This is a genomic window from Kitasatospora sp. NPDC058032, from assembly GCF_042885845.1.
GTDB lineage: Bacteria > Actinomycetota > Actinomycetes > Streptomycetales > Streptomycetaceae > Kitasatospora.
Window position 1 is genome coordinate 145,617 of record NZ_JBHVRK010000009.1, and the last position, 45,745, is coordinate 191,361.

Below are 45,745 nucleotides of genomic sequence, written 5' to 3' on the forward strand. Positions count from 1 at the left end.
ACTCACCCAAACTGCCGGCTTCCCCGCGCTTAACCGTTAAACGGGGTACGGTTTGACACCCCCCGCCGGTCGCCCCCCTGGCGGCTGCCGGCGGGGCCCGACGGGGTCACAGGGTGCCGTGCACCGCCCGGCCGTCGAAGAGGGTGAGGTCGACCGGGAGGTCGGGCAGGTCGTGCGGGGAGGTGTCGGCGAGGCGTCCGCCGAGGACGCAGAGGTCGGCGACCTTGCCGGGTTCGAGGGTGCCCTTCCAGTGCTCGGCGAAGTCCTGGACGGCCGGGGCGGAGGTGTAGGCGCGCACCGCCTCGGGGAGGCCGACGCGCTCCTGCGCTCCGCTGGTGCGGCCGGTCGCCTTGGACTCGCGCAGCAGCATGGAGGCGATGCCCTGCCGCCAGTCCGGTTCGGTGATCGGCGCGTCGGAGCTGGCGCAGAGCCGCACGCCGGCGGTGAGGGCGGAGCGCACCGGCCACATCCGACCGGAGCGTTCGGTGCCGACGACCTCGTCCATCAGGTCGGAGATCGTCCATTTGATCGCCGGGTTCATGTTGACGCCGTAGCCGTGCTGGGCGAGCAGGGCGAGGCTGCGTTCGGTCGCGAAGTCGCCGTGGATGAGGTAGTGCCGGGCGTCGGAACGGGGGTGGGCGCGCTGGGCGGCGGCGAAGGCGTCGGCCACCGTGTCGATCGCCCGGTCGCCGGTGACATGGACACCGATCTGGTGGCCGGCGCTGTGCACGGCGGCGATCATCGCGGTGAGTTCGGCGGCCTGGAGCGCGGGCGCGGCTCCGTGCACGCACAGCGCGCCGTGGCCGCCGCCCTGGTAGGCGTCGTGCATCCAGGCGGTGCGGTTGGGCGGCACGCCGTCGGCGAAGAGCTTGACGCCGAGGACGGCGAGCCGGCGCGGGTCGATGCCGTCCAGCGGCAGTGCGGCCAGTTCGGCGAGCCCGGCCCGGACGTCCGGCAGGCCGCCGCCCATCGGGGAGGGCAGCAGCAACAGGCTGACCCGGGCGTGCAGTTCGCCGCCGCGGGCGAGGTCGAGGTAGCTGTGCAGGGCGCCGGTTCCCATCGCGCCGGCCATGATGCCCTCGCCGCCCGGTCCGAGGCCGGGTTCGGTGTAGCTGGTGGTGCCGAGGGCGTGCAGGGCGCTGATCGCGCCGGTGATGGCCGCGCGGCGGCGGTGCCCGTCGGCGCGCGGGATGTGGGCGTGGACGGCGCGCTGGGCGGCCTCGCGGAGGATGCCGGTGGGGTGGCCGGCCGGGTCGGCGTCGATGGTGCCGCCGGGCGGGGGCTGGGTGGCGGGGCCGATGCCGGCCGTGCGCAGGGCCGCCGTGTTGACCCAGGCCATGTGGTCGGAGAAGTCGGTCAGGCAGACCGGGTTGTCCGGGGCGGCGGCGTCCAGGTCGGCGCGGTCGGGCAGGGTCCGGCTGCCGTCGCGGCACTCGGCGAGGTAGCCGACGTCCCAGCCGCGGCCGACGATCCACTCCCCCGGCGCGGCGGCGCGGGCCGCCGCGGCGACGGCCGCCACGATGTCCGCGATCGAGCGGACGGCCGGGAAGTTGAGGTCGAGGGCGAGCGGCGGGCGGTTGAGGCCCCAGGCGTGGCCGTGCAGGTGCGAGTCGTTGATGCCGGGCAGGACGGTCCGGCCGCGCAGGTCCACCACCCGGGTGGCGGGCCCGGCGTGGCCGAGCACGGCGGCGGTGCTGCCGACGGCGGTGATGACGCCGTCGCGCACGGCCAGGGCCTGGGCCGTGCGGAAACCGGCGTCGACGGTGAGCACATCGCCGTCGACGAGCACGAGGTCGGCGGGGCGGGAGTCGGCGGGGCGCGTCGCGGCGGGCATGGAGTCGGCGGGAGGGTTCACGGGTGTCAGGGCCCCTCGGGGGAGACCACGCCGCGGTCCGCCCAGTACGGCTCGACCAGTTCGCGCACCCGCTCGGCGCCGACCCGCTCCAGCAGGGCCAGGGCGCCGACGTTGTCGGTCAGCTGCTGCATCCGGCTGGCGCCGAACAGCACGGTGGCGGTGGCGGGGTGGGTGAGCGCGAAGGCGACGCACAGCTGCGCGGGGGTCGCGCCGAGGTCGGCGGCGACGGCGGCCAGCCCGCCGGCGGCCTCGGTGATCCGGTCGCGGATGCCGCCCGGGTCACGGCCGATCTCGCGTGCGGGGCTGGTGCGCCCGGCCAGGATGCCGCCCTCCAGGATGTCCGAGGCCTGGAGCGAGAGGCCTTCGGCGAACAGCTCGGCGAAGGGCTCGCCGTCGGGGATGGCACGGCGGCAGGGGCTGTACTTGAGCTGGGCGAGCTGCGGGCCGGGCGAGCCGGCGGCGCGGGCGTGCTCGCCGATGGTGCGAACCGCCGTGGCGGACCAGTTGTTGACGCCCCAGCAGCCGATCAGGCCCTCCTTCTCCAGCTCGGCGAGTTCCTCGGCGATCGCGCGCAGGTCGAGGTCCTCGCGACGGATGTCGCCGAGCACGGCGAGGTCGGCGTGCTCGACGCCGGCCCGGAACAGGGCGTTGGCCAGCTGGTCGCGCAGCGAGAGCTGCGGGTAGGGCTCCAGCCAGAGCTTGGCGGAGAACAGGTAGTCCTCGCGGGCGAGGCCGCCGGCCCGCACGATGGCGGAGAACAGCACGTCGGTGAAGACCGGCGGGTGGCCGGGGATGCCGTAGACGGCCACGTCGAACAGGTTGATGCCGAGGTCCACGGCGTGGCGGACCATGGCGACGGCGTCGCCGAAGTCCATCCGGTCGTAGGTGTGCCAGGAGCCGAGGGACAGCGCGGACACCTCGGGTCCGGCGGTGCCGAGCCGGCGGCGGGGGACGACGGTCATGGTGGTCCTCACGGGGTCGGGGGATGACGGAGGGGGCGGGCGGTCGGGTGCTCGAAGGTGGCACCCGGCGCCCCGGGGCGGGACACAGGGACATGAGGGGACGCCCCGGGGCGCCGGGCGGATCGGGGGCGCCGGCGGCGGAGGGCCGCCGGCGCGGAGCGGGCCGGGGTCAGGGCAGCCAGGGGTGCACGACGGCCTTGGTCTGCTCCAGGCGGGCCATCGCCTCGATGGCACCGCTCGCACCGCTCAGCCCGACCGGGTCGCTGAACAGCGCGTCCCAGTCGAAGTGCGAGCGGAAGGCGGCCAGGAACTCCACGGCCCGGTGGTAGTCGCCGACGTCGCCGTTGAGCGAGCCGAGCACGGTCAGTTCCTTGCCCATGACGGTGCCCAGCGGCAGCTCCTGGAGGGCCGGGCCGGTGGTGCCGACGACCACGAACCGCCCGCCCCAGGCGGCCAGGTCCACCGCCTCGGCGCCGACGCCGGGCGCGCCCGCGAGGTCGATCACCAGGTCGGCGCCGCGCCCGCCGGTGGCGGCGAGCACCGCCTCGCGGCGGGCCTCGGGGCCGTCGGCCAGACCCAGCGTCAGGTCGGCGCCGAACTCGGCGGCGAGTTCCAGGCGGCTGTCCGGCGCACCGATGGTGATCACCGGACCGGCGCCGCCCGCCTTGGCGACGGCGGTGGCGACGATGCCGAGCGCGCCCGCGCCCTGGATCACCACCGAGGAGCCGGGGCGGGTGCCGCCGGCCCGGTCGAAGGCGTGCAGCACGGTCTTGACGGCGCAGCCGGCCGCGGCGGCCCAGGTCGACTCGACCTCGTCGGGCAGCAGGTACTTCTGCGCGTTCGGGACGACGTAGTTGTACTCGGCGAGCCCGGCGGTGGCGTAGGGGTGGCGGTCGGCGCGCTGGCGGAAGCCGTAGCCGCGGTCCTCGCAGGCCACCGGGGTGCGCAGCACGGTGCAGCCGTAGCAGTACCCGCAGGTGGACTCGGACCAGCCGATCCGGCGGCCCACCGCGACCGGGCGGCCGAGCGCGTCCACGGTGCCCTCCCCCACCGCGACCACGGTGCCGGCCATCTCGTGGCCGAGGACCAGCGGCAGCATCCCGGGCAGCGACATCGCCCCGCTCCACAGGTGGACGTCGGTGGCGCACAGCGTGGCGCAGTCGACGCGCACCAGGGCGGCGCCCGGTTCGATCCGCCGGGGCAACGGCAGTTCCTCGATCACCAGCGGCTCGCCGTGGGCGTGCAGCACCGCCGCCCTGGTGCTCGTCGGAATCGTCATGGTCCTCGTTCTCCTTCGGTTCCCTGGTCCACGGTCCGGGCGGGTGCCCGGGCCGGTCATCTGCTGTGGGCGGTGTCCCAGACCTCGTTGCGGCTGCGCCACCAGAGCAGCACCACGATGACCAGGAAGGGCACCACGCCCTGGTACTTCTGGATCGCCTCGACGGAGGCGGACAGGCCCTCCAGGCAGCCGAGGACGAGGCCGCCGAGCAGGGTCAGCGGCAGGCTGCGGAAGGCACCGAGCATGGCGACGGCCAGCGCGGTGTTGATGAGCTTGCCGAGGGTGGAGAAGTCCCCGCCCAGGCGCGGGGCGGCCAGCACCACGACCAGCGTGGTGACGGCGCCGATGGCGGCCCACACGGCGACGGCGAGCTTCGCCACCGGGATCCCGACCACCTCGGCGGTGGCGGGCTGCTCGGAGAGCGCCTGCAGGCGCAGGCCGAGCCGGGTGCGGCCGAGCAGCAGGCCGACACCGACGGTGATCAGCGCGGCGAAGGCGATGGTGACCAGCACGGACTGCGGGATCACCACCCCGCCGAGGGTGAGCACCGGCTTCTCGAAGGGGCTCGGGAAGGTGTGCGCGCCGGTGGTGGTGGAGCCGAACAGCCGCAGTCCGGCGGCCATCACGGCGACGTAGACGGCGACGGTGACGGCCGCCTTGGTGTTCTGCGAGTGGCCGGCGAACCAGCGCACCAGTACGGTGCCGAGCAGGGCGGACAGCGCCGCCCCGGCGAGCACCCCGGCGGGCAGGGCCAGCCAGAGGCTCACGCCCTCGTCGGTGAGGCTGACCATGACGAAGGCGCCGATCGCGCCGACGGCGGCCATCGCGAAGTTGACGGTGGCGACGAGCCGGTAGGTCAGGACGACGCACAGGCCGAGCAGGGCGTAGACGCCGCCACCGGTCAGGCCGGCGAGCGTGGAGTTGAGCATGGGACGCCTCCTGGGGTCCGGCAGGGGTCCTGCGGGGTCGGGGTCACTTCTTGCCGGGGACGACGAAGCCCTCGGGCAGGACCTTCCAGGCGCCGTCGACGGCCTGGACGAAGCGGCTGCCCTGGACGGCGTTGTGGCTGTCGCCCTCGCCGAACACCCAGGGGGTGCCGACCATCGGGTACTCGATCGGCTGCATGGTCTTGAAGGCCTTGGTGACGGACTCCCGGTCGATCGTCCCGGAGATGCCCTTGAGGACCTGCACGAAGAGGTCGGCGGCCATCACGCCGCCCTGGCTGAAGGCGGTCTTCTGGATCTTGTTCTTGTCGACCAGCTGGGACCAGCGCTCGTTGCCGGGCAGGGTGGTGTCGGTGTAGGGCTGCCACTCGGTGCCGGCGTAGACCTTGAGGCCGGCCGGAATGGCCTGGGCGTTGGCGTCGGTGTAGGTGTTGGCGCCGACGATGAAGTCGACGTCGTCCATGCCCTGGGTCTTCGCCTGCGCGAAGTAGGGGCCGACGATGCCGTTGTAGAGGACGGCCTGGCAGCCGGCGCCCTTGTCGGCGACCAGGTACTTGGTCGGGTCGCCCTCGGCGATGGCGAGTTCCTTGTGGGCGAGCTGCTTGCCGGTCAGCTCGGTCCACTTCTTGATCGCGTCCTCGATGCCGCCGCCGCTGCCGGGCAGCACGGTGTAGTCGAGGCAGACCTTGTCGTGCTTGAGCACCTCGGAGGCGTAGTAGAGGTTGGCGGTGAGCAGGTTGAACGGGCCGGGGTTGACCGGGGCGATGTTGGGGCTGGTGAAGCAGGCCGGGTCGACGCCGACGGCCGGGATGGAGACGATCTTCTCCTTGCTGTAGGCCGCGCGGTTGAGGCCGCAGTCGACGGCGCTGGAGGAGCCGACCAGGGCGACCACCTTCTTGGACTTGACCAGGTCGACGGCGGCCTCGGTGGCGCGCTGCGGGTTCATCGCGTCGTCCATGCTGACGAGTTCCAGCTTGCGGCCGTTGATGCCGCCGGCGGCGTTGACCTCGTCGAAGACGGCCTTGACGGCCTGGGGGACCTCGGGGGTCTGGAAGAGTCCGGTGATGCCGTTGATCGAGCCGACCTTGATCGGGCCGGACTCCGAACCGGAGCCGGAGCCGTCGCAGGCGGTGGCGCCGAGGGCCAGTGCGGTGGCGGCGGCGAGGGCGGCGAGCGGCCGGGCGTGCGTCATGGTGCACTCATTCCGTTCAGTGGGGGCGCGCCGGAACAGGGGGTACAACGCGGTCCCGCGCGAGGGTGGGTGTGGGGGGTGTGCGGGAGGCGGCGCCGTGCGGGGCCGGTCAGCCGACCGGGACGTCCGCGGTGCCGAGGTAGGCGGCCATCACGGTGGGGTCGGCGAGCACCTCGCCGGTCGGGCCGCCGGCGATGACGTGGCCGAAGTCCAGGACGGTGACCTCGGAGCAGGCGGCCTGGACGAGGTCCATGTCGTGCTCGACGAGCAGGACGGAGACGCCGTAGCGGGCGGGCACCTGGGCGAGCCGGCGGCCGAGGGCGAGCGATTCGGCGGCGGACTGGCCGGCGGCGGGCTCGTCGAGCAGCGCGACGGCGGGGCGGGCGGCGACGGCGGCGGCGACGTCCAGCAGGCGGCGGGCGCCGGCGTCGACCAGGGAGACCGGCAGGCGGCCGGGCGGGCAGCCGAAGAAGTCGAGCAGTTCGTCGGCCTCCTCGGTGGACAGGCTGCGGCCGGCGCCGATCGTGAGGTACTCGTACTGGGTGAGCTCCGGGGCGATGGTGGTGGTCTGGAAGGTGCGGCGCAGGCCGCGGGTGGCGCGGGCGCTGGGGCTGAGCCTGTCGAGCGGGGTGCCGGCGAGCGCCACGCTGCCCTGGTAGCCGCCGACGAAGCCGGTGACGGCGGCGATGAAGGTGGACTTGCCGGCGCCGTTGGGGCCGATCAGGCCGACCACGGCGCCCCGGGGGACGGTGAGGTCGACGCCGTCGAGCGCGGTCACCGGGCCGTAGCGGACGGTCAGTCCGCTGACGGTGAGGGCCGGCTCGCCGGTGGCGACGGTGGCGGGGGCGACGGGCGGTTCGGGCACGGCCGGGCGGTCGGCGGCGGTCGCCTCGTGCTCCTTCAGGAAGGCACGGGCGGCGCGCTCGCGCTTGCGGGAGCGGGTGAAGTCGGTCTGGCTGACGCCGCTGCGCAGCGCGAAGACGGCGCCGACGCCGAACAGCATGCCGCCGAGGTCCTGCGGCAGGTCCAGCTTCTCCAGGATCGTCGCCATCACCGCGCCGAAGATGCCGCCCATCACGGCGCCCTCGGGGTTGTGCGGGCCGATCATGATGGCGACCGCGAACAGCGCGAGCGACTGCATCATGGCGAAGTTGCCGGGGACGACCAGGCCCAGTTGGCCGGCCATCAGGCCGCCGCCGACGCCCGCGACGAAGGCGCTGATCGCGAACGCGGCGAGCTTGCTGCGGGCGACCGAGACGCCGTGCGCGGCGGCGGCCCGCTCGGAGTGCCGCAGTTCGGTCCAGGACATCCCGAGCCGGGTGCGGTTGAGCAGGGCGAGGCCCAGCGCGATCAGCGTGAAGACGATGACGACCAGGACGAAGTAGGCGCCGTCCTCCTCGAACAGGGCGGGCCGCTCCAGGGTCCTGAGCTCGGCCATGCCCGGCATCTGGTTGGCGTTCAGCACGATGTCGGCGGAGACCGCGAAGCCGAAGGTGACCACGGCCAGGTTGACGCCCCGGATGCGCAGCGCGGGCAGGCCGATCGCGACGCCGACCGGGACGGCGGCCAGGCCGCCGAGCACCAGCCAGACCAGGAAGCCGCCGGGGGCGTCGGCGACGTTGAGCCGCAGCACCACCCAGGCGCCGATCGAGGCGAAGGACATCTGGCACAGCGACATCACGCCGACCCGGCCGACGATCACGCCGTAGCTCTGCATGATCACGGCGCTGACCACGGCGGTGATCGCCAGGTAGACCCAGTAGGCCGGGAGCAGGGTCGGGACCAGGACGCAGGCGGCGACGGCGGCGCCGAGGCCGGTGAGCAGCGCCCGCCGGTCGCCGGCGAGTCTTTCGGTGAGGCTCATGCTCCCCCGCTCTCCGCCGGGCCGCTGCCCGGGCCGTGGTCCGCGACCGCCGCGCCGACGGGCTGCGGGGTCGCGCCGAAGTAGAAGTCGTGCAGCCGGTCGGCGTCGCCGCGCAGTTCGGCGCAGGGGCCGTCGTAGGCGAGCCGGCCCTTGCTGAGCACGTAGGCCCGCTCGCCGATCTCCAGCGCGAGGTGGGCGAACTGCTCGATGAGGAGCACCGCGATGCCGAGGTCGACCAGGTCGGCGACGGCCTTCATCAGCCGGTGGACGACCACCGGCGCGAGGCCGGAGGACATCTCGTCGATCAGGACCGTCTTCGGCCGGGAGACCAGGGCGCGGCCGAGGACGAGCATCTGCTGCTCGCCGCCGGAGAGGTGGCCGGCCTGCAGGCCGCGGCGCTTGTCCAGCTCGGGGAAGAGCCGGTACGCGGTGTCGAGGTCGGCGCCGTCCCGCTGGGCGACCAGCAGGTTCTGCTCGACCGTCAGGGTGCGGAAGACGCTGCGGGCCTGTTCGACGTAGGCGAGGCCGGCGGTGGCGCGGCGGTAGGTGGACAGCTTGTCCAGGGGCGTGCCGTCGAGGGTGACGGTGCCGGAGGTGCAGCGCACCAGGCCGGCGATGCCGTCCATCAGGGTGGTCTTGCCGGCGCCGTTGGCCCCGAGCAGGACGGTGACCGAGGCGGGGGCGACGTCCAGGCTGACCCCGTGCACGACGGGGGCCTCGGCGCGGCTGATGTGGACGTCGCGCAGGGCGAGCGCGGGTGTCATCGCTCGGCTCCGCAGGCGGCCCGGATGGCGTCGGCGACCAGGGCGTGGGCCCGGGGGGCGTCGGTGAGGTCGGTGGCGAGCAGGCCGAAGAAGCCGTGGATGAGGCCGTCGAACTGCACCAGCGAGGTTTCGACGCCGGCGGCGGCGAGCGCCCGGGCGTACTCCTCGCCCTCGTCGCGCAGCACGTCGTACTCGGCCTCCAGGACGAGCGCGCGGGGCAGTCCGGACAGGTCGCGGGCGCGCAGCGGGAGCAGGTAGGGGTCGGCGAGGTCGGTCTCGTCGCGCGGGTACTGGGTGAAGAACCAGTCCATGCTGTCCTTGGACAGGAAGTAGCCCTCGGAGTAGTCGCGGTAGGAGGCCCGGCCCTCGTCGGGGTGGGCGACCACCGGGGAGACCAGGACCTGGAGGGATATCCGGGGTCCGGCCTGGTCGCGGGCGCGCAGGCTGGTGACGGCGGCGAGGTTGCCGCCGGCGCTCTCGCCGCCGATGGCGAGGCGCTCGGGGTCGACGCCGATCGTGGCGGCGTTCTCGTGCAGCCAGCCGAGCACGGCGTAGCAGTCGTCGGCGGCGGCCGGGTAGCGGTGCTCGGGGGCGAGCCGGTAGTCGACGGACACGACCACGGCGCCGGCCGCGGCGCACACGGCCCGGCAGGAGTACTCGTTCTCGTCGAGGCAGCCGATGGTCCAGCCGCCGCCGTGCAGCCAGATGAAGGCGGGGAAGGGACCCTCGCCCTCGGGGGTGTAGATCCGTACGGGGATGTCGCCGGCCGGGCCGGGGACGGTGGTGTCGGTCACCGAACCGACGGCCGGCAGGGTCTCCGGCATGATCCAGGTGGTGCGGAACTGCTCGCGCATGGTCGCTGCATCGAGTTCGACGGGCTGGGCGGGCTGCTCCGCCGCACCGGCCCGGTCGATGATCAGCTGTGCCTCGGGGTGCAGGGGCATCGTTTACCTCCGATTGCCCGGGTGCCGCTGGGGGTTCGGCACTCGAAAATCGTATCTGATTCCATGTACGTTAAGCAGTCACAATCCACGGTGTCCAGAGCTGGGAGCAAGATGATGCGCAACGGATTCCAGGCCGGAATCACCACAGCTGACCTGGTCATGCAGGGTGGCCGCGTGCACACGATGGACGGCGCCCGCACGGTCGCCGAGGCGCTGGCGGTGCGCGGGGGCACCGTCGTCCGGGTCGGCACCGACGCCGAGGTGGCCCCGCTGATCGGGCCCGGCACCAGGGTGGTGGAGCTGCGCGGGCGCTCCCTGCTGCCCGGGATCAACGACTCGCACCTGCACGGCGCGTGGCTGGGCACGATGTGGCCGGACACGCTGATGGCGCAGCTGGCGGCGGCACCGGACGGCGGCTCCGGCGACCACGGGCACGGCCACGACCACGCGGGCGAGGGGCCGGCGCTGGCCGCGCTCGCCACCTCCGCCGAGCGGCGCCGGGCGATCCTGCGCACCGGCGAGCTGCTCTCCTCGCTCGGCATCACCAGCTACACCGAGCCCGGCCTCGGACCGGGTGAGGACGGCGGGCCGACCGGCTGCTTCTCCTCCGCCGTGCTGGCCGAGTACGCGGAGCTGGCCGCCGAGGGTCGACTGGGGGCGCGGGTCACCGCGCTGCTGCTGTTCGGCCTGCTGGACGGCGCGAGCAGCGCCGCCGACCTGCACCGCGGACTGACCGGGTTCGCCGCGCCCGCCGAGGTGCCCGGGTGGTTCCGGGTGGCCGGGGTGAAGATCTTCGCCGACGGCATCCCGCCGATGGGCAGCGCCTGGAGCGAGGAGCCGTACGCCGACGGCGGCCACGGCGCGCTGCTGGTGGACGGCGCGGACGCGGGCGAGCGGGAGGCGAACCTGCGCGCGATGATCCGGGCCGCGCACGCGGCCGGCCACCAGGTCGGGGTGCACGCCACCGGCAGCCGCACCACCCGGGTGGTCACCGAGGCCTTCGCCGAGGCCCGCGCGGCGGACGGCCGGGACGGGCGGCACTACCTCATCCACGGCGACGTGCTGCACCCGGCGACGCTCGCCGCGATGGCCGCCGCCGGGGTGGGTCTGAACACCCAGCCGGGCATCGCCGCCGCGACCGCCCCGATGCTCGCCGGGGCGCTCGGCGCGGACGCGCTGGCGCACGCCTGGCCGGTGCGCGACGCGCTGGCCGCGGGCGTGCCGCTCTGCCTCAGCTCGGACGCGCCGGTGCTCGCCCCGGACTGGCGGGCCGGCGCGGCCGCGGCCGCCACCCGGGCGGTGGAGGCCACCGGCCGCGACCAGCGGATCGCCCTGGCGGAGGCGCTGTACGCGTACACCGCGGCCCCGGCCCGGCAGGACGGCGCCGAGCACTGGAAGGGCACCCTGGAGGCCGGGATGGCGGCCGACCTGTGCCTGCTGGACGCGGACCTGCGGGAGCTCGCCCCGGCCGCGCTGCCCGAGGTGCCGGTGGCGATGACCGTGCTGGCCGGCCGGGTGGTGCACGAGCTCTGACCCGGCGGCCCGGGCCTCCCGCGCGGGAGGCCCGGGCCGGTCCGCGCTCAGCCCGTCGGCGCGTCGGTGCCCCAGGAGGCCCCGGGGTGGACGACGTCGCGGTCCAGCCAGAGGCCGGCGACCGCGGCGCGCAGCTCCTCCCCGTGGCGCTCCAGCAGCTCCAGCGCGCCGAGGTTGGCCTCGAACTGCTCCGGGCTGCTGGCGCCGAACAGCACGCTCGCGGCGGCCCGGTGGGTGAGGGTGAAGGCGAGGGCGAGCTGCGCGGGCGTGGCGTCGAAGCCCTCGGCGATGCGTTGCACCTCCGGGTAGGACTCCCGGATCCGCTCGCGGATGCCGCCCGGGTCGGCCCCGATCTTGCGCTGCGGGTGCAGCTTGCCGGCCAGGATGCCGCCCTCGAAGACGTCCGAGGCCTGGAGGCCGAGTCCGGCCTCGTCGAACAGCCGCCCGTAGGGCTCGCCCTCGGGCACCGAGCGGCGGGCCAGGCTGTACTTGAGCTGGGCGAAGGACGGCGCGACCAGCCCCTCGGCCCGCGCGAACCGGAAGGCCTCGGCCAGGTCGTCCGCCGACCAGTTGTTGACGCCCCAGGCGGTGAACCGCCCGGCCCGCACCTGCTCGGCGACATCGGTGACCACCGCCGGGACGTCCAGCGCGCCGAGGTAGTCGCCGACCACCACGAAGTCGGCGCGGTCGGTGCCGACCCGGGCCAGCGAGACCTCCAACTGCTCGGCGAAGGAGGCCTTCGGGTAGTCCCAGAGCCACAGCTTGCCGCAGAGCAGGTAGTCCGCGCGGGACAGGCCCGCGTTGCGCACGGCCTCGCCGAAGAGGATGTCGGTGACCGCGTTCTCCGCGTGCGGGCCGAAGTTGTAGTGGGCGACGTCGAACAGGTTCACCCCGCGCGCGACGGCGCGGGCGACCAGGTCGGCTGCCTCGTCGGTGGTCATCCGGTCCCAGGTGTTCCACGAGCCGAGGCCGAACACCGGCACCTCGGGGCCGTCCGCGCCGAGCCTGCGCCGGGGCACCGCCTGCGGGCCGCCGTCCGGGGACACGGTTTCCGAGAACTCCACGCCAACCTCCTGAGGATCCGAGTGGTCCGGCTCTGGCCGCCGGGAAGGCGATCGTATAGCATCCGGCATATTCTTTGACCGTCAAGGAGGACGCGATGTCCCTTCGCCCGGAATCCCCCCGTTCCGCGGACCCGGCCCCGATCGTCGAGGTGGCCGTCGGCTACATGGCCGCCAAGCAGCTCTTCGCCGCCGCCGACGCGAACCTGTTCGCCGCCCTGGCCGACGGCCCGCTGGACGTGCCGCAGATCGCCGAGCGCACCGGCCTGCCCGAGCGCACCAGCCGCATCCTGGCCGACGCGATGGCCGGCCTCGGCCTGCTGGAGCGCACCGACGGACGCTACGCCAACTCGGCCGGCACCGCCACGTACCTCACCGGCGCCGAGGGCCAGATCGACCTGCGGCCGTTCCTCACCTTCCTCGACGAGATCAGCTACGGCCACTGGCTGGGCTTCGGCGACACCAGCCGCACCGCCGAGCCCCAGCAGCTCGACTTCGGCGGCGAGCGGATGACCACCTTCCTCGGCGGCGTGATGACCTACAACGCGCTGCACGCCCGCCAGCTGGCCGAGCACTACGACTTCACCGCCCACGAGCGGGTGCTGGACCTCGGCGGCCTGTCCGGCTCCTTCCTGGCCGAGGCGCTCACCGCCGCCCCCGGCCTCAAGGGCACCTTCTTCTCGGCCGGCGAGCTGGTCGGCCACGCCCGCGACGTGCTGGCGGCGGCCGGGGTCGCCGACCGGGTGGACATCGTCGAGGGCGACGCGGTCGCCGGGGACGTCCCCGGCGGCTTCGACCTGGTGCTGCTGGAGCACGTGGCGCACCGCTTCGACGCCGAACAGAACCTCGCCATCGTCCGCCGGGCGCGCGCGGCGGCGGCCGAGGGGGCCAGGCTGGTCCTGCTGGACTTCTTCCTGGACTCCGACGACCAGCAGCGCGCCATCGACGCCCTGCACGCCGGCGAGTACCTGGTGATCGACGGCACCACCGTCTACCCGGAGGACGAGGTCCGCGGCTGGCTGCGCGAGGCCGGCTGGGAGCCCGTCGAGACCCGCGCGCTGCCCGGCAGCCCGCGCATCATCATCGCGGAGGCCCGATGAGCACCGAGGAGAGCACGGGCGCCGGGGGCCGGGTCGTCCTGGTCACCGGGGCGGCCAGCGGCATCGGCCGGGCGGTCGCCGAGGCCTTCGCGGCGGCCGGGGACCGGGTGGTGGTCGCCGACCTGAACCGGGCGGCGGCCGACGCCGTGGCCGGGGAGATCGGCGCCGCCGCGCTGGCCGTCACCATGGACGTCACCGACCGGGCAAGCGTGAGCGCCGCACTGGCCGAGGCCACCGAGCGGTTCGGCCCCGTCGAGGTACTGGTCAACAACGCGGGCCTGGCGGGCGGCGGCGGTGCGCTGATCGACCTGCCGGCCGAGGTCTTCGACCTGGTCGTCTCGGTGAACCTGCGCGGCACCTTCACGGTCACCCAGGTCGTCGGCCGGCAGATGGTGGACAGCGGCCGGGGCGGGGCGATCGTCAACATCAGCTCGATCGGCGCCCGCCAGCCCACCCCGGGGCTCGGCCACTACGAGGCCACCAAGGCCGCGGTGGACGCGCTCACCCGCACCGCCGCCCTGGAGCTGGCCGGGCACGGCATCCGGGTCAACGGGGTGGCCCCCGGGCCGGTGCACACGCCGATGACGGCGCCGCTGATGGACGACGCGGCGGCGCGCGGCGCCTGGGAGGCGCGGATCCCGCTCGGCCGGATCGCCGAGACCGGCGACCTGACGCCGCTGGTGCTGTTCCTCGCCTCGGCGCAGGCCCGGCACATCACCGGCGCGGTGGTGCAGGTGGACGGCGGCCAGCTGCTGGTCTGACCTCCGGGAACCCGGAAGGGGCGGGAGTCCTCGCGGACTCCCGCCCCTTCGGGCCGTACGGAAGGGCTCAGCCGGACGGCTTGGCCTGGTGCAGCGCGTCGGCGGTGGCCGCCTTGTGGGCGCAGGCCACCCGCTCGATCTCGGCCGCGTCGGCGCCCTGCTCGATCAGGTCGAGGATCTGCTCGTGTTCCACCACCGAGCGCCGGGCCCGGCCCGGCACATAGGTGAAGGTGGAGCGGCGCATGTGGTCCAGCCGGGCCCACTCCTCCTCCAGCAGGGCGCGCAGGTGCGCGTCCGGGCAGTGCTGGTAGATCGAGAAGTGGAAGGTGCGGTTGAGCGCGGTGAACGCGGCCGGGTCGAACTCGTCCAGCGCGGCCACCATCCGGGCGTTGATCTCCCGTGAGGCGGCGATCTGGTCCGGCGTCAGCAGCGGTGCGCAGACGGCCGTCGCGTACCCCTCCAGCCGGGCCAGGATCTGCAGCGAGTGCTCGACCTGGACGGCCTCGAAGACCGCCACCCGGGCGCCGATGTTGCGCACCACCTCGACCAGGCCGTCCGACTGCAGCCGGCGCAGCGCCTCGCGCAGCGGGATGGTGCTGACCCCGGTCTCCTGCGCGAGCTGGTTCATCACCAGGCGGTAGCCCGGGCCGTACGTGCCGTCGAGGATGCGCGAGCGGAGCAACTCGTAGCTCTGCTCGGCCTTCGACCCGCCACCGCTGGTTCGGTCCTTCGCGGAACCCAACGCCGTTCCCTCATCCTTCCTCAGCACGGCCTTCGCCCCCGTGGCGGACCGCCGGGCGGTCCGCGCGCCCCCGGCGGTCACCGGGCGAGGGCCTTCAGCACGACGCCGCGGAACTCCGCACCGGCCAGGGCCCCCAGGTGGTCGCCGGGAACGGTCACCAGCTCCGCCCCGTCAAGGGGAGCAACGATACTCTCGATGCCCCGCGTCATCACATCGTCCGCGCCGACGACCACCACCGGGGCGGTCCTTCCGGCCCAACGCCCGGGCGTGAAGGGGGTGTTGCGCAGGCCCTCGACGCAACGGGCGAGGGCGGCGGCGCGTTCGCCGCGGGAGCGGACCAGGCCGGCGATCATGCCGGTGAAGGGGTCGGCCGGCTCGCCGCCGTCGGCGACGGCCCGGTGCAGCGCCTCGACGTCCACGCCGGCGAACGGCTCGAAGGGGCTGAGCCCGCCGAGCACCACCCGGCCCACCCGCGCGGGCGCGGCGAGCGGGAACTCCCAGGCCAGCCGGGCTCCGAGGGAGTAGCCGACGAGGTCGAACGCTCCCACCCCGGCGGCGTCCAGGACCGCCAGCAGCCGGGCGGTCAGGGCGTCCGCGCCGGCCTCGGCGGCGTCGGCCGGGTCCGGCGAGGCGCCGTGGCCGGGCAGGTCCGGCACCAGCACGGTGCGGCCGGTGGCGGCGATCGCGGCGGCGGTGCCCGGCGCGATCCAGTCGGCCTCCCCGTCGGAGGCGAAGCCGTGCAGCAGGACGACGGGCGGCTCGCCTCCGGGGCCGCCCGTGTCGCCCTCCTCCGGCGTGATGATCCGCACCGCCAGGTCGTCGCTCCGGTTCATGAGCACTGCACCTCTCCCCTGTTTTCGCATACGATTTTTGATAGTACTGCACGCCCACCCACCCTGCCATCGCTTCGGCCGGGCCGGTCGCGCCCACGGATCATGTGCGAATTCACATCCGATCAACCATGGTCAGCGTCGATCACGTCCGCTATCGTGCATGATGCCGTATACGATTCTAGGAGGGCAATGTGGCACACCCCCTCGGACTGTCGCCGGGAAAGATCATCGCGGTGCACCTCAACTACCGCAGCCGCGCGGCCGAGCGCGGGCGGACCCCCGACGCCCCCTCCTACTTCCTGAAGCCCTCCTCCTCGCTCTCCTGGAGCGGACGGCCGGTCGCCCCCCCGGCCGGGTGCGAACTGCTCGCCTTCGAGGGCGAGATCGCGGTGGTCATCGGCAAGCGGGCGCACCGGGTCACCCGCGAACAGGCCCTGGAGCACGTGGCCGGCTACGCCGCCGCCAACGACTTCGGCGTCTACGACCTCAAGCACGCCGACCTGGGCGCCAATCTGCGGGCCAAGGGCCGCGACGGCTACACCCCCGTCGGCCCGGCGCTGCTGACCGGCGTCGACCCCACCCGGCTGCGGCTGCGCAGCTGGGTCAACGGCCGGCTCGTCCAGGACGCCTCCACCGAGGAACTCCTCTTCCCCGTCGACCTGTTGATCGCCGACCTGTCCCGCTCGACCACCCTGGAGCCGGGCGACGTGCTGCTGATCGGCACCCCGGCCGGTTCCACCGTGGTGCAGCCCGGCGACCTGGTCGAGGTCGAACTGGAGGACGGCGGCCGGCTGCGCAGCGAGGTGGTGGCCGAGGAGGACGGCGTCATCGAGTACGGCGCGCTGCCCCGGGTCACCGAGGCCGCCCGGCGGGCCGCCTACGGCTCCGTGCCGCCGCCCGGGCCCGCCGCCGAGCCCGACGCGCCCGCCCCCGCGGGGCTGGACGAACGGACCGCCGCCCTGCTGCGCACCGTCTCCACCGCCACCCTCTCCGCCCAGCTGCGCAAGCGCGGCATCGACCACCACTTCATCGAGGGCGTCCGCCCGGCCCGCCCCGACCTGCGGATGGTCGGCACCGCCCGCACCCTGCGCTACCTGCCGCTGCGCGAGGACGTCTTCGCCGAGATCGGCGGCGGGATGAACGCCCAGAAGCGCACCGTCGAGGAGTTGCTGCCCGGCGAGGTGCTGGTGATCGGCGCGCGCGGCGAGCACGGCTCCGGCACCCTCGGCGACATCCTGGCGCTGCGTGCGCTGCGCCGCGGCGCGGCCGGCGTGGTCACCGACGGCGGCCTGCGCGACAGCCCCTCCTTCGCCGGCCTCGACCTGCCCTCCTACTACGCCGGGCCGCACGCCGCCGTGCTCGGCCGCCGGCACGTCCCGATGGACTCCCAGGTGCCGGTGGACTGCGGCGGGGTGCTGGTGATGCCCGGCGACGTGCTGGTCGGCGACGCCGAGGGCGTCGTGGTGATCCCGCCCGCGCTGGCCGCCGAGGTCGCCCGGGACGCCGCCGCCCAGGAGGACGAGGAGCGCTTCGTGCTGCGGCAGGTGGACGGCGGCGCCGGCATCGACGGCCTCTACCCGATGAACGCGCACTGGCGCGCCCGCTACGAGCGCGAGCGCCAGGGCGACTGACCCTCCTCCCCCTCTCCCCCACTCCCCCCACGGAGACCCGATGAAGTTCCGAAGCGACCCGTCCGTGATCCGCGGCTCCCTCGCCCCCGTGGTCACCCCCTTCACCGACGGCGGCGCCGTCGACCACGACTCGCTGCGCGCCCTGGTGCGCTGGCAGCTCGACTCCGGCTCGCACGGCATCTCGCTGGGCGGCTCCACCGGCGAGCCGAGCGCGCAGAGCGTCGCCGAGCGGATCGCCGCGATGCGCACCGCCGCCGAGGAGATCGCCGACCGGGTGCCGTTCCTGCCCGGCACCGGCTCCGCCAAGCTCGACGAGACCCTCGAACTCACCGCCGCCGCGGCCGAACTCGGCGCCGACGCCGCCCTGGTGATCACCCCCTACTACGCCCGGCCCACCCAGGAGGCGCTCTACCAGTGGTACGCCACGGTGGCCCGGGAGTTCCCCGACCTGCCGCTGGTCGTCTACAACGTGCCCTCGCGCACCGCCGTGGACATCGCGCCGGAGACCGTGCGCCGGCTGTTCACCGACTTCGACAACATCGTCGGCGTCAAGGAGACCACCAAGGACTTCGAGCACTTCTCCCGGGTGATCCACGCCTGCGGCCCCGAGCTGCTCGTCTGGTCCGGCATCGAACTGCTCTGCCTGCCGCTGATGGCCCTCGGCGGGGCCGGATTCATCAGCGCCGTCGCCAATCTGGCGCCCGCCGCCGTGGCCCGGATGTACGAGCTGTGGGAGCAGGGCGACCACGCCGGCGCCCGTGAACTGCACTACCGGCTCCACCCGCTGGTCGACCTGCTGTTCGTGGAGACCAACCCGGCCCCCGCCAAGTGGGTGCTGGCCCAGCAGGGCCGGATCGCCTCCGGCCACGTCCGACCGCCGCTCACCGCGCCGACCGACGCCGGCCTGGAGCGGATCCGCGCGCTGCTCGCCGCCGGCGGCGCCCTCACCCAGCAGCTGTGACCGCGGGCTCCACGGCCCCGCCCACCACGAGAGCAGGAGACGAGATGACCACCACCACCGAGGCCGCCCCGCAGGCCGCCGCCGACCCGGCCCGGCCCGCCGGGCTGCCCGGCGAGATCACGCACTGGATCGGCGGCGCCCTGGTGCCGTCCGCCGACGGCCGGGTGCTCGACGTCGCCGACCCGGTCTCCAACACCGCCTACGCCACCCTCGCGGCGGGCGGCGCGGCCGACGTCGACCGCGCGGTGGCCGCCGCCCGGGCCGCCTTCCCGGCCTGGTCGGCGCTGGGCAACCGGGAGCGGGCCACCGTGCTCAACCGGATCGCCGACGCCGTCGAGGCCCGCGAGGAGGAGCTGGCCGCGTTCGAGTCCTTCGACACCGGGCTGCCGATCACCCAGGCCCGCGGCCAGGCCCGGCGCGCCGCCGAGAACTTCCGCTACTTCGCCGACGTGATCGTGGCCCTCGGCGAGGAGGCGTTCCGGGTCGGCACCCAGCAGCTCAACTACGTGGTGCGCACCCCCGTCGGCGTGGCCGGGCTGATCACCCCGTGGAACACCCCGTTCATGCTGGAGAGCTGGAAGCTGGCGCCGGCCATCGCCTCCGGCTGCACCCTGGTGCTCAAGCCCGCCGAGTGGACGCCGCTGTCGGCGAGCCTGTGGCCGGCCATCCTGGCCGAGGCGGGCCTGCCGGCCGGTGTGGTCAACATCGTGCACGGCCTGGGCACCGAGGCCGGGCAGGCGCTGGTGGACCACCCGGAGGTGCCGATCCTCTCCTTCACCGGCTCCACCGCCACCGGGCGGCACATCGTGCGCTGCTCGGCGGACCGGCTGAAGACGGTCTCCATGGAGCTGGGCGGCAAGTCCCCGGTGGTGGTCTTCGCGGACGCCGACGTGGAGGCGGCCCTGGACTCGGTGGTGTTCGGCGTGTTCTCGCTCAACGGCGAGCGCTGCACGGCCGGCTCCCGGGTGCTGGTCGAGCGCCCGCTGTACGAGGAGTTCACCCGACGGCTGGCCGAGCGCGCCGAGCGGGTCCGGGTCGGCGTGCCCGGTGACCCGGCGACCGAGGTCGGTGCCCTCGTCCACCCCGTGCACTACCGCCGGGTGCTGGACTACGTCGAGGCCGGGAAGTCCGAGGCGCGTCTGGTGGCCGGCGGCGACCGTCCCGCGCACCTGCCGGAGGGCAACTACCTCCAGCCGACCGTCTTCGCTGACGTTCCGCGCGACGCCCGGATCTTCCAGGAGGAGATCTTCGGCCCGGTGGTGGCGGTCGCGCCGTTCGACGACGAGCAGGAGGCCATTGACCTGGCCAATGCCACCGCATACGGTCTGGCCGCATACGTGTGGACGTCCGACCTCAAGCGGGGTCACCGGGTCGCCCACGCGGTGGAGTCCGGCATGGTCTGGATCAACTCGCACAACGTCCGCGACCTGCGCACGCCGTTCGGCGGGGTGAAGGCCAGCGGCCTCGGCCGCGAGGGCGGTGCCCACAGCATCGACTTCTACACCGAGTCCAAGATCGTCCACGTGATGCTCGGGGACGTCCACACACCGCGCTTCGGCGCCGACGAGCAGCACTGAACCCGCCCATGGGAGTCACGCAGATGGAGGTCACGCCCATGCCCACCCCGCCGGACGTCGTACGGTCCGCCTACGCCCAGCTGGTCGTCACCGACCTGCCCCGGGCCCGCTGGTTCTGGGTCGACATGCTGGGCTTCCACGTCCAGTACGAGGACGAGCGCGCGCTGTACCTGCGCGGCACCGACGAGCTGACCCACCACAGCCTGGTGCTGCGGGTGGGCGAGGCGCCCGCGCTGGACCACATCGCCTACCGGGTGCGCACGCCCGAGGACGTGGACCGCGCCGAGGAGTACTTCACCGCGCTCGGCTGCCCGGTGCGCCGGGTGCCGGCCGGCACCGGCACGCGCGGCGTCGGCGACGCGGTGCGGGTGGTGGACCCGCTCGGCTTCCCGGTCGAGTTCTTCCACGCGATCGACCGGGCCGAGCGCCTCATCCAGCGCTACGACCTGCGGCGCGGCGCCGAGGTGGCGCGGATGGACCACTTCAACATCGTGGTGCCGGACATCCCGGCCGCCTACGAGCACTACCGCGCACTGGGCTTCGGCTGCTCGGAGACCATCGAGGGCGACGAGCACGAGCTGTACGCGGCCTGGATGTTCCGCAAGCAGACCGTGCACGACGTGGCGTTCACCAGCGGCGCCGGCCCGCGGATGCACCACGTCGGGGTGTTCGCCCCCGAGGCGCACCAGGTGCTGCGCACCGCCGACATCTTCGGTTCGCTGCGGGCCGAGCACCACATCGAGCGCGGTCCGGGGCGGCACGGCGTGTCCAACGCCTTCTACCTCTACCTTCGCGACCCGGACGGGCACCGGGTGGAGATCTACACCTCCGACTACTACACCGGTGACCCGGACCACGAGACCTATCGCTGGAACGTGCACGACGACCGGCGGCGGGACTTCTGGGGCAACGCCGTGATCGAGTCCTGGTACAAGGAGGCCACGCCGGTGCTGGACCTCGACGGCCGGCCGCAGCCGGTGGTCTCCGGGGCGCTGGACGAGTCGGCCGTGCAGGTCGGCGCGGACGGCCTCGGCATCATCCCGGCACAGGCCGCCGAGCACTGATCCTCCGTCCGCACCGTTCCACCGCCGCCCCGGGCCCGCCGGCCCGGGGCGGCGCCGTCGTCCCCGGTCGCGGGCAACGGGAAGGCCCCGCCGCCCGGGATCGGGCGGCGGGGCCGGCGGGCGGGTGCTCAGAGGTGGTAGCCGTACTCGCGGAACTCCCAGTCGGTGACGTGGCGGGCGAAGCGCTCCAGCTCGGCGCGCTTGAAGGCGAGGAAGGCCGTGGTGAAGCCCTTGCCCAGCGCCTCGCAGAGCGCCGTGTCCGCCTCCAGCGCGTCCAGCGCCGCGCCCAGCGAGCCGGGCAGCACCGGCGCCTTGGCGGCGTCGTAGCCGTAGCCCTCCAGCGGCGCGGGCGGCTCCACCGCCTCCTCGACGCCGAGCGCGAGGGCGGCGGCCAGACCGGCCACGGCCAGGTAGGGGTTGGCGCCGGCGTCGCCGAGACGCACCTCCAGGCGGGTCGCGTCGCCGCGCTCCGGGGGGATGCGCACCATCGCGCTGCGGTTGTCCAGTCCCCAGTCGATCAGCCAAGGCGCCAGGGTGTCCGGCCCGAACCGCTTGTAGGAGTTCACCGTGGGGTTGAGCAGCGCGGCCAGCGCCGGGGCGTGCCGCAGGACGCCGCCGATGGCGTGCCGGGCGGTGGCGGACAGGCCGTCGGGCGCGCCGGCGTCGGCGAAGACGTTGCGCCCCTCGCCGTCCAGGCAGGAGACGTGCAGGTGGAAGCCGGAGCCTCCCTCGGCGTTGAACGGCTTGGCCATGAAGGTGGCCAGCCGGCCCTCGGTGCGGGCGATCTCCTTGACCGCGGCCTTGAAGCGGAAGGCCCGGTCGGCGGCGTCGAGGGCCTCGGAGTGGGTGAGGTTGATCTCGAACTGGCCGCCGGAGAACTCGTGGTTGCCCATGGTGGTGCCGATGCCGAGCGCGGCGAGCAGGCGCAGGGTGCGCAGCAGGTGCCCGTCCGGGTCGCCGCGTCGGCCGGCCACGTAGACGTTGCCGGGCGCGCCCGCGTACGGGCGCCAGCCGCTGGGCGCGGCCGGGTCGGGCTCGCAGAGGAAGTACTCCAGCTCCGGTCCGACGACGGCCGTCAGGCCGAGTCCGGCGAGGCGCTCGGTGACGGCGTGCAGGACCTCGCGGGGGGACTCGGGGCACGGGCGGCCGGTGCTCGGGTCGGTGGTGCGGCCCAGGCACCAGGCGACGCCGGGCTCCCAGGGGAGTTCGACGAGCGTGGCGAGGTCGGGGTGGACGGTGATGTCGGGCAGGCCGGCGTCGAGGCCGCCCTCGACCGGGACGACCTCGCCGAGCGGTCCGGTGTGGTAGATCGCGCGGCAGAAGGTGAGGCCGTGGCGGACGGCGGCGGGCAGGGCGTCGACCAGGACGTCGCGGCCCCGGTCGGTGCCCATGAGGTCCGGATAGCTGACCCGGACGACGTCGATGCCGCGGGCCCTCAGCGCGGCGGCGACCGCCTCGGGGTCCTGTGCGGCGGGGGCTTCGGGGGTGGCGACCTGGTCGGTCACAACGGGCCTCCTCGTGAGGCGGGCGTGGGGGTGGGGAGTTCACCGTGGTCCGGGCGGGCGAACGGTCAGCTCCGGCCCGGGACTCTCGTTTGGGATCAAACAGTAGGCCCGACCGGCATCGCCGGACAAGCCCCCCGGGCCGATCCGCGCGATCCGGCCGGACGGGGTGACAGTCCGCCCGCCAGGGCATATCGTATGGCCCCAAACGAGAGACCGTGCGGCGCCGCTCCGAACCGCCGCCCGCCGCTCTCCCCGGCCCCCGCGATCCAGGAGGTGCCGTGGCCACCGTGCACGGCTTCTTTCACCCCAGGACGGCCACCGGCCGCTCCTCGCTCGTCCCCGCCCCGCCCTGGCACTACTCGGGCGACCTGCTGACGGTCGAGTACCGCACCGACCCCGCCCGGGTCGCCGAACTGCTGCCCGCCCCGCTGGAACCCGCCGAGGAGGACCCCGGCGCCGTCGCGCTGATCTGGGCCGACTGGCAGTCCTGCGCCGCCGACGGCGCCGAGCTGCTGGACCCGGTCCGCGCCCAGTACAAGGAGTGCTTCGCCGTGGTGCGCTGCTCCTACCGGGGCCGCACCTACTCGCGCTGCGTCTACATCTGGGTGGACAAGGACTTCGCCATCGCCCGCGGCCTGCACCAGGGCTACCCGAAGAAGCTCGGCTCGATCCACCAGACCCGCCCGCACCCCTACGGCCCGGCGCCCCGGCTCGCCCCCGGCGCCCGGTTCGGCGCCACCCTGGCGGCGGCCGACCGCCGGCTCGCCCAGGCGGTGGTGACGCTGCGGGAGGAGTCCGCGACCAACGGCTTCGTCAACGGGCACCCGATGGCCCACCACCGGCAGCTGCCCGCCATCGACCGGCCGGGCACGCTCGCCCTGGACGAGCTGGTGGAGAGCGGCGCCGCCGCCTTCGAGGCCGGGCCGGCCTGGCGCGGCACGGCCGAGCTGGAGCTGTTCGAGGCGCCCACCGAGGAGCTGGCCGCGCTGCGGATCGAGGAGCCGATCGCCGCCTACTACCGGCAGGTCGGGGTGGTCTGGAACGGCGGGCGGGTGCTGGCGTCACCCGCCGGAGGCTGAGCCCCCGTGCGGGCCCGGCGCGGGCCCGCACGCAGGCGTCGAGGAATCGTACGGGTGCAAATGGAGTACCCGGCGCGCTAGATTCGGCCCCACGACACGACCGCGGTCCGGCCGCGGGGAGGGGACCACCGGTGACCAACCGCACCATCGAGGAGACCGAGCTCGCCGTCCAGGCCAAGCTGGGGCAGGTACCGCTGCTGCGCGCGCAGATGGCCGCCGTCGGCAACATCCACCGCGCGGCGGCGGCCGTCCGCCAGCACCTGGAGAACTCCGTCCTGCGCGGCGCCCAGCTGACCTGGACGTCCTTCGTGGTGCTCTGGGTGGTCTGGATCTGGGGCGAGATGGAGACCCGCTACGTCGCCGAGGAGGCGGGCATCTCCAAGGGCACGCTCACCGGCGTCGCCCGGACCCTCGAATCGCGCGGACTGGTCGAGCGGGTCGGCCACCCCTCGGACGGCCGGATGGTGCTGCTGCGGCTCACCCCGGCCGGCGAGGAGCTGATGGCCGGGCTGTTCCCGCGCTTCAACCAGGAGGAGGCCTTCGTGGCCGGCGCGCTCTCCGACGAGGAGTGCGAGCAGCTGGCGGGCCTGCTGCGGCGGGTCGTCGGCACCCTGGAGCAGGACGGCGAGGCCCGCCGCGCCGAGCTGACCGCCGACGCTCCCCCGCCGCCGCGCCCCGGCGGGCGCCGCCGGCGCGACGCCTGACGCTCCGAAAGGCGCGAGGCCCCCGTCCACCGGTGGACGGGGGCCTCGCGTCGTGCGCTCAGCCCCGGCGGCCCTCGGCGGCCGCGGCCTCCACCAGGGCGTCGAACACCGCCTGCTGGGCCGGGTCGGTGGCCGCCGTGTCCTCCGGGTGCCACTGCACGCCGAGGAACCAGCCGGCCGGTTCGACGAGTTCAACCGCCTCCACGGTGCCGTCGGCGGCCCGCGCCGTCACCCGCAGGCCGTGACCGAGCCGGGCCACCCGCTGGTGGTGGTAGCAGGAGACCACCCGGTCCCCCGGCCCGGCCAGCCGCGCCAGCAGGGTCCCGTCGAGCGGCGTCAGCGGGTGCACCACGTGCCGGTGGTCGAGCCCGGGGCCGCCCATGTCCTGCTCCAGGGTGCCGCCGAGCACGGTGTTGACCACCTGCAGGCCCCGGCAGACCGCGAGCGTCGGCAGTCCGGCGACCAGGGCGTACCCGGCGAGCGCGAGGTCGAAGGCGTCCTGACCGGCGTGCAGGTCGTAGACGTCGGGGTGCCGGGAGTCCTCGCCGTAGTGCGCCGGATCGAGGTCCCCGCCGCCGGGCAGCAGCAGTCCGGAGCAGCGCGCGAGCCGTTCGGCGACCTCCTCGGCGCCGGCGGCCCCGGGCGCACCCGGCCCGGCGGGCAGCATCACGAACGGCTCGCCACCGGCCCGGTAGACGGCCTCGGCGAGCGCCTCGGCGGCCACCACGGCGGCGTACCGCAGCGCCGAGACGGAGGCCGAGAAGCGGGCGGGCAGCGCGATCAGCGGCCTCGGCGCGCTCACAGCCGGATCCAGGTGGTCTTGAGGTCGGTGTACTTGTCCAGCGCGTGCGCGGACTTGTCGCGCCCGTGCCCGGACTGCCGGACGCCGCCGAAGGGCACTTCGAGTCCGCCCTCCTCGTAGCAGTTGACCCAGACGGTACCCGCCCGCAGCGCCCGCGACATCCGGTGCGCGGTGGAGAGGTCGGCCGTCCACAGGCCCGCGGCCAGCCCGTAGACGCTGTCGTTGGCGATCCGGACGGCCTCCTCGGGGGTGTCGAAGACCTGGACGGCGAGCACCGGGCCGAACACCTCCTCGCGGGCGAGCCGCATCCCCGGGCCGACCCGGTCGAAGACGGTCGGCCGAAGGTACGAGCCGCCGCTCTCCGGCAGCGCGACCTCGCCGCCGGCCCGCAGCCGGGCGCCGTCCCGGTGGGCGGCCTCGACGTGCCCGAGGACGCGCTCGCGGTGGGCGGCGGTCACCAGCGGGCCCATCTCGGTGGCCGGGTCCAGCGGATCGCCGACCCGCAGGGTGCGGGCGCGCTCGACCACGGCGTCCACCACCCGGTCGGCGACCGCCCGGTGGACCAGCAGCCGGGACGGCGCGGTGCACATCTCCCCCTGGTTGAAGAAGATCCCCCAGGCGGCGGTGGCCGCCGCCCGGTCCAGGTCGGGGGCGTCGGGCAGCACGATGTTCGGGGACTTGCCGCCGAGTTCGAGCCAGACCCGCTTGAGGTTGGAGTCGGCGGCGTAGCGCAGGAAGTGCCGCCCGACCTCGGTGGAGCCGGTGAAGGCGAGCGCGTCGACGTCCGGGTGGCGGCCGAGCGCGCGCCCCGCCTCCGGGCCCTGACCGGCCAGCACGTTGAACACGCCGTCGGGCAGTCCGGCCTCGACGGCCAGCGCGCCCAGGCGCAGCGCGGACAGCGGGGACTGCTCGGCGGGCTTGAGGACGACGGTGCAGCCGGCGGCGAGGGCGGGCGCGGCCTTCCAGGCGGCCATGGTGAGCGGGAAGTTCCAGGGCACCACGGCCGCCACGACGCCGACCGGCTCCCGGGTGACCAGCGCCAGGGCGTCGCCGGGGGTGTGCGGGGCCTCGTCGGTGAGCTTGCCGGCGAGTTCGCCGTACCAGCGGAAGGTGGCGGCGACGGCGCGCAGTTCGATGTCGCGTGCCTCGGTGACCGGCTTGCCCATCTCCAGGCTGATCAGCAGGGCGAGTTCCTCGCGGTGCCGCTCGACCAGGCCGGCGAGCCGTTGGAGCGCGCGGCCGCGTTCGGCGGGGGCGAGCCGGGGCCAGGGGCCGTGGTCGAAGGCCCGGCGGGCGGCGGCGACGGCGGCGTCCGCCTCGGCCCGCCCGCCGGCGGCGACCTCGGCCAGCAGGCGGCCGTCGCGCGGGGAGACCACCGGGAACGTGGCGCCGCCGCCCGGTTCCGGGGCGCCGCCGATGAGGTGGGCGGTCGGGAGGACGAGTGCGCGGGCGCGCCGTCGCCATCCTTCGTGGGTGTCGTCGTCGTGGGGTGCGCCCGTCACGGTGCCTCCGGTCGAACTCGCGGTGGCGCGAAGGCCACCGGAATGTCATTTGGAAGCAAACGATAACCAAGGACCGGGCCGCTTCCAAGGGTTGACCTCCCTGGATCCCGAGCTCTACGTTGTTTGGAGCCAAACGAGAACCAGGAGGGCGCGCATGTCCGTCCACCCTGCGGCCGCCGCCGACGCGCCGCCGCCCCACCTCGCGACGGTGGCCGGGGTCCCCGTGGACACCCGCCACTGGATCGGCGGACGCCGCGTCGCCTCCGCCGACACCTTCGCCGACCACTCCCCGATCGACGGCGCCGAGCTGGCCCGGATCGCCCGGGGCACCGCCGCCGAGGCCGACGCCGCCGTCGCCGCCGCCACCGCCGCCTTCCCCGGCTGGGCCGCCACCGCCCCCGCCGAACGCGCCCGGCTGCTGCACGCGATCGCCGACGGCGTCGAGGCCCGGCTGGAGGACCTGGCCGCCGTCGAGACCGCCGACAACGGCGCCCTGCTCCGCTCCCACCGGCGCGGCGTGATGCCCCGGGTCGCCCACAACTTCCGGTTCTTCGCCGACCGGCTGCTCGCCCTCGGCCACCCCGGGCTGGACACCCGCGGGCACGCCAACCGGGTCAGCTGGGACCCGGCCGGACCGAGCGTCCTGATCACCCCCTGGAACGCCCCGCTGATGCTGGCCACCTGGAAGGTCGCCCCCGCCCTCGCGGCCGGCAACACCGTCGTCCTCAAGCCCGCCGAGTGGTCCCCGCTCACGGCCTCGCTGCTCGCCGACATCGCGGCCTCGGCCGGACTGCCCGACGGCGTCCTCAACGTCGTCCAGGGCCTGGGCGCCGAGGTCGGCGCACCGCTCACCGCCCACCCCGGCGTGCGGCGGATCAGCTTCACCGGCTCCGTCCCCACCGCCCGGCGGATCGCCGAGGCCGCCGGGCGCAACCTCACCCCGGTCAGCCTGGAGCTCGGCGGCAAGTCCCCGCTGCTGGTCTTCGCCGACGCCGACCTCGACCTCGCCGCGGACCTCGCCGTCGAGCAGTTCGACAACGCCGGGCAGGTCTGCCTGGCCGCCACCCGGCTGCTCGTCGAGGCCTCGGTGGCCGAGGAGTTCACCGCCCGGCTCACCGCCCGTGCCGCCGCGCTGCGCCAGGGCGACCCGCGCGCGGAGTCCACCGACCTCGGCCCCAACATCCATCCGCGCCAGCTGGAGCGGATCGACGGCTTCGTACGGCGGGCCCTGGCCGCCGGCGCCCGCGCGGTGTTCGGCGGCGGGCCCAACGAGGAGCTGGGCGGCCTCCACTACCGGCCCACCCTGCTGACCGGCGTCCACCAGGACTCCGAGATCGTCCAGGAGGAGGTGTTCGGCCCGGTGCTCACCCTGCAGACCTTCGACACCGAGGAGGAGGCGGTGGCCCTGGCCAACGGCACCCGCTTCGGCCTCGCCGCCACCCTCGCCACCGGCGACCGGGAGCGCGCCGACCGGGTCGCCGACCGGCTGGTGGCCGGCACCGTCTGGGTGAACTGCTTCTTCGTCCGCGACCTGCGCGCCCCGTTCGGCGGCTCGCGCGAGTCCGGGATCGGCCGCGAGGGCGGCGACTGGAGCTTCGACTTCTACGCCGACCTGCGCAACACCGTCACCGCGCCGAGGGGGTGGGCGAACCATGGGTGAGATCGTCGGCGCCGGGCTGCTCGCCCACGTACCCACCATCGTGCTGCCCGAGGCCACCCGGCGCGAGCTCAACGAGGGCCGGGAGGTCACCCTGGTCACCGGCCTGCGCGAGCTGCGCCGGGACGTGTTCGAGACGCTGGACTACGACACCGTCGTCGTCCTCGACTCGCACTGGGCCACCACCGTCGAGTTCGTGATCGCCGCCCAGCAGCGCCGGGCCGGGCTGTTCACCTCCGAGGAGCTGCCGCGCGGCATGCGGCGGATGCTCTACGACTACCCCGGGGACCAGGAACTCGCCCACGCGGTGGCCCGGTTCGCCGACCGCCACGACACCTGGATCACCCCGATCGACGACCCCTGCCTGCCCGTCCACTACGCCACGATCAACCTCTGGAAGTACCTCGGCGAGGGGCTGGCCGACAAGCGCTGGCTGAGCATCGGGGTCTGCCAGACCGGCGACGCCGAGGACCACCTGCGGCTCGGCCGGGCGCTCGCCGACGGCATCGCGGCCGTCGACCGCAGGGTCCTGGTGATCGCCTCGGGGGCGCTCTCGCACACCTTCTGGCCGCTGCGCCGGCTGCGCGACCACGAGTCCAGCGACCCCGTGCACATCTTCACCCCCGAGGCGCGGGCCGCCGACGAGCAGCGGATCGCCTGGTTCCGCGAGGGCCGGCACGACCGGGTGCTCGACACCATGGACGACTTCCAGCGGTTCAAGCCCGAGGCCCGCTTCGGCCACTACCTGATGCTGGCCGGCGCCCTCGGCGAGCAGCGGTGCACCGCGCCCGCGCGGCAGTACGGGGAGTACGAGAACTCGGTCGGCACCGGGCAGGCGCTGCTCTGGTTCGACCGCCCGGCGGCGGGCTGGGCCGCGCCACCCGCCGGCGCCTCCGCCCACCGGCACGACCCGCACCACCACGTCGACCCCCACCACCACGTCGACCCGCACGAGGCCGACCCGTACGAGGAGACCGCCCATGCCTGAGTACCGCCGGATCCTCCTCGACGGCGCGGCCGTCGAGGTGCGCCGCGAGGGCGAGGAGCTGGTGGCCGGCGACGGCCGCCGCGTCGCCGCCGACACCGCCCGGCACCTGCCGCCGGTCGTCCCGGGCAAGATCGTCGCCGTCCACCTCAACCACCGCAGCCGCGTCGAGGAGTTCGGGATCCGGCTCACCCCGGCCCCGACCTACTTCCACAAGCCGGTCTCCGCCCTCAACGCCCACGGCGGCGCGGTCGTGCGCCCCGAGGGCTGCCACTACCTCAACTACGAGGGCGAGGTGGCGATCGTGATCGGCCGCACCTGCCGCAACATCGCCCCCGCCGAGGCGGGCGCGTACATCGCCGGCTACACCGTCGCCAACGACTTCGGCCTGCACGACTTCCGGGACACCGACGCCGGCTCGATGCTCCGGGTCAAGGGCTCCGACACCCTCGGCCCGCTCGGACCGGGCCTGGTCACCGACTGGGACTTCCGCGGCAAGTACCTGCGCACCTACGTCAACGGCGTGCTCGTCCAGGACGGCTCCACGGACGAGATGGAGTGGGACATGCACTACCTGGTCGCCGACATCGCCCGCACCATCACCCTGTACCCCGGCGACGTCCTGCTCTCCGGCACCCCCGCCAACTCCCGCCCGGTCAAGCCCGGGGACGTCGTCGAGGTCGAGGCCGAGGGCCTCGGCCGCCTGCGCAACCACGTGGTCACCGGTCCCACCGCGATCCGCACCGACGTCGGCGCCCAGGTGACGGCCAGCGAGGAGGTGCTCTCCACCGCCCTCGGCGGCGACTGGGAGTTCCGCGGCATCCGGCCCCCGGTGCGGACCGCCTCCTGAGCACGGACCGGCGCGGGGTGGGCGGCGGCCCGCCCCGCGCCGTACTGGCCGGACCGCCGCCCCGGCCGTCGGTCAGCGACGCATGAGCGCGAAGACGCCCCAGCCGACGTACTCGCGCTCATAACGCACGTACCGGGCCGGAGCCGTGTCGAGCTCCGCACGCAGTCCGGCGGCGAGTTCGTCGTCGGGGTGGGTGTCGAGCCAACGGCGGACGTTCAGCCACTGCGCGGCCCGGTAGCGGTCCCAGCTGTCCTGGTCGGCGAGGACCATCTCCACGACGTCGTAGCCGAGTGCGCCGAACTGCTCGACGAGCCCGGGCAGGAGGAGGAGGTCGTCGACGCTGTCGACCTGGCAGCCGGTCACGGCGTCCTGCTCCGTCGGCCGGCGCCGCCAGAACGGCTCGCCGATGAGCATGATCCCGCCCGGCTTGAGGCTCCGCTGCAGGAGCCGGACCGTGCCGGGGACGCCACCGCCGATCCAGCTGGCGCCGAGGCAGGAGGCGACGTCGACGGGCTCGTCGGCCACATGGCCGCCGGCGTCCCCGTGAACGAAGCCCACCCGGTCGGCGACACCGAGCTCGGTTGCGCGGGCCCGCGCGCGGCCGATGAACGCCGTGCTGATGTCCACTCCGGTGCCGGTGATCCGGTGGTCCCGGGCCCAGGTGCACAACAGCTCCCCCGACCCGCAGGCCAGGTCGAGCACGCGCGCCCCGGGCGGCAGCCGCAGGGCCCGCCCGAGCGTGGCCAACTTCTCGCCGGTGAGCGGGTCGTGGATGCGGTGGCTGCTCTCGCGGATGACGAAACTACGTGGGAGATCCACTTCGGGGTGTCCTTCGGTCGGATGAGGTCATGGCAGCTGTTCGCGGCTTTCACCAGTCGGCCGCGCCGGTCCGAACGCCCATCCCACACACCTCCGTCGTCGTACCCGTTACCGAATGATCGCCAAGGTAGGCCGACCGCCCGCGGCTGTCCACCGATTTTCGGGGACACGCCGCCCCGGCGTCGGCGGGCGGGGGCGGGCGGGCCAGGGGCCGGCGCGGCTTGCATTTAGGGCGCGCATGCAATTATTGTTCCAGCAGAGATTGCGGCTGCAATCACTCGCGGGTTCCGTCTGCGCTCCACCCTCCGTCCTGACCAGGAGAGTCCGACATGAGCACCAGCCTCTTCAGCCCCTTCACCCTGCGGTCGCTCACCATCCCGAACCGGATCTGGATGCCGCCGATGTGCCAGTACAGCGCCGCGCCGGACGGCGAGCTGGCGGGTGTTCCGCACGACTGGCACTTCACCCACCAGGCCGCACGCGCCGCCGGCGGCACCGGGCTGATCATCACCGAGGCCACCGCCGTCAGCCCCGAGGGCCGGATCTCGCCCTACGACCTCGGCCTGTGGAACGACACCCAGACCGAGGCCTTCCGCCGGATCACCGCCTTCCTCAAGGCGCAGGGCACCGTGCCCGCGATCCAGCTCGGCCACGCCGGGCGCAAGGCGTCCACCGAGCGGACCTGGGTCGACCGCGGCCGCGCGATCCACCCGGACGAGGCGCACGGCTGGACGCCGCTCGCCCCCAGCGCCGTCCCGTTCGACGACGCCCGGGTCACGCCGGAGGAGCTGACCGTCGAGCAGATCGGGGAGATCGTCGGCCAGTTCGCCGACGCCGCCCGGCGCGCGCTCGACGCCGGCTTCCAGGTCGTCGAGATCCACGGCGCGCACGGCTACCTCGTCCACGAGTTCCTCTCCCCGTTCAGCAACCGCCGCACCGACGCGTACGGCGGCTCCTTCGAGGGCCGGACCCGCTTCGCCCTGGAGGTCGTGGACGCCGTCCGCGCGGTGTGGCCCGAGGACCTGCCGGTCTTCTTCCGCATCTCCGCGACCGACTGGCTCACCGAGAACCCCGAGGACGGGCGCGAGGGCTGGACCTCGGCGGAGACCGTCCGGCTCGCCAAGGAGCTGCTCGTGCACGGCGTCGACCTGCTCGACGTCTCCACCGGCGGTCTCGTGCCCGACGCCAGGATCGAGGCCGCCCCCGGCTTCCAGGTCCCGTTCGCCGAGGCGGTCCGCCAGGAGACCGACCTGCCGGTGGCGACCGTCGGCCTGATCACCGAGCCGGCCCAGGCCCAGCAGATCCTCACCGACGGCCGCGCCGACGCCGTCCTGATCGGCCGCGAGCTGCTGCGCAACCCGTACTGGGCCCGCCACGCGGCCACCGCCCTCGGCGGCGAGGTCGCCACCCCGTCGCCGTACCACCGGGCGTAGGGGGGAACGGAACGCCCCGGCCACCGCCCCGTTGCAGAGGGGTGGTGGCCGGGGCGTTCCGGCACTCCCGCGCCGTCGGTCGTGTCGGCGGCGGCCGGTACCTTGTGTCCGCCCGTGCGACGCGACATGAAGGAGTGCTCACGATGACGCCCGAGACGGCTCCGGCGACCGACCCCGGTGGGTGGGACGCCGCGCTGGCCAGTGCCTTCGCGATCCTGCTCGACGGCAACCCGGCCATCGATCCGGCCGCCGATCCGACCGTCGGACCCGCCGCCGGGTACGGGGTCTACTACGCCTCGGACTCCCTCGACGAGTTCCTGTTCCCGAGCCCCTGGGCGACTTCTGACGCGCTGTCCGGCCCGGAACCGAGGCAGCTTCCGGATCCGGACGGCGAGTTCCCCTTCTCCCCCTGGACCTGGCGGTTCGACCTCGGCGGATCGCTGTTCCGCTTCGACGCCGACCTCCTGGCGGGAACGGGACCGTGGGGCGAGGACGGACACAAGGGCCCCCGGCCGTTCGGCGACGCCTTCGTCGCCGACCTGCGGATCGTCGCCACCGTCGACGAGTTCGGTGAGGCGCTGGTGCACGGCGCCGACCTGGGCCCGCTCCTGGCCCGCCACGACCTCGATCTGACCGACCGGAACGCCGAGAAGCTGAACACCTGGCTGACCGTGCTGCTGCGCGTCGCCACCGACGGTACGCTCACCGACGCCCTGCGGGCCGCCACGTTCACCGAGCGCGGCCCCGAACACCTGGTGTCGGTCGGCGACATGAGCCGCGCCCGCTCCGCCGCCGAGCCCTGGGAGGAGCGGCTGGGCACGCTCACGCACCCCGCGCTGCGCGACCACCTGCGGATGCTCTGCCTCTCCCAGAACGACGCGCGCAGCGAGGGCGGCTTCTACTCCGGCGCCGGCAACTGGCCGTGGAGCGACATCCTGGAAGCGGTCGGCTGCTCCCTGGTGGCGGGCTGGGGGTTCGGCGAGTCCCAGGCCGGAACCGCCGTCGTACGGCTGCCGGAGCAACCGCCGGCGCGCTGAGCGGGTGGGCGGCCGCGCCGACGACGCGGCCGCCCACCCGGTCAGTTTCCGGCCCCGGTACCGAACAGGTGCAGTTCGTAGGTGTCGCCGCCCCGGTCCTCGCTGTGCCACTTCCGCAGGAAGGCCGCGGTCGCGCCGCGCCGCAGCAGCGGACTGGTGACGGTGAGACCCGGTCCCGTCGCGAAGAGCTCGTCCACGCGGGGCACCATGCCGTCCAGCCAGGCCCGGACCTCCGCCGGGGTCCCAGCCGGACGGTCCGCACCCGCGCATTGCCGCAGGAACGCGATGCGGTCGACCGCCGTGGCCGTCACGGAGCAGGTCACCCTCTCCAACTCGCCGTCGAAGGACCACACGGCGGCGATCCACTCCACCACCCCGCCGTCCGCCTTCTCCCCCGACGCGTGCCAGACGGGCGGCCCCGGGAAGTCGACCTTCTCCCGTTCCTTCAGCGTGATGCCCCGGCCCGCGGCGAGACGCTTCAGGAAGGTCTCGCCGGTGTAGCCGGGCTCGATCACCCGGGCCCTGAGCAGCGGCAGCGCGGACTCCCCGGTCACCGCACGGTCCGGCCAGTCCGCCACCGTTCGGGTGTCCTCGACCACCGGCGGCGAGGGGGCCGGCGGCGGTTCGGCCGGACCCTCGACACCCACGGGGCCGCCCGCCCGCTCCACCCCTTCGCGCTTGAGCAGCGAGCACTCGGAGACGGAGACCAGGAGCGCCAGGGTGGCGAGCACGGTCGCCGTCCGGGTCACGGTGGCGCGGGTGGCGTTCATCGGGTCTTGAACTCCTCGAGGGCCTCGCGGACGGTACGGCCCATGAGTTCGCTGCCGGCGTGACCGGAGTCCTCGATGATGTGCAGGCGGGCTCCCGGCCAGGCCTTGGCCAGCTCCCAGGCGGTCTGCACCGGGCAGCCCATGTCGTGCCGGCCGTGCACCAGCACCGCCGGGATGCCCGCCAGCTTGGCGGCGTCGCGGATGAGCTGTCCCTCCTCCAGCCAGGCGCCGTGGCCGAAGACATGGGCGCAGATCCGCACGAAGGCGATCCGGGCGTCGGTCTCCTGGCGGCTGTACATGCCGGGCACGCCGTTGGGCTCGTGGGAGACGACGGCGTCCTCCCAGGCCAGCCACTGCGCGGCGGCGCGCTCGCGGACGGCCCGGTCCGGATGCTCCATCAGCCGGGCGTAGGCGGCGAGCAGGTCGCCGTCGCGCTCGTCCTCGGGGACGGCGTCGCGGAAGCGGTCCCAGGCCTCCGGGTGGAACTGTCCGGCGCCCCGGTAGAGCCAGTCGATCTCCGAGCGGCGGGCGGTGAACACGGCCGCGATCACCACCTCGGTCACCCGCTCGGGGTGCTGCGACGCGTAGGCGACGGAGAGCGCCGAACCCCAGGAGGCGCCGTTCACCAACCACCGTTCGATGCCCAGGTGTTCGCGAAGCCGCTCGATGTCGTCGATGAGGTGCTGCGTGGTGTTCAGCCGCATGTCCGCCGCCGGGTCGCTGGCGTGCGGGGTGCTGCGGCCGCAGTTGCGCTGGTCGAAGCGGATCACCCGGTAGGCGTCCGGGTCCCACGCCCTCGTCGGACGGTCCGGGGTGCCCGCCCCCGGACCGCCGTGGATGTGCACGGCGGGCTTGCCGTCCGGATTGCCGAGCTGTTCGTAGTAGAGGCGGTTGCCGTCTCCGGTGTCGAGGAACCCGCGGTCGTAGGGGCCGGTCGGAGGATAGAGATCAACCATGGCCTCCGATCGTACGCGGGTTCGTCAACGCACGGCCCGGGAACGGGAGATCTGCGGCGCCTCGGCCACCACCGGTTCCGCCTCCGGATCCCGACGGGGCGCCGGCACCTGCCGCTCACGGGTGGCGACGGTCAGACAGGCCGCGATCAGCACGATGTTCTTCAGGATGTACTGCCCCTCCAGCGTCGGCACCGGGGGGACGCCGTGGGCCCACACGTCGTTCGGCAGCAGGACGAGCGTGGCGAACACCCCGGTCATGTGGACGAAGAACACCGTGAGGGTCAGTCGGCGCAGCAGTCCGGTGACCAGACCGAGCCCGATGGCGACCTCCATCAGCGCCAGCAGGAAGCGCGAGACGCCGGGCGGGACTGCGTCGAAGGTCATCAGGCTCATGCAGCGGGTGGCCAGGTCCTCGGCGGGACTGGTGCCGGGGAAGAACTTCGGCAGCCCGAACCAGAGGTACAGCACCCCGACGCTGACGCGCAGAACGCCGGGGGCCACGCGCCGGTAGGCGTCGGCGAACACTTCGGCGCGACGTCTGGACGAGCGCACCACCCGTGCGGAAAACGACTCCATCCTGCCCCTCCTTCGGATCCGACAGAGTTCCCAGCACCGAACGGGGACGGGACATGTCACGTCCGATGGGATCCGGGTGAGGGGCGGCCCGGGGCACCGGCCGTGGCACGGCCTGTCAGGTACTGGCTCAGAAGGCCGCAGCTTAGCGCCCTGTTGCCGCGCGGCATAGGCTCTGCGGGGTGCTTGACCGCACGGGGAGGGGCACGGAGGCGCCTTCTACCATCTCCGTCATGACTCCACCACCCTCGGCGAGCGCCGAAGTGACGGTCCGTCCATGTTTCGGCCACGCGCCGCCCGCGCCCGGACTGCGGGCGCTCGTCGAACGGTACTGGTGGTCCGAGGGCGAGGCCGGCTCGCTGCCCCGGCTGCTGCCGGGGACCGGGGCCGAGCTGTGGGTGCACTGGGCGGGCGGGGTGGCGCTGCGCGCGCCCGACGCCGCCGGGGCGCCGACGCCGCTGCCGGGCGCGCACCTCGTCTGTCTGCGCCGCACCGCCTGGCGGTTGGACCGGCACGGCGGGGCGGGCGGCTTCATGGCGGTGCGGTTCCGCGCGGGCGCGCTGCGCCACCTGGTGCCGGTCGGCCTCGACGAGCTGGCCGACCGGGTGGTGGATGCCGAGGACCTCTGGGGCGCGACCGGCCGGCGGCTGGTCGACCGGGTCCGGACGGCCACCGGTGCGGCGGAGCGGATCGCGGCCCTGGACCGCTTCCTCACCGGGCTGCTCGCCGAGCACCACCGTCCGGACGCCTGGCTGGACGCCGCCGTCGGGCGTGTCTACCGCCGGCCGGCCGGGCTGCGGATCGACCGGCTCGCCGAGACGGCCGGGGTCGGCGAGCGCCGGCTGCAGCGGGCGTTCCCGGCGGCGGTGGGGGCCGGGCCGAAGGAGTTCCAGCGCCTCGCGCGGTTCCAGCGCCTCGCCCGGCACCTCCTGCGGGAGAACCGACGCGACTACCTGCCCGCGGCGTTGGCGGCCGGCTACTACGACCAGAGCCACTTCGTCCGCGAGTTCCGCCGGCTCACCGGCGAGCGGCCGGGCGACCTGCTCGGACGGGGCCTGTCGCATTTCTACTATCGGCCGCTCCCGGCCGGCGGCCAGGCTGGCCCCCTACCGACGAGGAAGGAACTCCCATGACGATGGTGCTGGCGATCCTGCGGGCGCGACCGGAGCAGGCGGACGCCCTGGACGCGGCCCTGCGCGAGGTCGCCGAGTCGACCCTGCGCGAGCCGGGCGCGCTGGCGTACACGGTCGCCCGCCAGGACGGCGAGCGCTTCCTGGTGGTGGAGCGGTACGCCGACCACGCGGCCCGCGAGGCCCACTTCGCCGCCCCCTACGTGACCGGCCTGCTCGCCCGATTCCCCGAACTGCTGGCCGAGGAACCGCTGGTGGAGTTCGCCGACGTGCTCACCGCCTTCGCGCGCTGACCGCGCCGGACCGCCCCCGCGAGCTGGCCGAAGTACGACCCCCGGGCGCCCCGCCCCCGGGACGGTGCGGGGACGGAGCGCTACATTGGGCGCCTGTGCCGGGCAGGGGGCGGGCACCGGGTTCGTTCCCGTGCCGCGGCCGTTGGGAGGACCCGTGTCTTCGCCCCGTGCAGCGGACCGGCCCCGGGGGCGCCGGGCCGCCCGGTTCGCCGTCGGAACCCTGGTCGCCGCCGCCACCGCCGTCGTCGCCCTGCCCGCCGTCCCGGCCCAGGCCGCCCCGGCGCCGGGCGCCGCGGCCAAGGTCGTCTACCTCACCTTCGACGACGGCCCGAGCCCCCGCTACACCCCGCAGGTGCTCTCGCTGCTGTCCCAGTACGGCGTGCGCGCCACCTTCTTCGAGATCGGCCAGAACGTCGCCGCCAACCCCGAGGTCACCCGGCAGGTCGGCGCGCAGGGGCACAGCGTGCAGAACCACAGCTGGTCCCACCCGGACCTGCGCAAGCTCTCCAAGTCCGCCTTCCAGTACGAGGTGTCGGCCACCGACGCGCGCATCCGGGCGCAGACCGGCACCACCCCGTCGTGCCTGCGCCCGCCCTACGGCGGCGTGAACGGCACCGTCCGCTCGGCCGCCGCGGGCCTGGGCAAGAGCGTCCAGCTGTGGAGCGTCGACCCCCAGGACTGGGCCCGCCCCGGCCGCGCCGCCATCGAGCGCCGCGTCCTCGACGCCGTCAAGCCCGGCTCCGTCGTCCTCCTCCACGACGGCGGCGGCGACCGCGGCCAGACCGTCGCCGCCCTGCCCGCCATCCTGGGCACCCTCAAGTCCCGCGGCTACACCTTCGCCCTCCTCCCCTGCCGCTGAGAACGGCGCCCCCGGCCCCCGGTCGGCGGACCCGGGGGGCCGATCGCTGCCCTAGGCTGCCGTCATGAAGGAACCTCCCGGATTCGGCGCGGCACTTCTCCGGCTGCTGCAGCGCCGCGAACTCGGCCTCCCGGAACTGGCGGATCACGCGGGGCTGACGGTGCCGGCCCTCCGGGCGGTGCTCGCCGGGGCACCCCCGGACGCGGGGCTGCTCCGGCCGCTCGCCGCCGCGTTGCGGCTGCATGCCGTCGACCTGCTGGTCCTCGCCGGGCTTCCGGTACCGGACGGCCTGATGCCGTTGGACCCCGCCGCCGCGCGGTGGGCCCCGGGGATCGTGCAGGACGGAGTGCACCTGTCGGCCCCGGGTCGGCGTGAACTCCTGCGGATCGTCCGTTCATTGCCCCAGGAGGAACGGCCCTCCGGGTCCGAGCCGGCGCAGCCCGGACCCGTCCCGGACGGTCCGGGCGGGAAACTCGTCCGCATGCTCCGCCACCGGAACCTGCGCCCGTCCGGCCTGGCGACGACTCTCGCGGTGGTCACACCGAGCTACCTGTCGGCCGCCGCCTACGGCGTGATCGGCAGCGACCGCCGGGAGCTGACATCCCGCCTGGTCATGGACTTCGCCACCCTGTTGGGGATCGACGCCCGCGACCTGTCGGCGCTGACAGGCGTCGCGCTCCCCGAGTCGCCCCCGCCGCCGGCGCCGGAGGCGGGGGACGCGGCCGCGCTGCTGTGGGAGGCGCGACGCCTGTCGGCCGCTCAGGCACAGTACGTGGCGGAGCTGGCCCGTGCGATGCGGCCGGAGCCGCGCAACCACTACGTCCTCAACCTCCCGGGGGCGTCCGCACGTTCCGACGACCGGCGCCCGGCGGGCCAGGATCGAACCGGTGGCACGACGTAGGACCCTATTGCGTCAGGCCGGTTTGACCTCACGGTGATCTGACGGCCCCGTCAAGCAAGGCCGAACGCCCTCGTCAGTACTCCTCGGCCTCCAGGATGTCGTCCTCGGTGATCTCGTGGGCGGTCATCAGGGCGGCGGCCTCCTCGCCGGCGCCGCGCAGCCGCAGGGCGCGGACCAGGAGCAGCGCCGGGTCCCAGGGGTGGTCCGCGGTGGCGAGGGCGGCGCGGGCGGCCTCCTCGGCGGCGGCCGGGGCGTTGAGGCGCAGGTGCTCCTCGCCCAGGTCGGTCAGGACGGCGCCGAGTTCATCGGTGAGGTCGTCGCTCTCGGCCGGGCCGGTGGCGCGGTGGTGTTCCAGGAGGGTGCGGGCGGTGGCGAGACGGTCGGCGGCCTCACGGTGGCGGCCGACCGCGCGGATCTGGTCGACGTAGCCGCGCAGGACGGCCACGACCTCCCTGGTGGGCACGGCGGCGGGGGTCGGGGGGTCCTCGGTGAGGATCGCGTCGAGGGTGCTGCGGGCCTCCGTCAGAATGTCCCGCAGGGTGCCGGTCTCCGCCTCCGTTTCGCTGTAGGGGTGGCGCCACATCGCCTGGACCAGCGCGCCGAGGCCCTCGGTCCGCCGGCCGGCGGCGGCGAAGCCCCGCGCCGCGGCGAGGTAGCGGGCGGCCGAGTCGGCGCCGTAGTCGAGCAGGTCGCCGAGGTCGGCCTCCAGTTCGGGCCGGGACGGCAGCGAGGCGGGCCGCACGGCGTCGTCCGTGTCGTCCAGGAGCTGGCGCAGCCGCTCGGCGGCGTCTGCGCGGTCGCCGGTCTCCTTGCCGATCCGGGCGAGCAGCCAGCGGCAGGCGGCGGCCTCCTCGGGCGTGGCGTGCCGGTCGAGTTCGCGCAGCGCCTCCTCGGCGGCCTCGGCCGCCTCGGCGAAGCGGTCGGCGCCCAGCAGGGTCTCGGCGAGTTCGACGCGGGTGCGGGCTGCGGCGGCCCGGTCGCCGGCCGCGACCAGGGTCGCGACCCGGTCGGTGAGGCGGTGGACGCGCTCACCGCTGCGCGAGCGCGGGTCCCCACCGGAGCCCACCGGCGGGGCGGGCTCACCGATCGGTCCGGCGGCCATCCACTCGCGTATCCGGGTGCTCTCGACGGTGTTGCCGTTGCGCTCGTCGAACCGGGCCGCCACGCCGAGGGCGCGCTCGCGCAGTTCGGCGGCCAGCACGGCGACCGGGGTGTCCGGGCGGCGGCGGCCGTCGACGGTGGGGAAGCGCAGCAGCAGCTCGCCGTCGCCGCCCGCCTCCACCGCCGACAGCACCGCGACGGCCGCCGCGGCGAAGTCCATCTCGGCCATCGGGGTCCGGGCCCGGTCCAGCCAGGACAGGTGGCGTTCGATCAGGTCGAGCCCACGCCCCGGGTCGCCGCTCCAGACGCAGAACAGCACGTTCGGGGCCAGTGTGTCGAGGTTGTGCGCGCTGTCCCGGATCCGCCGGTACGCGACGCGGTGCGCCTCGGCGGCCTGCTCGGCGCGGCCGGTCCGCAGGTAGGGCAGCAGCAGTTCGGAGTTGATCCACTGCGGCTGCTCGATGCAGCCCGAGCGGCGGGCCGGCTCGCCGATCCGGATCGCCTCCTCGTCCCGGCCGAGCGCCACCAGCGTGCGCACCTGGCTGCTCGGAACGCAGCCGGAGCAGTCCGAGAGGCCGTCGCGCCGGGTGAGCGCCATCCGCTCGTAGTGCTCCTGGGCGCCGGCGAGGTCGCCGACGGCCTCGGCCAGCAGTCCGCGGTGCTGATGGACGGCGTGCATGCTGTGGCCGCCGCGCCGGTAGCGCCGTTCCATGTCGTCGAGCAGGTCGGCCGTCCGCCGCAGCGGGATCTCGGGGAACTCCTGGACGGTGGAGACCATCCACTTGAACTGCCAGAGCAGGTCGTGTTCGTAACCGCTCTGGAAGCGCTCCGGCTCGCGGTCGTAGGCCGCCAGGCACCAGGAGAAGGTGAGGAGGGCCTTGGCGGGCGCCCAGCTGTGCTGGAACACGTTGGTGGCCTGCATCCGCACCTCGAAGGCGAACTCGGTGAGCCCGAGGGCGTCGGCGTGGCGGATCACCTCCTCCAGGGCGGCGAACTTCGGCGTCCCGTCGGGCATGCCGTGGGTGCTGCGGAGGAGTTCGCGCAGTTCCTGCTCGGTCCGGCTCACGCTGCGCCTCCGGCGACGGCCCGGCCGATCAGGCCGAGGAAGGACTGGTTGAGGGCCGCGGTGTCGGCCGGCCGCAGCGGATGGTGGCCGAGCAGCAGCGCCTGGACGTAGAGGCCCTCCAGGCACATCGCGCGCAGTTCCGGCTCGGTGAGCGCGAGGACCTGCCGGGCCAGCGGGTTGCGGTGGTTGAGGACCAGCCGGGGCCGGGGTTCGCTCCGGCTCTGGAAGCTGCCGAGGATCGCCGCCCAGGTCTCGTCCACCTGCTCGCGGGCGCCGCGCACGTCCAGCTGGAAGGCGGTGTCGTCGTCGAGCAGGTAGAGGGCGGGCAGGCCGGAGGGTTCGAAGGAGCGGACCAGCAGGTCGCAGCCGAGCCGTGAGAGGACCGGGTCGGCGGCGGCGAGGAAGGGCGCGAGGGCCCGCTCGTCGGCCGCTTCCAGCCGCGCCAGGTGGGTGGCGAGGTCGGCGGCGCGCAGCTGCTCGGTCTCCAGCGAGCGGTCCACGGTGGCGAACCGGTCGATCAGTTCGGCGTCGTAGACGTAACCGGCGTTGACGACGGCGAGTCCCTGGGCGGCGGCGACCGGCGCCAGCTGGCGGAACTCGTCCAGCAGCGGGGTGTAGCGCAGCAGTCCGTAGCGGGCGGTGAACTCGGCCAGGGTCAGCGGGCCGACGTTGGTCTCCATCGGCCAGAACTCGGTGACCAGTCCGAGCATCTCGTCGTCGTGCAGGGCGAGCGCCTTGACGCCCAGGTGGTGCACCCGCAGGAAGGAGCGCAGCCGGGCCGGCTCCTGGACGCTGAGGCGCACCAGCCAGCCGCGCAGCCGGTCGCCCAGGGCCTCCCGGGTCGCCTCCAGCAGCGAGTCCTCGTAGAGCGCCTCGCGGCTGGCGGTGGGCCGCAGTTCGGTGGTGTCCACGACGCAGCGCACGAAGAACGCCCATTCGGGCAGCAGCCGTTCGGCGCCCTCGGACAGCAGCATCTGCTTGAGGTAGACGCGGTGCGCCGCCGGGACGGCCGGGTTGGCCGGCATCGGCAGGACGAACGCGACGCCGCGCAGGCCGGCCTCGGCCGCGGCGATGTCGATGACGTCGAAGGGCGCGAAGCCGAACACCTCCTCGCAGTACGCCTCCAGGCGGGCGCGGCGCTCGGCGGCGTTCTCGTTCCCGGGGCGGTCCCAGGGGGCCGGTCCGCCGGTGACCGGCTCGCCGTCGACGGTGACCGGGTACGGGAGCCGGGCGCCGAAGTGGGCGACCAGTTCGGTGACGGCGCGGCGGGTCAGCAGGTGCTCGCTGCCGGGGCGCGGGCGCAGGGTGACGGTGGTGCCGGGCTCGGGGCGCTGCTGGTCGGCGGGGGCCGGGGCCAGCGTGTAGCCGCCGTCGGAGCGGCCGTGCCACCGGACGGTGGGGCCGTCCCCGCGGCGGGTGTCCACCTCGATGGCGTCGGAGACCATGAAGCAGGAGAGCAGTCCGATGCCGAACTGGCCCATGAACTCGTGCCGGGCGAAGCCGAGCTCGTCGCGCTTGGAGCTGCGGCCGATGGTCGCGAGCAGTTCGTGCACCTGGGCCTCGCTCAGCCCGATGCCGTTGTCGCTGATCGTCAGCGAACCGTCGCCGGTCGCCTCGCCGGAGGAGATGGCGATCCGGGCGGTGTGCGGGGCGGCGGCCGCGTCGTGCCCTCGCGCGGCGGTGACGGCGTCGACGGCGTTCTGCAGCAGTTCGCGGACGTACACCTGCGGGCTGGTGTAGAGGTGATGGCTCAGCAGATCGACTATTCCGCGCAGGTCGACGCGAAACGTTTGGCTCACGGATTCATCTCCCGGGTCGTGTTGGGAGCACCTTAGGGCCGGGCGCCGACACACGGGAGCGATTTTCGCGCGGGGGTTCGACCGGCGGAGTCGCGGTGCCGCGGCTCACGGCCCGGGTCCTGGCGCGCGGACGCCCCGGACCGCCGCACGGGCGGGCCGGGGCGTCACCCGGACCCAGGGGTCAGGGGCGGGCGGTGACGAGGGCCTCGATGTCGGGGACGACGGCCGCCGGGCTCGGCAGGGCGTCGTTCTCGGCGCGCAGCCGCTCGGCCCCCTCACGCAGGACCGGGTCGGCGACGAGGCGGGTGAGCAGCGCGGTGTCGACGTCCGCGGAGGAGGAGCTCAGCGCGGCCCCACTGGCGACCAGGATCTCGGCCACCGTGAAGTTGTCCGCGCCCTGGGGCAGCAGGAGTTGGGGCAGACCGGCCTGCATCCCGGTGAGGGTGCTGCCGGATCCGCCGTGGTGGACGACCGCGTCGCACACCCGCAGCAGTTCGGCGAGCGGCACCCACGGCAGCGGGTGGACGTTGGCCGGCAGGCCGCCCAGGTCGGCGAGGTCGGCGTCGCCGACGGCGAGCAGGAACTCGGCGTCGGCCCCGGCGGCGGCCTCGACCAGCGGCGCGATGGCGTCCAGTCCGTCTATCCCGGCGATCACCGTGCCGAGGGTGACGGCGACCCGCGGCCGCACGCCGCGGTGCAGCAGCGCGGCGGGGACGACACCACCGCCGTTGTACGGGACGTAGCGCATCCGCAGGCCGCCCGGGTCGCCGCCGAGCGAGGCCGGCACGATGTTCAGCGGGGTGGAGGCGGCGGGCCCGGCCACGCCGTGCTTGTCGTAGACGTCGGTGAAGCGGGCGGCCAGCCGGGAGGCCATGTCGAGGCCGGAGCTGAGGCCGAAGTTCTGCAGCGCCGCCGGGATGCCGAGCTTGGCCGCGACCAGCTGGGCGGAGGCCAGACACGAGTCGTGGACGATCAGCTGGGCGTCCCAGCCGGCGGCCACCGCCAGCAGGTCGTCCACGGTGGAGCGCGACGCGAGCGCGAAGGCGGCGGCGCCGACCTCCATGATCTCCTCCTGGGTGAGGTCCGGCTGGGCGTAGTGCGCCTGGCTGCCGGCGACCTCCTCGAAGGCCTCCCGTACGGTCCGCCCGTCGCCGATCTCGACGATCGGGAACCCGGCCTGCCGGAGTTCCTCCATCGGCCGCGGACTGGCGAACAGCACCTCGTGCCCGGCGGCCCGGACGGCCTGGGCGGTCGGCACCATCGGGAAGAGGTGGCTGGGTGCGGCCGGGCCGGTGAAGAGAATGCGCACAACGGTCTCCTGGTGGTTCTCGGGTCGGTCGTCCTCGGATCGCGCGGGGAGCGATCCGCTCGCCCCCTCAACTGACGCACGATCAGTTGCTCTTCCCGGTGGGATCGATAATCGGACGTTCCGGTGCGCGACTGTGGGAGGCCTGAGGGCTTGTGTTTCCCCGTGGCGGCGCGTGGCGCGCGGAACGCGCCGGGGACCCGCCCGTTCCGGCGGAGCACCGGAACGGGCGGGTGGGAGCGGCAGCGCGGGCTACCGGCCGCGGTGCCGGGCGCGGGCGCGCGACCTGGCCTGTTCCCGCCGTTCACGGGCCGCCTCGGCGGCGCGGCGCTTGGCGGCGGCGCGATTGAGGTATCCGGACTGCTCGTGGGCGCGGGCCAGCGCCTCCTCGGCGGCGCTGCTCAGCGGCCGGGCCGCAAGGTCCCGGGCCGCCCGCCGGGCGAGCCGCTTCGGGCTCACCGAACGGGCGGCCGGGCGGCGGTCGGCGGCCACCGCGGGGGCGGCGAGCGCGCTGTCCAGCAGCCGGCCGAAGCCGCGGCGGACGAACTCCAGCAGCTCCGCGTTGCCGGGTTCGGCCCCGAAGACATGGCGGGCCGCCCGGACCCCGTCGGGGCCCGAGACCTCCAGTACACCGACCCAGAACGGGTCGTCGAAGAACACGCTGAACGTGCTCGGCATGGTGCGTCCTCCCATGGTGGTGCCACGTTCCCGCGCGCGGCCGCGCGTCGGGAGGAACGCGCCGGACACCCTGGGAGGGAGGTTACTAACCGCCGGCCGGGGCCGGCGGCGCCCGGACTACCGACCGGGCCGTGTTTTCGCGCACTCCGGCACCGATGGTACGGGGCCGGAGCGGCCGGGCTCCGGGGTTTTCCGGGAGCCCGGCCGGCGCCGTCCCAGCGCCGGTCGACGGCGTGCGCCCGGCGTCCCGTCCTCTATCCTCTACGTCAGGTGTCGGGCAGGGGGCCCGGGTTGTTGTCCTTGGGGGTGTGTGTGGTCACCGGTCGAGTGGTGCGGTACGACAGTGTGCGCGGGTACGGGTTCATCGCTCCGGACCACGGCGGGGAGGACGTCTTCCTGCACGTCAACGACATGCTGATGCCCGAGTCCCTGGTGCACTCGGGCCTGGTGGTGGAGTTCGAGATGGAGGAGGGCGACCGGGGGCTGAAGGCCTCCTCGGTGCGCCTGCCCAAGGGGGCGCCGGCCCGTCCGGCCGGTCCGGCGGTGCCCGCGGCCCGGGTGGCGGCGGCCGAGGGCGACGACGCGGAGTGCGACGTCCTGACCTCGGCGGAGCTCCTGCTGGAGGTGACGGAGCTGCTGCTGGAGCACGTGCCGTCGCTCACCGGCGAGCAGGTCCTGAAGGTGCGCAACGCCGTGCTGCAGTGCGCGAAGGGCCACGGTTGGGCCGAGGGCTGAGCCCGGGCGTCCCCGCCAGTGCCGTGGGGGGGGCCCCCCCCCCCCGGGGGGGCCCCCCCCCCGGCGGGGGGGCCGGGGGGGCCGGTCGAACGGGGGGGCGCCCCGACCAAAAAGACAGCGGGGGGGGGGGGGTAAACC

41 protein-coding genes are annotated in these 45,745 nt (G+C 74.5%); 19 read left to right on the forward strand and 22 right to left on the reverse strand.

From position 1 onward, the window contains the following. Positions 1-106: 106 nt before the first annotated feature. The 8 genes from ACFVUH_RS17225 to ACFVUH_RS17260 form a co-directional block, all read right to left on the reverse strand. Positions 107-1,834: an amidohydrolase gene (locus ACFVUH_RS17225; RefSeq protein WP_387914044.1), complete on the reverse strand. Its 1,728-nt coding sequence runs from the start codon at positions 1,832-1,834 to the stop codon at positions 107-109. A gap of 26 nt (positions 1,835-1,860) precedes the next feature. Further along, on the reverse strand, positions 1,861-2,817 hold the full coding sequence (locus tag ACFVUH_RS17230) for an aldo/keto reductase (protein ID WP_387914045.1): 957 nt from the start codon (positions 2,815-2,817) through the stop codon (positions 1,861-1,863). Positions 2,818-2,986: 169 nt separating this feature from the next. Continuing rightward, positions 2,987-4,096: a zinc-binding dehydrogenase gene (locus ACFVUH_RS17235; RefSeq protein WP_387914047.1), complete on the reverse strand. Its 1,110-nt coding sequence runs from the start codon at positions 4,094-4,096 to the stop codon at positions 2,987-2,989. Positions 4,097-4,152: 56 nt separating this feature from the next. Next, the gene (locus tag ACFVUH_RS17240) at positions 4,153-5,025 is read right to left on the reverse strand and encodes a branched-chain amino acid ABC transporter permease (RefSeq protein ID WP_355363347.1); all 873 of its coding nucleotides are present in this window, start codon (positions 5,023-5,025) and stop codon (positions 4,153-4,155) included. A gap of 43 nt (positions 5,026-5,068) precedes the next feature. Then, complete coding sequence (locus tag ACFVUH_RS17245; protein WP_355363345.1) at positions 5,069-6,232, reverse strand: ABC transporter substrate-binding protein; 1,164 nt, start codon at positions 6,230-6,232, stop codon at positions 5,069-5,071. 109 nt (positions 6,233-6,341) lie between these two features. Next, complete coding sequence (locus tag ACFVUH_RS17250) at positions 6,342-8,096, reverse strand: ATP-binding cassette domain-containing protein (RefSeq protein ID WP_355363343.1); 1,755 nt, start codon at positions 8,094-8,096, stop codon at positions 6,342-6,344. After that, positions 8,093-8,860 (reverse strand): ABC transporter ATP-binding protein, encoded by a 768-nt coding sequence (locus ACFVUH_RS17255; RefSeq protein WP_355363341.1) that lies wholly within the window; start codon positions 8,858-8,860, stop codon positions 8,093-8,095. Before ACFVUH_RS17255 ends, ACFVUH_RS17250 begins: the two co-directional genes overlap by 4 nt. Beyond that, positions 8,857-9,804, reverse strand: coding sequence for an alpha/beta hydrolase (locus ACFVUH_RS17260; protein ID WP_387914048.1), 948 nt, complete (start codon positions 9,802-9,804; stop codon positions 8,857-8,859). The genes ACFVUH_RS17255 and ACFVUH_RS17260 overlap by 4 nt, the downstream gene beginning before the upstream one ends. Positions 9,805-9,915: 111 nt before the next feature. Between ACFVUH_RS17260 and ACFVUH_RS17265 the strand changes: the two genes are divergently transcribed. Further along, on the forward strand, positions 9,916-11,337 hold the full coding sequence (locus ACFVUH_RS17265; protein WP_387914049.1) for an amidohydrolase: 1,422 nt from the start codon (positions 9,916-9,918) through the stop codon (positions 11,335-11,337). A gap of 47 nt (positions 11,338-11,384) precedes the next feature. On the opposite strand, the gene ACFVUH_RS17270 is transcribed toward ACFVUH_RS17265, so the two are convergent. Further along, on the reverse strand, positions 11,385-12,401 hold the full coding sequence (locus tag ACFVUH_RS17270) for an aldo/keto reductase (protein ID WP_387914050.1): 1,017 nt from the start codon (positions 12,399-12,401) through the stop codon (positions 11,385-11,387). 95 nt (positions 12,402-12,496) lie between these two features. Here ACFVUH_RS17270 and ACFVUH_RS17275 point away from each other — a divergent pair, with 95 nt between their 5' ends. Together ACFVUH_RS17275 and ACFVUH_RS17280 are read left to right on the forward strand one after the other, a co-directional pair. Next, positions 12,497-13,498 carry a methyltransferase gene (locus tag ACFVUH_RS17275; RefSeq protein WP_355363335.1) on the forward strand — a complete coding sequence of 334 codons (1,002 nt, stop codon included), beginning with the start codon at positions 12,497-12,499 and terminating at the stop codon, positions 13,496-13,498. After that, entirely contained in the window at positions 13,495-14,259 is a 765-nt protein-coding gene (locus tag ACFVUH_RS17280) for an SDR family NAD(P)-dependent oxidoreductase (protein WP_387914052.1), read from the forward strand. Before ACFVUH_RS17275 ends, ACFVUH_RS17280 begins: the two co-directional genes overlap by 4 nt. A gap of 67 nt (positions 14,260-14,326) precedes the next feature. Here ACFVUH_RS17280 and ACFVUH_RS17285 read toward each other — a convergent pair whose 3' ends face one another. Both ACFVUH_RS17285 and ACFVUH_RS17290 read right to left on the reverse strand, forming a co-directional pair. Beyond that, positions 14,327-15,001 (reverse strand): GntR family transcriptional regulator, encoded by a 675-nt coding sequence (locus ACFVUH_RS17285; RefSeq protein ID WP_387914054.1) that lies wholly within the window; start codon positions 14,999-15,001, stop codon positions 14,327-14,329. 77 nt (positions 15,002-15,078) lie between these two features. Continuing rightward, positions 15,079-15,834 (reverse strand): alpha/beta fold hydrolase, encoded by a 756-nt coding sequence (locus ACFVUH_RS17290; protein ID WP_387914055.1) that lies wholly within the window; start codon positions 15,832-15,834, stop codon positions 15,079-15,081. 191 nt (positions 15,835-16,025) lie between these two features. Between ACFVUH_RS17290 and ACFVUH_RS17295 the strand changes: the two genes are divergently transcribed. Genes ACFVUH_RS17295 through hpaD form a run of 4 tightly spaced genes read left to right on the forward strand, consistent with a single transcriptional unit; the run spans position 16,026 to position 21,067 of the window. Beyond that, complete coding sequence (locus ACFVUH_RS17295; protein WP_387914056.1) at positions 16,026-17,465, forward strand: fumarylacetoacetate hydrolase family protein; 1,440 nt, start codon at positions 16,026-16,028, stop codon at positions 17,463-17,465. A gap of 40 nt (positions 17,466-17,505) precedes the next feature. Next, positions 17,506-18,426, forward strand: coding sequence for a 4-hydroxy-tetrahydrodipicolinate synthase (gene dapA, locus ACFVUH_RS17300; protein WP_387914058.1), 921 nt, complete (start codon positions 17,506-17,508; stop codon positions 18,424-18,426). Between the two features lie 44 nt (positions 18,427-18,470). Beyond that, complete coding sequence (gene hpaE / locus ACFVUH_RS17305) at positions 18,471-20,003, forward strand: 5-carboxymethyl-2-hydroxymuconate semialdehyde dehydrogenase (protein WP_387914060.1); 1,533 nt, start codon at positions 18,471-18,473, stop codon at positions 20,001-20,003. 23 nt (positions 20,004-20,026) lie between these two features. Beyond that, positions 20,027-21,067 carry a 3,4-dihydroxyphenylacetate 2,3-dioxygenase gene (gene hpaD, locus ACFVUH_RS17310; protein ID WP_387914061.1) on the forward strand — a complete coding sequence of 347 codons (1,041 nt, stop codon included), beginning with the start codon at positions 20,027-20,029 and terminating at the stop codon, positions 21,065-21,067. A gap of 128 nt (positions 21,068-21,195) precedes the next feature. On the opposite strand, the gene ACFVUH_RS17315 is transcribed toward hpaD, so the two are convergent. Next, the gene (locus ACFVUH_RS17315) at positions 21,196-22,458 is read right to left on the reverse strand and encodes a glutamine synthetase family protein (protein ID WP_387914188.1); all 1,263 of its coding nucleotides are present in this window, start codon (positions 22,456-22,458) and stop codon (positions 21,196-21,198) included. Between the two features lie 392 nt (positions 22,459-22,850). Between ACFVUH_RS17315 and ACFVUH_RS17320 the strand changes: the two genes are divergently transcribed. Continuing rightward, complete coding sequence (locus ACFVUH_RS17320) at positions 22,851-23,651, forward strand: acetoacetate decarboxylase family protein (protein WP_387914063.1); 801 nt, start codon at positions 22,851-22,853, stop codon at positions 23,649-23,651. A 131-nt stretch (positions 23,652-23,782) separates the two neighbouring features. After that, positions 23,783-24,355: a MarR family winged helix-turn-helix transcriptional regulator gene (locus ACFVUH_RS17325; RefSeq protein ID WP_387914065.1), complete on the forward strand. Its 573-nt coding sequence runs from the start codon at positions 23,783-23,785 to the stop codon at positions 24,353-24,355. Positions 24,356-24,413: 58 nt separating this feature from the next. Here the strand turns inward: ACFVUH_RS17325 and ACFVUH_RS17330 are convergent, their stop codons facing one another. Together ACFVUH_RS17330 and ACFVUH_RS17335 are read right to left on the reverse strand one after the other, a co-directional pair. Further along, positions 24,414-25,157, reverse strand: coding sequence for a gamma-glutamyl-gamma-aminobutyrate hydrolase family protein (locus ACFVUH_RS17330; RefSeq protein ID WP_355359887.1), 744 nt, complete (start codon positions 25,155-25,157; stop codon positions 24,414-24,416). Then, a complete protein-coding gene (locus ACFVUH_RS17335; RefSeq protein WP_387914066.1) occupies positions 25,154-26,659 on the reverse strand; it encodes an aldehyde dehydrogenase family protein in 1,506 nt (501 codons plus the stop codon). Before ACFVUH_RS17335 ends, ACFVUH_RS17330 begins: the two co-directional genes overlap by 4 nt. Positions 26,660-26,813: 154 nt before the next feature. Here ACFVUH_RS17335 and ACFVUH_RS17340 point away from each other — a divergent pair, with 154 nt between their 5' ends. The 3 genes from ACFVUH_RS17340 to ACFVUH_RS17350 are packed head-to-tail and all read left to right on the forward strand — an operon-like array spanning position 26,814 to position 30,151. Beyond that, entirely contained in the window at positions 26,814-28,319 is a 1,506-nt protein-coding gene (locus ACFVUH_RS17340; RefSeq protein WP_387914067.1) for an aldehyde dehydrogenase family protein, read from the forward strand. Beyond that, complete coding sequence (locus tag ACFVUH_RS17345) at positions 28,312-29,304, forward strand: 3,4-dihydroxyphenylacetate 2,3-dioxygenase (protein ID WP_387914069.1); 993 nt, start codon at positions 28,312-28,314, stop codon at positions 29,302-29,304. The genes ACFVUH_RS17340 and ACFVUH_RS17345 overlap by 8 nt, the downstream gene beginning before the upstream one ends. After that, entirely contained in the window at positions 29,297-30,151 is an 855-nt protein-coding gene (locus tag ACFVUH_RS17350; RefSeq protein WP_387914070.1) for a fumarylacetoacetate hydrolase family protein, read from the forward strand. Before ACFVUH_RS17345 ends, ACFVUH_RS17350 begins: the two co-directional genes overlap by 8 nt. Positions 30,152-30,223: 72 nt before the next feature. On the opposite strand, the gene ACFVUH_RS17355 is transcribed toward ACFVUH_RS17350, so the two are convergent. Next, positions 30,224-30,970 carry an SAM-dependent methyltransferase gene (locus tag ACFVUH_RS17355; protein WP_387914072.1) on the reverse strand — a complete coding sequence of 249 codons (747 nt, stop codon included), beginning with the start codon at positions 30,968-30,970 and terminating at the stop codon, positions 30,224-30,226. A 329-nt stretch (positions 30,971-31,299) separates the two neighbouring features. Between ACFVUH_RS17355 and ACFVUH_RS17360 the strand changes: the two genes are divergently transcribed. Both ACFVUH_RS17360 and ACFVUH_RS17365 read left to right on the forward strand, forming a co-directional pair. Further along, entirely contained in the window at positions 31,300-32,403 is a 1,104-nt protein-coding gene (locus ACFVUH_RS17360) for an NADH:flavin oxidoreductase/NADH oxidase (protein WP_387914074.1), read from the forward strand. 143 nt (positions 32,404-32,546) lie between these two features. Then, positions 32,547-33,440 (forward strand): hypothetical protein, encoded by an 894-nt coding sequence (locus ACFVUH_RS17365; RefSeq protein WP_387914075.1) that lies wholly within the window; start codon positions 32,547-32,549, stop codon positions 33,438-33,440. A 41-nt stretch (positions 33,441-33,481) separates the two neighbouring features. Here ACFVUH_RS17365 and ACFVUH_RS17370 read toward each other — a convergent pair whose 3' ends face one another. The 3 genes from ACFVUH_RS17370 to ACFVUH_RS17380 are packed head-to-tail and all read right to left on the reverse strand — an operon-like array spanning position 33,482 to position 35,742. Continuing rightward, positions 33,482-34,210, reverse strand: a complete 729-nt coding sequence (locus ACFVUH_RS17370; protein ID WP_387914077.1) for a hypothetical protein — start codon at positions 34,208-34,210, stop codon at positions 33,482-33,484. Continuing rightward, complete coding sequence (gene pip / locus ACFVUH_RS17375) at positions 34,207-35,166, reverse strand: prolyl aminopeptidase (protein ID WP_387914078.1); 960 nt, start codon at positions 35,164-35,166, stop codon at positions 34,207-34,209. Before pip ends, ACFVUH_RS17370 begins: the two co-directional genes overlap by 4 nt. Positions 35,167-35,190: 24 nt before the next feature. Then, on the reverse strand, positions 35,191-35,742 hold the full coding sequence (locus ACFVUH_RS17380) for a DoxX family protein (RefSeq protein ID WP_387914080.1): 552 nt from the start codon (positions 35,740-35,742) through the stop codon (positions 35,191-35,193). A 230-nt stretch (positions 35,743-35,972) separates the two neighbouring features. Between ACFVUH_RS17380 and ACFVUH_RS17385 the strand changes: the two genes are divergently transcribed. From ACFVUH_RS17385 to ACFVUH_RS17400, 4 genes are all read left to right on the forward strand, one after another. Further along, positions 35,973-36,872: a helix-turn-helix domain-containing protein gene (locus ACFVUH_RS17385; RefSeq protein ID WP_387914082.1), complete on the forward strand. Its 900-nt coding sequence runs from the start codon at positions 35,973-35,975 to the stop codon at positions 36,870-36,872. Next, positions 36,869-37,162, forward strand: a complete 294-nt coding sequence (locus ACFVUH_RS17390) for a putative quinol monooxygenase (protein WP_387914084.1) — start codon at positions 36,869-36,871, stop codon at positions 37,160-37,162. Before ACFVUH_RS17385 ends, ACFVUH_RS17390 begins: the two co-directional genes overlap by 4 nt. Positions 37,163-37,316: 154 nt before the next feature. Continuing rightward, positions 37,317-38,021 carry a polysaccharide deacetylase family protein gene (locus ACFVUH_RS17395; RefSeq protein WP_387914086.1) on the forward strand — a complete coding sequence of 235 codons (705 nt, stop codon included), beginning with the start codon at positions 37,317-37,319 and terminating at the stop codon, positions 38,019-38,021. A gap of 64 nt (positions 38,022-38,085) precedes the next feature. Then, positions 38,086-38,922, forward strand: coding sequence for a hypothetical protein (locus ACFVUH_RS17400; protein ID WP_387914087.1), 837 nt, complete (start codon positions 38,086-38,088; stop codon positions 38,920-38,922). A 73-nt stretch (positions 38,923-38,995) separates the two neighbouring features. Here ACFVUH_RS17400 and ACFVUH_RS17405 read toward each other — a convergent pair whose 3' ends face one another. From ACFVUH_RS17405 to ACFVUH_RS17420, 4 genes are all read right to left on the reverse strand, one after another. After that, the gene (locus ACFVUH_RS17405) at positions 38,996-41,089 is read right to left on the reverse strand and encodes a hypothetical protein (RefSeq protein ID WP_387914089.1); all 2,094 of its coding nucleotides are present in this window, start codon (positions 41,087-41,089) and stop codon (positions 38,996-38,998) included. Next, the gene (locus tag ACFVUH_RS17410) at positions 41,086-42,888 is read right to left on the reverse strand and encodes an HSP90 family protein (RefSeq protein ID WP_387914090.1); all 1,803 of its coding nucleotides are present in this window, start codon (positions 42,886-42,888) and stop codon (positions 41,086-41,088) included. Before ACFVUH_RS17410 ends, ACFVUH_RS17405 begins: the two co-directional genes overlap by 4 nt. Positions 42,889-43,069: 181 nt before the next feature. Further along, positions 43,070-44,197, reverse strand: coding sequence for a nucleotide disphospho-sugar-binding domain-containing protein (locus ACFVUH_RS17415; RefSeq protein ID WP_387914092.1), 1,128 nt, complete (start codon positions 44,195-44,197; stop codon positions 43,070-43,072). Positions 44,198-44,446: 249 nt separating this feature from the next. Then, complete coding sequence (locus tag ACFVUH_RS17420) at positions 44,447-44,872, reverse strand: YjdF family protein (RefSeq protein WP_387914093.1); 426 nt, start codon at positions 44,870-44,872, stop codon at positions 44,447-44,449. Between the two features lie 312 nt (positions 44,873-45,184). On the opposite strand from ACFVUH_RS17420, the gene ACFVUH_RS17425 reads away from it, so the two are divergent. Further along, positions 45,185-45,607, forward strand: a complete 423-nt coding sequence (locus tag ACFVUH_RS17425) for a cold-shock protein (RefSeq protein ID WP_387914095.1) — start codon at positions 45,185-45,187, stop codon at positions 45,605-45,607. The last annotated feature ends 138 nt before the right edge of the window (positions 45,608-45,745 follow it).

Excerpts from the sequence above, each read along its gene's own strand:
- ACFVUH_RS17240 (WP_355363347.1), bottom strand. The coding sequence starts at position 5,025 with ATGCTCAACTCCACGCTCGCCGGCCTGACCGGTGGCGGCGTCTACGCC.
- ACFVUH_RS17245 (WP_355363345.1), bottom strand. The coding sequence starts at position 6,232 with ATGACGCACGCCCGGCCGCTCGCCGCCCTCGCCGCCGCCACCGCACTG.
- ACFVUH_RS17370 (WP_387914077.1), bottom strand. The coding sequence starts at position 34,210 with ATGAACGCCACCCGCGCCACCGTGACCCGGACGGCGACCGTGCTCGCC.
- ACFVUH_RS17250 (WP_355363343.1), bottom strand. The coding sequence starts at position 8,096 with ATGAGCCTCACCGAAAGACTCGCCGGCGACCGGCGGGCGCTGCTCACC.
- ACFVUH_RS17380 (WP_387914080.1), bottom strand. The coding sequence starts at position 35,742 with ATGGAGTCGTTTTCCGCACGGGTGGTGCGCTCGTCCAGACGTCGCGCC.
- ACFVUH_RS17255 (WP_355363341.1), bottom strand. The coding sequence starts at position 8,860 with ATGACACCCGCGCTCGCCCTGCGCGACGTCCACATCAGCCGCGCCGAG.
- pip (WP_387914078.1), bottom strand. The coding sequence starts at position 35,166 with ATGGTTGATCTCTATCCTCCGACCGGCCCCTACGACCGCGGGTTCCTC.
- ACFVUH_RS17265 (WP_387914049.1), top strand. The coding sequence starts at position 9,916 with ATGATGCGCAACGGATTCCAGGCCGGAATCACCACAGCTGACCTGGTC.
- hpaE (WP_387914060.1), top strand. The coding sequence starts at position 18,471 with ATGACCACCACCACCGAGGCCGCCCCGCAGGCCGCCGCCGACCCGGCC.
- ACFVUH_RS17340 (WP_387914067.1), top strand. The coding sequence starts at position 26,814 with ATGTCCGTCCACCCTGCGGCCGCCGCCGACGCGCCGCCGCCCCACCTC.
- ACFVUH_RS17400 (WP_387914087.1), top strand. The coding sequence starts at position 38,086 with ATGAAGGAACCTCCCGGATTCGGCGCGGCACTTCTCCGGCTGCTGCAG.
- ACFVUH_RS17385 (WP_387914082.1), top strand. The coding sequence starts at position 35,973 with ATGACTCCACCACCCTCGGCGAGCGCCGAAGTGACGGTCCGTCCATGT.
- dapA (WP_387914058.1), top strand. The coding sequence starts at position 17,506 with ATGAAGTTCCGAAGCGACCCGTCCGTGATCCGCGGCTCCCTCGCCCCC.
- ACFVUH_RS17350 (WP_387914070.1), top strand. The coding sequence starts at position 29,297 with ATGCCTGAGTACCGCCGGATCCTCCTCGACGGCGCGGCCGTCGAGGTG.
- ACFVUH_RS17225 (WP_387914044.1), bottom strand. The coding sequence starts at position 1,834 with ATGCCCGCCGCGACGCGCCCCGCCGACTCCCGCCCCGCCGACCTCGTG.
- ACFVUH_RS17290 (WP_387914055.1), bottom strand. The coding sequence starts at position 15,834 with ATGAACCGGAGCGACGACCTGGCGGTGCGGATCATCACGCCGGAGGAG.
- ACFVUH_RS17260 (WP_387914048.1), bottom strand. The coding sequence starts at position 9,804 with ATGCCCCTGCACCCCGAGGCACAGCTGATCATCGACCGGGCCGGTGCG.
- ACFVUH_RS17365 (WP_387914075.1), top strand. The coding sequence starts at position 32,547 with ATGACGCCCGAGACGGCTCCGGCGACCGACCCCGGTGGGTGGGACGCC.
- ACFVUH_RS17345 (WP_387914069.1), top strand. The coding sequence starts at position 28,312 with ATGGGTGAGATCGTCGGCGCCGGGCTGCTCGCCCACGTACCCACCATC.
- ACFVUH_RS17235 (WP_387914047.1), bottom strand. The coding sequence starts at position 4,096 with ATGACGATTCCGACGAGCACCAGGGCGGCGGTGCTGCACGCCCACGGC.
- ACFVUH_RS17390 (WP_387914084.1), top strand. The coding sequence starts at position 36,869 with ATGACGATGGTGCTGGCGATCCTGCGGGCGCGACCGGAGCAGGCGGAC.
- ACFVUH_RS17275 (WP_355363335.1), top strand. The coding sequence starts at position 12,497 with ATGTCCCTTCGCCCGGAATCCCCCCGTTCCGCGGACCCGGCCCCGATC.
- ACFVUH_RS17230 (WP_387914045.1), bottom strand. The coding sequence starts at position 2,817 with ATGACCGTCGTCCCCCGCCGCCGGCTCGGCACCGCCGGACCCGAGGTG.
- hpaD (WP_387914061.1), top strand. The coding sequence starts at position 20,027 with ATGGAGGTCACGCCCATGCCCACCCCGCCGGACGTCGTACGGTCCGCC.
- ACFVUH_RS17420 (WP_387914093.1), bottom strand. The coding sequence starts at position 44,872 with ATGCCGAGCACGTTCAGCGTGTTCTTCGACGACCCGTTCTGGGTCGGT.
- ACFVUH_RS17360 (WP_387914074.1), top strand. The coding sequence starts at position 31,300 with ATGAGCACCAGCCTCTTCAGCCCCTTCACCCTGCGGTCGCTCACCATC.
- ACFVUH_RS17315 (WP_387914188.1), bottom strand. The coding sequence starts at position 22,458 with ATGGGCACCGACCGGGGCCGCGACGTCCTGGTCGACGCCCTGCCCGCC.
- ACFVUH_RS17280 (WP_387914052.1), top strand. The coding sequence starts at position 13,495 with ATGAGCACCGAGGAGAGCACGGGCGCCGGGGGCCGGGTCGTCCTGGTC.